Here is a 45,738-nt window from a genome sequence, read left to right on the forward strand (position 1 = left end):
CGGTCACATTCCGAACCCGGAAGCTAAGCCTCTCAGCGCCGATGGTACTGCAAGGGGGACCTTGTGGGAGAGTAGGACGCCGCCGGACTCAACGTAAGAAGATGTGGCCATCGGCCCTCCATCGAGAACTCGCAGGGGAGACCCTCGTTCTCGGGAGGCCGGTGGCCACATCTGTTTCTGCTGCAGGTCGCTCGACTCGCACGCCCGTTCGTGATGGACTGGGCGCGCGCGGGCGGTACCGTGCAGCGCCAACACAACGACACAGCGGACGATGGCCTGGGTGAGCGCTCGGGCACGCACAGAGGAGCAACGGTGGCGAACGACGACGATCAGCGGCGGAACGACGGCGATCGCGGAGACCGATCTGGTCGCGATGGCGACCGTGGCCCTCGGCGCGACGGCGGGAACCGCTGGTCGTCTGGCCCCCGTGACTTCGAGCGTCGTGAGGGTGAGCGGCGCGATGCTGCTCGTCGCGACGGTGACCGTCCGGCTCGCGGCGGCGGTCCATCGCGCGACGGCGCTCGTTCCTTCCGGGACGGCGACCGTCCGTTCCGCGACGGGGGACGGCGTCCCGCGTGGCGCGGGGATCGTGACGACTCGAGCCGACCTCCTCGCGGCGATGGTCCGCGTGGTTCGGATCGTCCGCGTCGTGATGGTGACCGTCCGGTCCGTTCGGACCGTCCTGCCCGTGATGGTGATCGTTCGTTCCGTGGGGGCGACGATCGTCCGCGTCGCGATGGCGATCGTCCGTTCCGTTCGGATCGTCCTGCTCGTGACGGCGATCGTCCGCGTCGTGACGGTGATCGTCCGTTCCGTTCGGATCGTCCGGCCCGCGACGGGGACCGTCCGTTCCGTGGGGGCGACGACCGTCCGCGTCGCGATGGCGATCGTCCGTTCCGTTCCGACCGTCCTGCCCGCGACGGCGACCGTCCGTTCCGTTCGGACCGTCCCGCCCGCGACGGCGACCGTCCGTTCCGTTCGGACCGTCCCGCCCGTGACGGGGATCGTCCGCGTCGAGACGGCGACCGTCCGTTCCGTTCGGACCGTCCCGCCCGTGACGGGGATCGTCCGCGTCGAGACGGCGACCGTCCGTTCCGTTCGGACCGTCCTGCTCGTGACGGGGATCGTCCGCGTCGTGACGGCGACCGTCCGTTCCGTGGCGGCGACGACCGTCCGCGTCGCGATGGTGACCGTCCGTTCCGTTCGGACCGTCCCGCCGGTGACGGGGATCGTCCGCGTCGAGACGGGGACCGTCCTTTCCGTGGCGGCCAGGACCGCGACCGCGGAGGCCGCGACGACCGTCAGCGCTTCGGCGACGGCAGCCGTCACGCCGGCGCTCGCTTCGGCGAGGCCTCGCGGGACGACTGGGAGGATCGGGACCCCTACGGCACCAAGTCGATCCGTCCCCGCCACGAGGACCCGGAGATCCCCGAGGACATCCAGGCCCGCGATCTCGACAAGGTCGCCCGGGCCGAGCTCAAGACGCTCAGCAAGGACAACGCCGACTGGGTCGCCCGTCACCTCGTGGCAGCCGCGCTCCTGGTCGACGAGGACCCGGAGACCGCGAACCAGCACGCCCTGAGCGCCGCCCGTCGTGCCGGACGGGTGGGTGTGGTCCGCGAGACCGCAGCCATCACGGCGTACCGGCTCGGCGACTTCGCGACGGCGCTGCGAGAACTCCGCACGTACCGTCGCATCTCCGGCCGGAACGACCAGCTGCCGATGATGGTCGACTGCGAGCGTGGGCTCGGCCGGCCCGAGCGGGCGCTCGAGCTCGGTCGGTCGGTCGACCGTGCGGCGCTCGACACCGCGGTCCAGGTCGAACTGGCCATCGCGATGTCCGGCGCACGCCTCGACCTCGGGAATCCCACAGCCGCGCTCGGTGAGCTGGAGATTCCACAGCTCGACCCGTCCACTGCCTACAGCTGGTCCCCGGCGCTCTACAGTGCTTACGCGGCCACGCTCGAGGAGCTCGGCCGTCAGGACGAGGCCGACGAGTGGTGGGCCCGTGTCGATCGTGCGGCAGCGGCGCTTGCCGAGGTCGCCGACGAGAACGCTTGGGAGACAGTTGATGTGGTCGAGGAAACGCTCGAGGTCGAAGGATCCGCAGACGAGTTCGCCGGAGTCGTCGACGACGAGCCCGACGCCGAACTCGCCGACGAGCCGCTCGGTGACGAGCCCGACGACGACGAGCCAGCCGGCGACGAGCCCGGCGAGCTCGACGACGACAACCCCGCCGACGTCGACGGGTCCGCAGCCGACTGACGTCCCGAAGCTGCCGACGGACGGTGTGGACGTCGTCCTCACCGACCTCGACGGCGTCGTGTACCGCGGTCGGCACGCCATCCCGCACGCTGTCGAGGCGCTGACCCGTGCCTCGCTGCACGCGCGCGTCGGCTACATCACGAACAACGCCTCGCGCCGACCCGTCGACGTCGCGGAACACCTCGAGCGCTACGGGCTCGAGGTGTCCGAGGACGACGTGGTGACGTCATCGCAAGCCGGGGTCCGGTTGCTCGAGACCCTGGTCCCGGCCGGGTCGACCGTGCTGGTGACCGGCGGCCTCGGCCTGACGAGCATCGTCGAGGCTGCCGGCTTCACGGTGACCTCCAGCGCCGAGGACTCCCCGGCCGCGGTCATCCAGGGCTTCTCGCCGGACCTCGGTTGGACGCACCTCGCCGAAGCGTCGTTCGCCCTTGCCGACCCGGACGTCCCGTGGGTCGCCACGAACATGGACTGGTCGATCCCCGTCGAGCGCGGCATCGCGCCCGGCAACGGCACGCTGGTGTCGGCCGTCCACCAGGCAGTCGGTCGGATGCCCGTCGTCGCCGGAAAGCCGGAGCGACCGATCTTCGACGCGGCGCTCGCGCGGTTCGGCGGTGAGCACCCGCTGTTCATCGGCGACCGCCTCGACACCGACATCAAGGGGGCGAACGACGCGGGGATCCCCAGCGTCCTCGTGCTGACGGGGATCGACAAGGCGAAGCAGGTCCTCGCCGCCGATCAGCGTTCGCGACCCACGTTCATCCTCGACGACCTCCGTGGCCTCTCCGAGCCGTACCCGGTGACGGTCCGGCGTGAAGATCCGGACGGCACCCGCTACGCGACCGTCGGAGCGGTGACCGTCGCCATGCGCGGGCACGTCGTGCGCGTCCTGGACGACGGCGACCCGATCGACCTGCTCCGCGCGGGCACCGCGCTCATCTGGGAGTCCGGGCTCGCGATCTACGGCCTCGACGTCGATCCGAAGCTGTACGGCGGCGAGTAGCGTGGCCGAGGTGTCGAACCACGAGCAGGACCCCGTGCGCGAGCCGTTCGACGACGGAGCGGGCACTACGCCGGCGGCCGGTCCCACGGCGCCGGACGACGCCGTCGAGCGCGACCGCTTCGCGCACCGCACCGAGGCAGCTGAGGCCTTGCCGCTGACCGAGCGCGCTGACGCCTTCTCCGCGCTGCACGACGAGCTCCGCACCCGCCTCGAGAGCGGCGGCAGCACGAGTGCCTGACGAGCACGCCCACGCCGACGAGACCGTGCAGGACGAGCGCCCGGTCCGACTCGACGCCCTCCTCGCTGCGCGCGGGCTCGCGAAGTCCCGCACCGCGGCCTCGAAGCTGATCCAGGACGGTCGCGTGACGGTCGGCGGGACCCCTGTGGTCAAGCCGTCCGCGTCGGTGCGGCCGTCGGCGTCGATCCACGTCGACGGTGCGGACGAGTGGGTGTCCCGCGCCGCACTGAAGCTCGTCGCCGCGCTCGACACGTTCGCCATCGACCCCGCCGACCGCGTCGCGCTCGACGTCGGTGCGAGCACCGGCGGGTTCACGCAGGTGCTCCTCAGCCGCGGTGCTCGCCGCGTGGTGGCCCTCGACGTCGGGCACGGGCAGCTCGACCCGATGGTTGCCCTCGACCCCCGCGTCGTCGTGGTCGAAGGGACGAACGCACGCAACCTGACGGCCGACGACTTCCGGGCACTCGACCCCGCCGCCACCGAGACGAGTCTCGTGGTGGGGGACCTGTCGTTCATCTCGCTCCGGCTCGTCCTGCCCGCGCTGGTCGAGTCGGTTCCCGCCGACGACTTCGTCCTGCTCGTGAAGCCGCAGTTCGAGGTCGGGCGGGGCGGCGTCCGAGAGGGCATCGTCCGCGACCCGGCACTCCGGAACGACGCGCTCATGAACGTGCTGTGGGCGGCATGGGACCTCGGGCTCGGCACGTCGGGGCTCGCAGCGTCGCCGATCGTCGGGACGCACGGCAACCACGAGTACCTGGCGCGTTTCCAGCGGGATGTCGGTACCAATCCGACAGAATGGATCGTCCGGGCGACCGAACTGACGGAAGGGACGGCATGAGCGACGACCGGCACATCCTCCTGGTGTCCCACACGGGCCGCCGTGACTCGATCGACGCTGCGGTCGAGGTCTGCGACCTCCTGCACGCCGCCGGTCTCGTCCCGGTCATGCCGTTCGACGAGTACGCCGACATCCGTCGTGCCGAGGCCTCTGTCGGACAGGTGGACATCCTCGGTGTCGACGTCCACGCCGACCAGCTCGAGATCGTGATCGTGCTCGGGGGAGACGGCACGATCCTGCGCGCCGCAGAACTCGTGCGCGGGACCGGCGCTCCGATCGTCGGGGTCAACCTCGGACACGTCGGGTTCCTGGCCGAGAGCGAGCGGGACGGCCTCCGCGCGACGGTCGAACGGGCACTGTCCGGCGACTACCACGTCGAGGAACGCGTCACACTCCAGGTCGACGTCGTCGTCGGCAACGAGATCGTCTACTCCTCCTGGGCGCTCAACGAAGCGACCATCGAGAAGGCCTCCCGCGAACGCATGCTCGAGGTCGTGACCGAGGTCGACGGTCGCCCGCTGTCCTCGTTCGGCTGCGACGGTGTCGTCGTCTCGACACCGACCGGTTCCACCGCGTACTCGTTCTCCGGCGGCGGGCCGATCGTCTGGCCCGACGTCGACGCCCTGCTCATGGTGCCGCTGAGCGCCCACGCCCTGTTCGCACGGCCCATCGTGGTCGGACCGGACTGCACGCTGGCGATCGAGGTGCTCCGTCGGACGAGCGGCGTCGGCGTGCTGTGGTGCGACGGCCGACGGACCCACGACCTCGCGCCCGGCGCTCGCGTCGAGGTCCGACGTTCGCCGGATCCGGTGCGCGTCGCACGGCTCAAGGACGCCCCGTTCACCGACCGACTCGTCGCGAAGTTCCAGCTGCCCGTCGCCGGGTGGCGCGGCCCGCAGCAGGACGACGAGGACACGCTGTGATCGAGGAGATCTCCATCTCGGACCTCGGGGTCATCGGCGAGACCACCCTCGAGCTCGGGCCCGGCTTCACCGTGGTCACCGGCGAGACCGGCGCGGGCAAGACGATGATCGTCACCGCCCTCGGTCTGCTCCTCGGTGCGCGGGCCGATGCGGGTTCGGTGCGACGGGGTGCGTCGACCGCAGTGGTCGAGGGCCGGTGGCACGTACCGGAGCACGACGCCGTCGCCGAGCGCGTCGAGGACGCTGGCGGCACGGTCGAGGACGGCGAACTCATCCTGACGCGCACCGTCTCTGCCGAGGGGCGCAGCCGCGCGACCGTCGGCGGGCGCAGTGCCCCGGTCGCGGTGCTCGGCGAGCTCGCGGACCAGCTGGTCACGGTGCACGGGCAGTCCGACCAGATCCGCCTGACCTCGGCCACCGCGCAGCGTGCGGCCCTCGACGGGTTCGGCGGTGCGGCGCTGGAGAAGGTCCTCGCCGCATACGTGCGGGCCTACGACACCTGGCAGCAGCACACCGGCGACCTCGAGACGCTCACCCGGGACCGCGACGACCGCGTTGCCGAGGCCGAGCGCGTCCGTGCGGCTTCCGACGAGATCGAGGCCGCGGACCCGCAGCCCGGCGAGGACGTCGAGCTGGCCGACCGCGCCGAGCGACTGGGGAACCTCGAAGAGCTCCGGCTCTCCGCCGGGCTCGCGCACGAAGCGCTGTCGAGCGAGTCCCTCGACGGCGTGCAGGACGTCGTCGGGCTGGTCGAGTCCGCCCGCCGGGCGATCGAACGGGTCGTGTCGTCCGACGCCGAGCTGCAGCCCGTGCTCGAGCAGCTGACGGAACTCGGGATCCAGGCGTCCGAGGCCTCGGCGAGCCTGTCGAGCTACCTCGGTTCGCTGGAACCGGACGCCGGTCACGACCTCGAACTCATCAACGAACGTCGGTCGCTGCTCGCCGGTCTCACCCGCAAGTACGGCGAGACCGTCGACGACGTGATCGCCTACGGTCAGCGGGCGAGCGACCGTCTCCTCGAGCTCGACGGGGACGACGACCGGATAGTCGCCCTGCAGCAGGCGGTCGAGCAGGACGAGCGCGCCCTCGCTGACGCCTCGGCCGCGCTGACCGCGGCACGGTCCAAGGCCGCGAAGGACCTCGCCAAGCGGGTCACCGCCGAGCTGAAGTCCCTCGCGATGGCCGGAGCGACCCTCGTCGTCGAGGTCTCGGACGCCGGCGACTACCGACGCCACGGACGCGACCAGGTGTCGATCCTCCTGCAACCGCACTCCGGAACCGATCCCCGGCCGATCGGCAAGGGCGCCTCGGGCGGTGAGCTCTCCCGGGTGATGCTCGCGATCGAGGTGGTCATGGCGGGCAGCACGACGGTCCCGACGTTCGTCTTCGACGAGGTCGACGCCGGCGTCGGCGGCGCCGCGGCGATCGAGATCGGCCGTCGTCTGGCGAAGCTCGCCGAACGCACCCAGGTCATCGTCGTGACCCACCTCGCTCAAGTCGCGGCGTTCGCCAACAACCACCTCAACGTCGTGAAGGACGCGAGCGGCGCAGTGACATCGTCGAGCGTCCGTCGCCTCGAGGGCGACGACCGCCTGCAGGAGATGGCACGCCTGCTCTCGGGTCTCGGTGACAGTGCGAGCGGGATCGAGCACGCGCGCGAGCTCCTCGACGTCGCCGGCCAGAAGGCCTGAGCGCGTCTCTACACGCCAATCCAGGAGGCGCGGCTCACGCCCGCCCCGCACGGTGCGTCGATTGTCGGCTGGTGCGGGGTTCGCGGCATGGTGCGGGGCTGTAGTCGGGCACCGTGCGTGCAACCTCGCACGGAATGGCGGAGCGCGCACGGGGTGGCGGGCGGCGTGTGGGCCGGGCAGCTCCGCACGGTGCGTTGGTCGTCGGCTGGTGCGGGGTTCGCGGCATGGTGCGGGGCTGTAGTCGGGCACAGTGCGTGCAACCTCGCACGGAATGGCGAGCGGCGTGCGGGCCGGGCAGCGCTGCACGGTGCGTCGGTCTTCGGCTGGTGCGGGGTTCGCGGCATGGTGCGGGGCTGTGATCGGACACCGTGCGTGCAACCTCGCGCGGGATGGCGAAGCGCGCACGGGGTGGCGGGCGGCGTGCGGGCTGGGCAGCTCCGCACGGTGCGTCGGTCGTCGGCTGGTGCGGGGTTCGCGGCATGGTGCGGGGCTGTGATCGGACACCGTGCGTGCAACCTCGCACGGAATGGCGGAGCGCGCACGGTGCGGTGCGGCGGCCGGCGCGGGCCGCGCACGCGCCCGCGCAACGCCCGCGGCGAACCGAGGTCGCGCCTCCCGGCAGTTCTGACGTACGATGGAATCCCGTGGCGGACACTCTCAGCGGCGGTACCAATTCTTCGAACGCGACCCCGAAGGTGACGAAGCAGATCTTCGTGACCGGCGGGGTCGTCTCGTCTCTCGGCAAGGGGCTGACGGCGGCCAGCCTCGGCAACCTCCTGACGGCTCGCGGCCTCAAGGTCGTCATGCAGAAGCTCGACCCGTACCTCAACGTGGACCCGGGCACCATGAACCCGTTCCAGCACGGCGAGGTCTTCGTGACCGACGACGGCGCGGAGACGGACCTCGACATCGGGCACTACGAGCGCTTCCTCGACATCAACCTGTCGCAGGCCGCGAACGTCACGACCGGGCAGGTCTACTCGACGGTGATCGCGAAGGAGCGTCGGGGCGAGTACCTCGGCGACACCGTGCAGGTCATCCCGCACATCACCGACGAGATCAAGCGGCGGATGCGTGAGCAGGCGCAGAACGACCCGCAGCCCGACGTCATCATCACCGAGGTCGGCGGCACCGTCGGCGACATCGAGTCACAGCCGTTCATCGAGTCCGCGCGGCAGGTGCGCCACGAGCTCGGCCGCAACAACGTGTTCTTCGTGCACGTGTCGCTCGTGCCGTTCATGAACGCCTCGGGTGAGCAGAAGACGAAGCCGACGCAGCACTCGGTGGCCGCGCTCCGCTCGATCGGCATCCAGCCGGACGCGCTGGTCCTCCGCAGCGACCGTCCGGTGTCGGACGCGAACAAGCGCAAGATCGCGCTCATGTGCGACGTCGACGAGGACGCCGTGGTGAACGCGGTGGACGTGCCGTCGATCTACGACCTCCCGACGCTGCTCAACAACCAGGGGCTCGACCAGGTCATCGTCGACGCCCTGAAGCTCGAGGCCGGTCCGGTCGACTGGACCGCGTGGACCCCGGTGCTCCGTGCCGTGCACGAGCCGAAGAAGGACGTCACGATCGCCCTGGTCGGCAAGTACATCGACCTGCCGGACGCGTACCTGTCCGTCACCGAGGCGCTCCGTGCCGGCGGGTTCGCGCACGACGCGAAGGTCACGCTGAAGTGGGTCGTGTCCGACGACTGCACCACGCCCGAGGGCGCCGCGAAGCAGCTCGGCGACGTCGACGGCATCTGCGTCCCCGGTGGGTTCGGCGTGCGCGGCATCGAGGGCAAGCTCGGCGCGCTGAAGTTCGCACGTGAGCAGGGCATCCCGACGCTCGGTCTCTGCCTCGGCCTGCAGTGCATGGTCATCGAGTACGCCCGGCACGAGGTCGGCCTCACCGACGCGTCGAGCACCGAGTTCGACCCGGAGACCTCGACGCCGGTCATCGCGACCATGGCGGAGCAGGTGGACATCATCGCGGGCGGCGACCTGGGCGGCACCATGCGCCTCGGCCTCTACCCGGCGACGTTCACCGAGGGGTCGCTCGCGGCGTCGCTGTACGGCGCTCCCGAGGCCTCCGAGCGCCACCGTCACCGCTACGAGGTGAACAACAAGTACCGCGAGCAGATCGCGGACGCCGGTCTGGTGTTCTCGGGCACGTCGCCCGACGGCACGCTGGTCGAGTACGTCGAGCTGCCGCGCGAGGTGCACCCGTTCTACATCGCGACGCAGGCGCACCCCGAGCTGCGCTCGCGCCCGACGGACGCGCACCCGCTGTTCGCGGGGCTCGTCGGTGCCGCGATCGAGCGGCACGAGGCGTCGAGCCTCTTCGACCCGCAGGAAGAGGAGCAGGTCGCGTAACGCGAGTGGTCTCTGACGGGAGGCGCGGTGCCAGCTGGCACCGCGCCTCCCGTCTGCCGTGTCGTCGCGTCGGAGGCGCGTGCCAGGATGGGCGCGTGACTGACGCACCCATCGCTGACGAACCCGCCTCGTTCGAGGTCACCGACTCCACCGTCGTCTACGAGGGCGCCGTCTGGGACGTGCGCCGCGACAGCATCGCGTACCACGACGACACGATGGTGCGGGAGTACATCGACCACACCGGCGCCGTCGCGGTCTACGCCGAGGACGACGAGGGGCGCGTCCTCGTCATCCAGCAGTACCGGCACCCGGTGCGGATGCGCGACTGGGAGCTGCCGGCGGGGCTGCTCGACATGGCGGGCGAGGACCACCTGACCGCGGCGCAGCGCGAGCTGGCGGAGGAGGCCGACCTCGAGGCCGACGACTGGGAACCGCTCGTGACGTACAACACGTCCTCCGGCGGCAGCGACGAGTTCCTGCAGATCTACCGCGCCCGAGGGGTGCGCGCGACCGCGACGGCGTTCGACCGCGAAGCTGAAGAGGCCGACATCGTGAAGCGGTGGGTGCCCCGGGCCGAGCTGGTGGCGGCGATCCTCGACGGTCGGCTGCACAACTCCGGGCTCGTCGTGGCCGTGCTCGCGGTGGACGCGCTCGAGCGAGGTGTCGCATGAGCCTCGCGGAGTTGCTCGACCAGGGGCAGTGGACACACGAACCCGTTGCGGCGACGCTCGACGGCGACGTCCTGCGGGTGACGGCCGTCGAGGGCAGTGACGCCTGGCGCACCACCTCGTACGGCTTCGTGCACGACTCCGAGCACGCGCTGCTCCGGCCGTTCGACGGGGCGTTCTCGGTCGAGGTGTCGTTCGTGCTCGACTACACGGAGCAGTTCGACCAGGCGGGGGTGTTCCTGCGGGTCGACGAGCGGAACTGGATCAAGGCCGGCGTCGAGTTCGCCGACGGGACGCCCCAGGTCGGAGCGGTCGTCACGCGCGATGCGTCGGACTGGTCGGTGGCGCCGGTGCCGGAGTGGACCGGTCGGGTCGTCACGGTCCGGGCCAGCCGCGACGGCGACGCCGTGACGATCCGGGCGTGGGCGGACGACGAGCCGCCGCGGCTCGTGCGGGTGGCGTACCTCGACCCCGACGCCCACGTGTCGGCGGGGCTGCTCTGTGCGGCACCGTCCCGCGCGGGACTGACCGTCGCCTTCACCGGGTTCCGCGTGGGGGAGCCGGACGGGTCGCTGCACTGACGGTGCACCGGCGGCGCTAGCCTCGTGGGGTGATCTCGCTCGACCGTGCCACGGAGACGTACCTGCGGCACATCGCGATCGAGCGCGGGCTGTCCCAGCACACGCTGTCGGCGTACCGGCGGGACCTGCAGACCTTCGCGTCGTGGATCGCGTCGGCACCGGTCGTCGAGTCGGCCGGGGCGGACCGGGCCGGCGGCGCCGCGGTGCTCGACGACGTCGGCAGGATCGCGCGCGCGGACCTCGCGGGCTTCGTGGAGCACCTCGCGACCCGGCCGTCCGGGCCCCTCGCGCCGAGGTCGGTCGCGCGGATGCTCAGCTCCGTGCGGTCGTTCACCGCGTTCGCGGCCGGCGAGGGCTGGCTGCAGCTCGATCCCGGCGCGTCCGTCCGGCCGCCGAAGGCCCCGATGCGGCTGCCGAAGGCGATCTCCGTGCACGACATGGAGCGGCTGCTCCAGGCGGCGAGCACCGCTGGTGCGACCGACGCCCCCGGCGCGTCCGGCGGCGCCGCCGACGATCTCGTGGGGCTGCGAGACCGCGCGCTGCTCGAACTGCTCTACGCCACCGGGGCACGGATCTCGGAGGCGGTCGGGCTGTCGGTCGACGACGTCACGACGCTGTCCGACGGCTCCGGGCCCGCGGCCGACGACGGGCTCTCGGTCGTGAAGGTCACCGGCAAGGGGAACAAGCAGCGTGTGGTGCCGCTCGGGAGCTTCGCCCGGGCGGCGATCGACGCGTACCTCGTGCGGGCGCGGCCGGTGTTCGCGGCGCGGGGGGCGTCGACGCCGGCGCTGTTCCTCGGTGCCCGGGGCGCGCGGCTGTCACGGCAGAGCGCGTGGCTCGTGATCCAGGCGGCAGCGGAGCGTGCGGAGCTCTCCGAGCACGTGTCGCCGCACACCTTCCGACACTCGTTCGCGACGCACCTGCTCGAAGGCGGAGCGGACGTGCGGGTCGTGCAGGAGCTGCTCGGGCACGCGAGCGTGGCGACGACGCAGATCTACACGATGGTGACGGCGGACATGCTCCGCGACGTCTACCAGACGGCGCACCCGCGGGCGCGGCGGTAGCGCGGACGGGCCCGGCGGGAGCGCGGACGCGGCGCGGGGCGCGGGCGCGGCGCGGGGCGCGGGCGCGTCTCGTGAGCAGAGATGGTCGGGTTGCCAGGGTGGACCCGACCATTCGTGCTCACGATGGCCGGACGGAACGCCAGAGCGCGCGTCAGCCCGCTCAGAACACGTGGAACTGCGCGGAGGCTGCCACGGCGGCCGTCGCCACCGCGAGGACCAGGGCGCTCGCCGAAGCACTCCGCGCCAGCACCCGCCAGCCCCCGGTCGCCCCGGGCCGCACGACGCCGAGCAGCCCCGACACCATCGCGGCCGCACTGCAGACGCCCCAGGGGTTGAGCAGCACGGACGCCACCGCGAGCAGCACCGCCAACGTCGAGAACGCACTGAAGCGGTGCACGCCCGAGCCTCCGGACGCCCAGGCGCTGGTCCGCACCGAGGCGGTGTGCACCGAGAACGACGGACCCACCGGGGCGACGACCACCGGCACGATGGGCTCGGTCCGGCTCGGCAGCACGCGAGTGGCCGCTCCCCAGGCGCGCCCGTCCCACCAGCGCAGGCGGCTCGCGTCCTGCGGGTCGGGGAACCAGCCGGCGGCCGGCAGCGTCACGGGGTGCTCCTCGGGGTGCGGGGGAAGGTGCACACCGACGGTACTGGAGTGCGGGAACCGGCCACAGTCCCAGCCCGGGTGTCGGCAGGAAGGGGGACCAGCCGCGTGGCTCAGACCCCGGGTCAGGCCGGGACGGCCGCCGCGTCCACCTCGCGCATGACGTCCTTCACGGCGGCGAGCAGCCGCGCGTTGAAGTCCACGCCGAGCTGGTTCGGCACCGTGACGAGCACGGTGTCGGCAGCACGCACCGCCTGGTCCGCCGCGAGCTCGGCGACCAGCTGCTCGGGCGACCCGATGTAGGACCGCCCGAACCGGGCGAGCCCACCGTCGAGGTGCCCCACCTGGTCCTGCCCCTCGACCTGTGCCCGGACGCCGAAGTAGTGCCGCGACTCGTCGTCGGTGATCGGGATGATGCTGCGGCTCACGCTGACCCGCGGGGTCCGCTCCCAGCCCATCTCGCTCCAGGTCGACCGGAACCGTGCGATCTGCTCGGCCTGCAGCTCGTCGAACGGCACCCCGGTGTCCTCGGTGAGCAGGGTCGACGACATGAGGTTCATGCCCTGCTCGGCCGTCCACTCGGCGGTCGCACGGGTGCCGGCGCCCCACCAGATGCGGTCGCCGAGGCCCTCGGACAGCGGGGAGATCGCGAGCGACCCGACCGATCCGGTCATCTGGGGATTCGCGTTCGCCATCGGCTCGCCGGCGATCGCGCGCCGGAACACGTCGGTGTGGGAGCGCGCCAGGTCGCCGCCGTTCGTGTCGGTCGCGTCGGGCACGTACCCGAACTGCTGGTAACCGGCGAGGGCGGTCTCGGGTGAGCCACGGGAGACGCCGAGCTGCAGTCGGCCACCCGAGATGAGGTCGGTGGCGGCGGCCTCCTCGGCCATGTACAGCGGGTTCTCGTAGCGCATGTCGACGACGCCGGTGCCGATCTCGATGCGGCTGGTGCGGGCGGCGATCGCGGAGAGCAGCGGGAACGGCGCCGCCTGCTGCGGCGCGAAGTGGTGGACGCGGAAGTAGGCGCCGTCGACCCCGGCCTCCTCGGCGGCCACCGCGAGGTCGATCGCCTGCACGAGGGCCTCTCGGCCGCTGCGCACCTTCGACCCCGGCACGTCGCGCCAGTGTCCGAACGACAGGAACCCGATCTTCGTCATGTCGATACGAACGCATCCGACGGCACGGTCATTCCGGGCCGACTACGGTGACCAGCATGGACGACCCCCGTCAGGCACTGGTCGCGGAGCGGGCGCGAGGCGAGCGGCTCCTCGCGGACGTCGAGCGCAGCATGCGGGACGTCAGCGACGCCCGGCAGGACGCCAACTCGGACGACGAGCACGACCCTGAGGGTGCGACCCTCGCGTGGGAGCGCGGCTCGCTCGGTGCCGTGCGGGACGACGCCCGCGAGCGGATCCGGCAGGTGGACGCCGCGCTGGCGCGGCTCGAGGCCGGGACCTACGGCCGCTGCGCGGTCGGCGGGGAACCGATCCCCGAGGCGCGCCTCGCCGCCGTCCCGTGGGCCGCGACGTGCGTGGCGCACGCGTGACGCGCCTCCTGGCCCGCATCGCCTGACAGGAGGCGCGGGTCGGCCTGGCCCGCATCGCCTGACGGGAGGCGCGGGTCGGCCCCGGTCCGCGCCTCCGGCCGCCGCAGGGCGGTGGCGTCCACCGCCCCGGCAGGCCGCCGCGGATGCACCGCACGCCCACCGCCTGCGCCGCGGATTCCCAGCCGCGCGCCCTACATTGCCGCACATGGAAGGCGACCCGAACCACCGGACAGACGCGGTCGAACGCGCCGAGACGCCGCACCGGCGGTTCCAGTGGTTCCACGACCTGCGCGCCTGGATCCACGCCCGCCCGCACCTGCACCTCGTCTACAAGGTGCTCGTCGGGATCGTCGGCGGCCTGGTCGTCGTGATCGGCCTGATCCTCGTGCCGCTGCCCGGTCCCGGGTGGCTCGTGGTGTTCATCGGGCTGACGATCCTCGCGAGCGAGTTCCACTTCTTCCACCGGATCATCACGTGGCTCCGGGCGCTGCTGCACCGCTTCTGGGACTGGGCGAAGGCGCACGGTCCCCGGTGGCTGCGGAACGCTGCAGACCGCGGCAAGGCCGACGTCGACGCGGCGCACACGGGTGCTGCCCGCACGGTCGGGGTCCGCGGGCGCGGGGCGAAGCGGGCGCGACCCGGGCACTGACCCCGTCGCCCTCGGACGGCAGTCGGAGTCCGTCGGACGGCAGTCAGAGTCCGGCGGACGACGTTCGGCGGATGGCGTTCGGCGTTCGCCGTCCGATGCGCGCCTAGTCTGCCGGGGACACCCGGACCGAGCCGGTGCAGGTGCGCTCGAGGACCTCGGCGGCCTGCTCCTCGACGACGGCGGCGTCCCGCGACACGAGCTGCAGCACGAGGGCGACGGCCGCGGCGAGGACGATGAACGCGCCGTACCCGGCGATGACCGGCACGAGACCGACGGCGGGTTCGAGCAGTCCGCCCACGACGGCGGGCACCCCGAACGCCAGGTAGCTGACGACGTAGATCGTGGAGAGCAACCCCGCACGGTGCGTCGGTGCCGCGGTGGCGAGCAGCATCCGGAGCGGCGCCTGGAACCCGGCGCCGAAGCCGACGCCGGCGATCGCGCTCCCGACGACGAGCCCGGGCAGCGAGTGCGCGAACACGAACGCCACGGTGACGACCGGTCCCAGGACGAGTGCGACGAGGCCGACCAGGACGGCACGGCGGGCGTCCATCCGCTGCGTCGCGAGCCCGGTCAGCGCGCCGACGCCCGTGACGACGGCGATGAGCGCGCCGGCGGCGAAGTGGTTCGTGATGCCGAACACCGCGCCGAGTGCCGACGGGACGAGCGAGAGGAACATCCCGCCGAGGGCCCAGCTCGCGATCAGGGACCCGGCGACGCTGCGGAAGAGTCGGCGCGAGGCACGCGGCACGCTGATCCGGGGCGCCAGGGAGCGGAGGGCGCCCGGTCGTCGGGTGACCCGCTCCGGGACCACGACGAGTGCGATCACCATGAGGACGAGCAACGCGCCGAAGAGCACGTAGACCAGCTGCTCCGGTGCGGGGCCCCACTGCACGAGGGCGCCGCTCGACATCGCGCCGGTGGCGAGTGCGATCGGCGGGATCACACCGTTCAGCACACCGGCGAGCGACGGGTGGCGCTCGAGCGAGTTGTCGATCAGCGCCGCACCGAGCGCACCGATGAGCAGGCCGACCGAGACGCCCTGCACGATGCGGTCGACGACGAGGGCGCCGACACCGTTCGCGATCGCGAAGAGCCCGAGCGACAGGGCCACCCCGAGGCCACCGACGACCAGCACGGGCTTCCGGCCGACGTGGTCTGACAGGCGTCCGGCGACGAGCAGGCTCGCCAGGAGGCCCGCGACGTAGATGGCGAACACCCCGGTGAGCATGAGCGGGGTGAGGTGCCACTCGGCGGCGTAGACGGGGTAGATGGGCGACGGGACCGCCGACGAGGCGACGGACACGAGGAGCATCGCCGCGAGGATCCAGAACCCCGCGACCGACCGAGCTGACTGCGCCATGAGCGCCCCTTCCGAATCAAGTACGAGTGCATTCGTACAGCAGTCCGCTGTACGACGCAAGTCGTACTGCGAGGGGAACGGTGGTAGCGTCCCGTCCATGCCCGCGACCGTGGATGCTCCCGAACACCTGCCACAGCCGACCGTGGCCGAGATGGACCTGCCGGTCGTGATGGACGCCCTGAGCGACCCGATCCGGCTCGCCATCCTGCACCGCTACCTGGTCGACGCCGCCGGCGGCATCCGCAGCTGCGGATGGGTCGGGATCGACCGACCGAAGTCGACGCTCACCCACCACTTCCGCGTCCTGCGCGAGGCCGGACTCCTCGAGCAGCACCAGGAGGGACTCACGCGGTCGAGCCGGGTCCGCGTCGAGGACGTCGAGCGGCGCTTCCCCGGGCTCCTCGACCTCGTGTTCGCGTGGGAGGTCCCGGCGGCCCTCATGCGCGAGGACGTCCCGGCGTGAGCGCCGTGCACACGCTCCCGACGATCGTCGCCGAGGCGGACGTCACCGATGCCCTCCGCCGTGACCTGACCGACGCCGGGTTCACCGTCGAACGGGTGGACGCCCTGTGGGGGACCGAGGCCGCCGCGTCGCTCCACCGCGGATCACGCGTCGCAGCGCTCCGGTCACTGCGCGCGCGCCCGACGACCCCGCTCACGACGCTCGCCACGCTCTTCGTGCTCGGACTCCCGGTGTCGCGGGTCGACGCCGACGCGGCGTTCCCGACCGCCGGGGCCTCCGCCGTCGCGTCGGCGGGGCTGGTCCGCACCGAGGCCGACACCGTCCACCCCGCGGTGGACCTGCGGCCGTACGCCTTCGTCGACGACCTCGGCGCCGGCAGCTGGTGGATCGTCTCCGACCTCGGCGAACTCGCGCTCGGGACGGCCCTCGGCGAGGAACACGTCCTCGGCATCGGCGGTGCCACGACGACGCTGTCCGGCCTGCAGGTCCCCGTGCCCGTCCGGCGCGTGCTCGACCTCGGCACCGGGTGCGGCATCCAGGCGATGCACGCCCGACGCTTCGCCGACGAGGTCGTCGCCACCGACATCTCGCACCGGGCCCTCGACATCGCCCGGTTCAACGCGATGCTCAACGGCATCGACGACATCGAGTTCCGCTCCGGGTCGCTGTTCGAACCGGTCGCGGGGGAGCGCTTCGACCGGATCGTCTCGAACCCGCCGTTCGTCATCACGCCCCGCAGCGAGGGTGTCCCCGCCTACGAGTACCGCGACGGCGGCATGGTCGGCGACGCGCTCGTCGAGACGGTCCTGACGGGGCTCGGCGACCACCTCGAACCCGGCGGGACCGCGCAGCTGCTCGGCAACTGGGAGTACCACTGGGGCACGGACGGCCTCGACCGCGTGCGCTCCTGGTTCGAGCGCGCCGACACCGACGGGCGCGGGCTCGACGCGTGGGTCGTCGAGCGGGAGCGGCAGGACCCCGCCGCCTACGCCGAGACCTGGATCCGCGACGGCGGCACGAAGCCCGGATCGTCCGAGTTCGACCGGCTCGTCGGCGCCTGGCTCGACGACTTCGCCGCCCGCCGGGTGACCGGCGTCGGCTTCGGGTACGTCGTGGTGCGCCGCCCCGGGCCGGGAGGCGCGGTGCACCTCCGCCGTTTCGAGCGCGTCCCCGAGACGCTCGGGTCCAACCCCGCGGGCCTCGGTGCGACGGTCGCCCGGGTCCTCGACGCGGCGGCGTGGCTGGCCGCGCACGACGACCAGGCCCTCGCCACCGCGCACCTCGCGGTCGCCGGCGACGTCACCGAGGAACGGTTCTACTGGCCGGGCAACGACGACCCGACCGTGATGACGCTCGTGCAGGGCGGTGGACTCGGTCGCCGGGTCGACGCCGACACCGCGCTCGCCGCGTTCGTCGGTGCGTGCGACGGCGAGCTGTCGGTGTCGGCGATCGTCGGCGCCCTCGCGCAGATCACCGGGGTGGACGAGCAGGCGCTCGCCGCCGACCTGTTGCCGGCGGCGCGCGACCTGGTGCTCGACGGGCTGCTCGTCCCGGCAGGCTGACGCCCGGGCCCGGGCCCGGGGCCGTGGCCGGTCCGGCCCCGCTCAGGCGCGGTGGTCGCGCCAGCTGTGCTCGGGTGCGTAGCCGAGGAGCTCGCGGGCCTTGTCGGACGAGAGCAGCGAGCTGACGCCGTCGATGTCCGCGCGGCGCTCGATGTCCGGCACGTACCGCTCGACGAGCTCGATCGTCGGCGTGTCCATGACCGTGTCCGGGCTCGCGATCACGAACGCCTCGAAGCCGGTGAGCTCGGCCTCGAGTGCCTTCCGCACCGCCTGGGCGCCGTCGCGGGAGTCGATGTAGGACCAGAGGTTGAACGTCTTCGCCTCGGGGGTGGCGTCCCACGGGAACGCCGGGTAGTCGGTCTCGTCCATCACGTTCGAGAACCGCAGGCCGATCATCTTGAGCTCCGGGTCCCAGCGGGTGAAGTGCCGGGCCATCTCCTCCTCGACCGCCTTTCCGAGCGAGTACGAGGACTGCGGGCGTACCTGGAACTCCTCGTCGACGGGCAGGTAGGGCGGGTGGTGCTCGCCCATCGGGATGCCGAGCAGGGTCTCGCTCGACGCCCAGACGACGTTCTTCACCCGGGCCTGGCGCGCGGCGTGGAAGACGTTGATCGACGACGTCACGTTGTTCGTGATGAGGGCGACGTCCGGCACCTGACCCGGGGCCGGGACGGCGGCGAGGTGCACCACCGCGTCGACGTGGTCGTACCGGTCGTCGATGCCGAGCAGGACGTTCAGCACCTGGCCGTGGTCGGTGAGGTCCGTGCGGACGAACTGCACCCGCTCGGGCTTGTCGGGGGAGGGCACGCGGTCGACCAGGACCACGTCGTACCCGTGCTCGTCGAGGTCGCGGACCACCGCCCGCCCGAGCTTCCCACTGCCGCCGGTCACCACTACACGCGTCATCGCGTCACTCCACATCGTCGTCGGGAGCCCTTCCGGGCACCGCCCATCCTGCCCGGCTCGGCCTGGGGCGACCAGGCCCTGTCCGTACCCCGTTGCGGTGGACCCGGGCGGTGCGGCGTCAGACGGTGCGGGTGACCTGTGCGGTCGCCAGCCGGGCGACGAGCTCGACGTGCTCGGCCATGTCCCGGGTCGGGTCGAAGAGCCACTGGATCTGCATGCCGTCCGACACGGCGAGCAGCACGCTCGTCAGTTCCTCGACGTCGACGTCGTCCCGCAGTCGCCCGTCCTGTTGCATGGCCCGGAAGTCGGCGGACAGGTTCTGCCGGCTCCGGTCGTAGCGCTCGCGGAAGTACTCGTGCGCGGGGTGCTCCGGGTCGGTCGCGGCCGCGGCGGACAGGTTCACGAACATCTGCACGAGCCCCGGGACCTCGGCGTTGTGCCGGACGATCGCGGCGAGGAGGGTCGCCGGGTCGGACGCGTCCCAGTCGTGTGCGAGGTCGATCTCGTCGCGCCGTCGCAGGATCTCGACCCAGAGGTCGTCCTTCGAGTCGAAGTAGTGCAGCAGTCCGGCCTGGGTGAGCCCGACGGCGTCGGCGATGTCCTTGATGCTCGTCCGCCGGAAGCCCTGCGACGCCACGAGGTCCAGCGCGACCGTGAGGATCTCCTCGCGCTTCGCGATGCCCTTTGCGTACGAACCCCGTCGTGCCATGGCCAGACTGTACCGCTCGTGTGTGTCCGCATAAAACCAACCGATAGTCGGTTTTGGGTGGTACGGTGCGGTAGCTGCCAGTGCGGGCGGCGAACCCGGTGGACGGTTGGTGTGGGCGACGGAGCCCCGGCCGTCCGAGCGGCGCCCGCGGCTTCCCGAACGAGAGGACCGACCACCGTGACCACCGTGACCGACGCGAGCACCGCCTCCAGTCCGACCAGCCCGCTGACCGAGCGCATCGACGCGCTCGTCGACCAGCTGACCATCGCGGAGAAGGTGCAGCTCCTGACGGGGCGTGACTTCTGGACCACCTGGCCGATCGAGAAGATCGGCCTGCGCCGCATCCTCATGTCGGACGGCCCCTCGGGTGTCCGCGGCGAGGTGTGGGACGAGCGCGACCCGTCGCTGAACCTGCCGTCGGCGACCGCCCTGAGCGCGTCGTGGGACCGCGCGATCGCGAAGCGCTACGGCGCCGCGGCGGCCGTCGAGGCCCGTCGCAAGGGCGTCGACGTCGTGCTCGGCCCGACCATCAACCTGCACCGCTCACCGCTCGGCGGCCGACACTTCGAGGCGTTCAGCGAGGACCCGCTGCTGACCGGCGACCTCGCCGCGTCCTACGTCGACGGCGTGCAGGAGAACGGCGTCGCCGCCACCCCGAAGCACTACATCGCGAACGACTACGAGACCGACCGCTTCACCGCGTCGACCGAGGTGTCGGACCGTGCCCTCCGCGAGCTGTACCTGCTCGCGTTCGAGAAGGCCGTGACCGAGGCGCACGCCTGGGCGGTCATGTCGTCCTACAACGCGATCAACGGCGTCACGGCGTCCGAGAACGACCTGCTCGAGACGCCACTGAACTCCGAGTGGGGCTTCGACGGCATCGTCGTGTCCGACTGGACCGGCGTCCGCTCGGTCGACTCGGCGAAGGCGTCCCAGGACGTCGCGATGCCCGGCCCGAACCCGTGGTGGAGCGAGGGTCCCCTGCTCGCCGCCGTGCAGGACGGTTCGGTGCCCGAGGCCGCGATCGACCGCAAGGTCCGCCGCATCCTGACCCTTGCCGCCCGCGTCGGCGCACTCGAGGGCTTCGAGCCCGTGGCCGCGCAGCCCGTGCACGTCGAGGACGGCGTCGCGTTCGTCCGCGAAGCCGAGGCCGAGGGCACCGTGCTCGTCCGCAACACCGGGATCCTGCCGCTCGACGCCTCCGCGGTGTCGCGCATCGCCGTCATCGGCCACAACGCCGACCAGGCCCGCACCCAGGGCGGTGGCTCGGCCACGGTCGTGCCGTCGCAGGTGGTCTCGCCGCTCGACGGCATCCGCTCGGCGTTCCCCGGTGCAACGGTCGACTACGCCATCGGCGCGGTCGTGCAGGAGGGCATCGCGGAGTTCCCGCTGTCCACCATCACGAACCCGGGCACCGGCGAGCCCGGCGCACGCGTCGCCTTCGTCAAGGACGGCGAGGAGCTGTACGTCGAGGACCGTCGTGCCACGGCGCTGTTCTGGTTCGGCGGCGACGCCCCGACGCGCGAGGCCGACCGGCTCGACATCACCACGACCTACACCGCACCCTCGACGGGGACCGTCCGGATCGGCATCGGCGCGGCCGGACACTCCCGCATGTGGATCGACGGGTCGCTCGTCCTCGACGAGTTCGTCGGGTTCGAGGGCGACCAGCTCGGCGCCGCGTTCCTCAACCCGCCGGCGCGATCGGTGCCGGTGTCGGTGACGGCCGGCCAGGACGTCGCGATCCGCATCGAGTACGACGTCGTCCAGGACGAGACCCTCGGCGGCGTGCTGGCCTACCAGTTCGGCACCGAGCCGAGCGACGAGGACCCGTCGGTGCTCATCGAGGCAGCCGTCGCGGCCGCCACCGGCGCGGACGTCGCGGTCGTCGTGGTCGGCACCAACTCGAAGGTCGAGTCCGAGGGCTACGACCGCTCGTCGCTCGCACTCCCGGGGCACCAGGACGACCTCGTCCGCGCGGTCGCCGCGGCGAACCCGAACACGGTGGTCGTCGTGAACGCCGGTTCGCCGGTCGAGATGCCGTGGCGGGACGACGTCGCCGCGGTCCTGCTCACCTGGTTCGGTGGTCAGGAGTACGGCAACGCGCTCGCCGACGTCCTCACGGGCGCCGCGGAGCCCGGCGGTCGTCTGCCCACCACCTGGCCGGCTGCGATGGCGGACGTGCCCGTGCTCGACGTCACCCCGGCGCACGGCAAGGTGTCCTACGACGAGGGCGTGCACATCGGCTACCGCGCGTGGCTCCGTGCCGGGACCACCCCCGCGTACCCCTTCGGCCACGGCCTCGGCTACACGACCTGGACGATCGACGGTGTCTCCGCGACGCCGACCGTGCGCGAGGGCGACGCCGTCATCGTGACGGCGACGGTCGCGAACACGGGCGACCGTGCCGGCAAGCACGTCGTGCAGGTGTACGCGTCGCGGGAGTCCTCGGCCGTCGACCGTCCGGTCCGCTGGCTCGTCGGGTTCGCACCCGTGCGACTCGGTGCGGGCGAGTCGACCGAGGTCTCGATCGAGGTCCCGGCCCGGGCGTTCGCGCACTGGGACGGCGCCTGGGCCTACGAACCGGGCGCGTTCACCCTGCACGTCGGCGCATCCGTCGCAGCCGAATCCGGCACCGTGACCCTCGAACTGGCGTGATTTCGTCCGGTTTCCGCGCGGAACCAAGCTGCGTTCAGTAACATCGTCCTGCGCCTGACGGCTGGTTACCGTCGACGCGCGCACCGCGAAGGGATCGCCACGTGTGCGACACGGCCTCCTGATCCGGCCGATGGAGCCCTGGCGGTCCTGGTGCGTCCAGAATGCGTCCCCGCGTCCGCGCGGGGGCGCATTCGTTCGTTCGTGGGGTGCGGTGTCGCGCCGCAACCGGTTGCTTCGTCCAGTCTGGGAAAAAGGTGTGACCGAACGTCAACTTTCGGGGCCACGAACCGCAATCCGGTGTGACAAACCGGCGGGTAGGTGAAACGATGGGTCCACCATCCCGTACGGATCAGGGACGAGATGGTCATCCGGCAGGGGCTCCCGGGGAGCCTCACCAACCCCTGGTGCGAGCCCCGCCGGATGCCCTTGCTCTCAGTGGTCGCGGACGGCCGGCGCGATCTCCTCCGCGACGATGCGCAGGATCCGCTCGTGGGACGCCGCGTCGCCGTTCGCCGGCAGGGTGATGACGAGTTCGTCGGTCGCCCGCACGGCCGGGTCGGCCAGCAGGGCGTCGACGATGGCGGACGGCTCGCCGGAGACGACCGTGCTGAAGCGGAACGGCGGGTTCCCGGAGAGCGGTCGCCCCTCGTCGTCCATGCCGCTCGCGTAGCCGGTGAGGAACTCCTCGTGCACGGCCCGATCGTGCTCGTCGAGCAGCGGCACGACGATCCGCCCGACGGCGACTTTCGGGGTACGGTCCGGGTGGAGCTCGGCGAACCGCGCGCGGTACGCCTGGATCTGGTCCGCCTGCGCTTCGGCGAACGGTGCGCCGGTGTCCTCGGTGTTGAGCGTCGAGCAGTGCAGGAGCAGGCCCTTCTCGGCCGTCCTGACCGCGGTGCCCATGCTGCCGCCGCCCCACCAGACACGATCGCGGAGCGCGGGACTGAGGGGCTGCAGGGTCAGGTCGGCGCCGGCGGGGATGCTCTCGTAGCCCTTCCCCGCGCTGCCGAGCGGCTCGCCCTGCAGCACCTCGAGCAGCCGCGCCGCGCGGGCCTCGGCCTCGTCGCGGAAGCTGCGGTCGGAGCCGCCGAACACCGGGTCGAGGATGGGGCCGTACCCGGCGATCCCGGTCGAGATGCCGAGCTGCACGCGGCCGCCGCTCAGCAGGTCGACCGTGCTCGCGTCCTCGGCGAGCCGGATCGGGTCCTCGTAGCGCATGCCGAGGACCGCGGTCCCGAAGTCGATGGTCGAGGTGCGCTGCGCGGCCGCTGCGAAGAAGGTCATCGGACTGGTCAGGAACGGTTCGAAGTGCCGACCGCGGACCCAGCCGGTGCCGTAGCCGAGCACCTCGGCGGTCTCGAACAGCCGCAGGCCGTCCTCGAGGGCGGCGGCCGCGCCGGCCGTGCCGCCGTGGTTCGGGACGAAGGAGAGGAAGCCGAGTTCGCGCATGGCGCGAGTGTATGCGAACGCATCCACAGACGGCCGGGAGGCGCGGGTCGGGCCCGCACCGCGCCTTCCGGCCGGTGGACCCGCACCTGGGAGGATGGACGCATGACCGACGTCACCACCCAGCCCCCGCTCGTCGCCGCCCTGCCGGCGGCGGTCGACGGTGTCGTCGATCCGGACGCCGTCTACGAGGCGTTCGCGGCCTGGGCCGCCGAGGGCGGTCGCCCGCTCTACCCGGCGCAGGACGAGGCGGTCATCGAACTTGTGTCGGGTGCCAACGTCGTCCTGTCGACCCCCACCGGCACCGGCAAGTCGCTCGTCGCCGCCGGGGCGCACTTCGCCGCCCTCGCCGAGGGCAAGCGGAGCTACTACACGGCGCCGATCAAGGCCCTCGTCTCCGAGAAGTTCTTCCAGCTCGTCGACCTGTTCGGTGCCCAGAACGTCGGCATGGTGACGGGCGACTCGAGCGTCAACGCGGACGCCCCGATCGTGTGCTGCACGGCGGAGATCCTCGCGAACCTCGCGCTGCGGCAGGGCCCGGACGCCGACGTCGACGTGGTCGTGATGGACGAGTTCCACTACTACGGCGACCCCGACCGCGGGTGGGCCTGGCAGGTGCCGCTGCTCGTGCTCGAGCGCGCGCAGTTCCTGCTCATGTCGGCGACGCTCGGCGACGTCACGACGATCGCCGACGACCTCTCGCGCCGGACCGGCCGCCCCACCGCGCGGGTCACCGGCGTCTCGCGGCCGGTCCCGCTGACGTACGAGTACGTGATGACGCCCGTGCAGGAGACCGTCGAACGGCTGCTGGAGGAGGGCAAGGCGCCGATCTACATCGTGCACTTCGCCCAGGCGGCCGCGCTCGAACGGGCGCAGGCGCTCATGTCGGCGCGCGTCGCGTCACGCGAACGCCGCGATGCGATCGCGGACGCGATCGCGGGCTTCCGGTTCAGCGCGGGGTTCGGGCAGACCCTGTCCCGCCTCATCCGTGCGGGCATCGGCGTTCACCACGCCGGCATGCTGCCGAAGTACCGACGACTCGTCGAGCAGCTCGCCCAGCGCGGGCTCCTGCCGGTCATCTGCGGCACCGACACCCTCGGCGTCGGCATCAACGTGCCGATCCGCTCGGTGCTGCTCACCGGGCTGACGAAGTTCGACGGCACGAAGATGCGCCAGCTGTCCGCCCGCGAGTTCCACCAGATCGCCGGACGTGCCGGCCGGGCCGGGTACGACACCGAGGGCGACGTCGTCGCCGAGGCACCGGAGCACGACATCGAGAACGCCCGCGCCGTCGCCAAGGCCGGTGACGACCCGAAGAAGAAGAACAAGATCAAGCGCAAGAAGGCGCCGGACGGCTTCGTGTCGTGGGGACAGGCGTCCTTCGAGCGGCTCATCGCGGCCGAGCCGGAGCCGATGGCGTCCAGGATGCGGATCACGCACGCGATGGTGCTCTCGGTCGTCGCACGCGGCGGCTCGGCGTTCGAGTCCGTCCGGTCGCTCGTCTTCGACAACCACGAGCCCCGGTCGCGGCAGCTCGCGATGGCACGGCGGGCACTGACGATCGCGCGGACGCTCATCAACGCCCGGGTCATCGAGAAGGTCGACGGCCAGTACCGGTTGACCGTCGACATCGCACCGAACTTCGCGCTGAACCAGCCGCTCTCACCGTTCGCACTCGCCGCGTTCGAGCTGCTCGACCCCGAGTCGCCGAGCTACGCGCTCGACATGGTGTCGATCGTCGAGTCCACCCTCGACGACCCGCGGGCGATCCTCGCGCAGCAGCAGTTCAAGGAGCGCGGCGAAGAGGTCGCTCGCATGAAGCGCGAGGGCATCGAGTACGAGGAGCGGATGGAGCTGCTCGAGGAGGTCACCTGGCCTCGCCCGCTGTCCGAGCTGTTGGAGGCGGCGTACGAGGCGTACGCGGCTGAACAGCCATGGGTCCTCGACTTCGCGCTCTCGCCCAAGTCCGTCGTCCGCGACGTGTACGAGCGCGCCATGACGTTCGGCGACTTCGTGCGGTTCTACCAGCTGACCCGCTCCGAGGGGCTCGTGCTGCGGTACCTGTCCGACGCCTACCGCACCATGCGGCAGACGATCACCGAGGAGCAGCGCACGCCCGAGCTGGACGACCTCATCGAGTGGCTCGGCGAGGTCGTCCGGCAGACCGACTCCTCGCTCGTCGACGAGTGGGAGGCGCTGATGAACGGGGACGTGGCGCTCGCCGAGGCGGAGCACGAGGAGATCGCGCCGCCGCAGCCCGCGCGCCTGACCGGCAACCCGCGCGCCTTCCGGGTGCTCGTGCGGAACGCGCTGTTCCAGCGCGTGCTGCTCGCAGCGGCCGACGACGTCGCCGGGCTCGCAGCGCTGGACGGCACCGCGGGCTTCGACGAGGACGCCTGGGACGCCGTGCTCGAGGAGTACTACGACCAGCACGACACGATCGGGATCGATGCCGACGCCCGGTCGATGCAGTACCTGGTGCTCGACGAGGCCGGGGCGACCGGGGTGTCCGGTTCGGCTGGCGCGTCGGGCCCGACGCGCGTCTGGCGTGCGCGACAGATCTTCGCCGACCCTGCCGGCGACAAGGACTTCGGGTTCTCCGCCACGATCGACCTCGACGCGTCGGACGCGGCGGGCGAGGCCGTGATCCGGGTGACCGAGATCGGGCGGTTCGACGGCTGGTCGGACGTGGACGTCGACTGATGCGCGTGGTGCGCTGATGGCGGTGGTGCGCGAGCTCGGCGGCTCGTCGGCCGACGGTGACGTCGCCGCGCTGCAGGACCTGCTCGAGTCGGTGCCGGACTACGCGTTGCGGATCACCGGGTACCCGCCGGGGCCGTCCGACGCGCTGAGTGCCCTTCTGTCGGTGCCGGACGGGTTCGACCCGGCGGGGAAGGTCGGCCTCGGGCTCTGGGAGGGGGAGCGGCTCGTGGCGTTCGCGGACGTGTTGCTCGGGTACCCGACGCCCGCTGTCGCGTACATCGGGCTGCTGGTCGTCCGAGGGGACGCGCACGGACGCGGGCTCGGACGGGCGATGCACGACGCGGTCGTCGGCTTCGTGCGATCGGCGCCCGCCGCCGCACGGGTGGACCGCTTGCGCCTCGGGATCGTCGGGACGAACGCATCGGTGGCGGAGCCGTTCTGGTGGGCGCTCGGCTACCGGCCGACCGGTGGGACGAAGCCGTACCGCTACGACCACCTGGAGAGCACCGTCGCTCTGTGGGAACGCGCACTCTGACGTCCGGGTACGTTCGACCGCGACCCTGCGCCGACCGGTGTGCGGTCCAACCGAGAGGACCTGCCATGCGCATCGGATCGAGCATCGCCCTGATCGTCATCGGCGCCATCGTGGCGTTCGCCCTGAACATCCAGGTCGCCGGCGTCGACCTGCGGCTGATCGGCTACATCCTGATGGCCGCCGGCGTCGTGCTGCTGGTCATCAGCCTCGCGGTGGCGTTCGGTGGACGCCGGACGACGACCACGACCCGGAGCGGGGTCGACCCGGCGTCGGGGGAGCAGATCACCCGCCAGGACCGGCGCGACGGGACGTACTGACCGGCGCTGTCGTGCGTGCCGGCCGACGCGCACGGGGGCTTGTCAGAACAGGGTCGCGGGTGGCGTCGCCTCGGGCAGCGCTGCCGGCTCGGTGACCGGGGCCCCGGGCCAGCCCGGCCCGTGCGGTACCTCGGTGCCCTGCTGGTAGGCGGTCGCGGCACCGCGGGCGCGGACGTCCGCGGCCTCGTTCATCTCGTGCCCGACGTGCCCGCGGACCCACTCGAACGTGACCTTCCGGCCCTGCAGCTCGGCGTCGAGCTCCTTGATGATCTCGACGTTCAGCACGGGCTTGCCGTCGGCCTTGCGCCAGCCCTTCCGCTTCCAGCCCGCGAGCCACTCGGTGCACGCCTTGATCGCGTACTGGCTGTCGCACAGGATGTGCAGCGGCTCGCCGGTGTCCTTGGTGGCACGGAGCAGCTGGAGGACGGCGGTCAGTTCGCCCTGGTTGTTCGTGGCGTTCGGCCACCCTCCGGCCGCCCAGCGGTCGTCGTCGACGTACCAGGCCCAGCCGGCCGGGCCGGGGTTGCCGAGGGCTGAGCCGTCTGCTGCGGCGACGATCGTCACGGTGGGACCTCCTGGGGTGTGGCGAGTGCTGGTCAACCGTAACGGACCGCACGGACCTTCCCGGAGTCAGCGGTTGGCGGGGGAGATGTTGACGGTGGCGTCCTCGTTCAACCACTTGTCCCCGCGGAGCTCGAGGTAGGGGTTCATCCACTCGAACTGTTCGGGGGTGACGCCGAAGCGCTTCGACACCGTGGTGAGGTCGTCCCCGTGGGAGACCATGTACCAGGTGGGCGTGCCGTCGACGTCCTTCACGTACCCGTACGCACCCGGGCGGGCCTTCCCCACGGTGACGCGCAGGTCCGGGTAGGGGTTCGGGATCTTCCACGCCAGCTTGCCGACCGCGAGCACGGAGCCGACCCACGGTCGGTCCGCATCACTGCTGCCGTCGCCGGACGACATCGGCACCAGGACGGCGCTCGCCAGGTAGTCGGGCCGTGCGCCGGCGTCGAGCGTGTACGAGGCGGGTGGTGTGGCCGCGTCCCACTGCAGGAACCCACGGGCGACCGCGTCGTAGCCGTCCTGGAACCCGGCGACGCGGTGGCGGAACTGGATCGACATCGGCTGCGGGTTCGTCGTTCGGTAGTCCGAGAGGTGCACCGTGAACACGCCGTCGGCATCTGCGGTGACGCGCACGTGGATCGACGTGTCCCCGGTCTTCGACACGACGTCGGTCTCGGCCGCGACCGTCCCGGCGGGGAGCACCTGTTCGGACGTCGGGGACGGCGAGGGAGCAGGCCGCTCGGTGTCGTCCGGTCCCTGCACGGCCAGTCGGGTCGGGGTCGGCACGGGGTCGGGTCCGCTGAACACCGAGCAGCCGGTCAGCACGATCGCCGCGACCGCCGACACCAGCACCACCGCGGTGGCCCGTCCCCTCGTCACCGAACGTCGCATGATCCCCCTCGTCCCCGGCCGGCGTCGGATCACGCGCGGTCCGCTGGGATCGTAGCGTGGGCCCGGGGCGATCCCGGGGCTCGTGACCGGATCGGTACGGACGGTGACCGGGTGCGCCGATCGGACTGCCCGGTGCACCCGCTCGGGGTCCGGGGCCTACGGTCGGCGCCATGAGCGACAGCATCCCCGACGTCCCGGGCCCCGAGGACTCCGACGACCGAGCACGAACCGACGCGCTGCGCGACCGGGTGCAGCACGAGGGCGCGGAGGGCGTCGGGGAGCACCAGCGGCGGGCAGCCGACACCTCGTACAGCCCGTCCAGCGAACGGGAGACCCAGGCGGCGCAGACCGACCAGCGGGACGACGCCGAGCTCGAGGCCGACGGCATCGACCCGTCGAGGATCGTCGCCGCACCGGGGACCGGCGGCGCCGACGATGCTGGCGACGTCGAACCCGAGCCCGGCGACCTGCACCTGCCGTGGCAGTCGGAGGAGGACCGGCGGGGCTGAGGCTCCGGGGTACGGATCGCCCAGGCCGCCGGCGTAGCGTCCCGCGCATGCCGGTCCCGTGGATGGAGCGCACTGGTCGGACCCCGGGCGGGGTCGTCGGTGCGTGGTTCAACGTCGTCGTCTGCTCAGCGCTCGTCATCGGACTGCCGCTGAGCGTGCTGAGCCGTGGGCACGACCTCGCGCACATCGCCTTCGCGATCGTCCTGACGGCGATCGCGGTCACCCTGGAGGTCGTGTTCGTCCGGAACCTCCGGCAGCAGATCGAGCGGAGGCGGGGTCGGTGACCGGCGCAACCTGGTTCGGCATCGGTGCGGTCTTCGTGGCGCTGTGGGGTGTGACGATCGCGGTGTTCAACCGGTGGGCGCAGTCCATCGGTGGCGACGAGCTCGCGAACGGGAGGCCACTCACGCCGCGGTTCGTCCGGGTGATCGGCATCTTCCTCGCAGTCGTGGGGACCGGGATCGCCGTGATCGCCTTCAGTGGGCTGCTCCCGACCAGCTGAGCGCCTCAGGACACCGAGTCCGGGTGGGACCCCGTGCGCTGCCCCGACTCGAGCGACGCGATCGCCGCCAGGTCGTCGTCGGTCAGCACGAAGCCGTCGACGTCGAGGTTCGACCGGATCCGCGACGGCGTCACCGACTTCGGCAGCACCACCACGCCCTGCTGCACGTTCCACCGCACGAGCACCTGCGCGACGCTCACCCCGTGGGCGTCCGCGATGCCGGCGAGGACCGGCTCGTCGACGAGTCGCCCGCGGCCGAGCGGCGACCAGGCCTCGGTCACGATGCCGTGCTGCGCGTGGAAGCCCATCAGCTCGCGCTGCGGCAGCCAGGGGTGCCGCTCGACCTGGTTCACCGCGGGGACCTCGCCGGTCTCGTCGATGATCCGCTCGAGGTGCGGCACCTGGAAGTTCGAGACGCCGACGCTCCGAGCGCGGCCAGACGCGCGCAGCTCGACGAGCGCGCGCCAGGTGTCGACGTACCGGTCGTTCGCGGCGGCCGGCCAGTGGATCAGGTACAGGTCGACGGTGTCGAGCCCGAGCCGCTCGAGGCTCGCGTCGAACGCTCGCAGGGTCGCGTCGCGCCCCTGGTGGTCGTTCCACACCTTCGTCGTCACGAAGACGTCGTCACGGTCCAGCCCGGAGGCGCGGATCGCCTTCCCGACGCCGGTCTCGTTGCCGTACATCTCGGCGGTGTCGACGTGCCGGTAGCCGGCGTCGAGCGCGAGACTGACGGCCGTCGCGGCCTCGGCGTCGTCGACCTTGTAGACACCGAAGCCGACGGCGGGGATCGAGGCGCCGTCGCGGAGGGGGACTGAGGTGACCATGCACCCATCCTGCCGATCGTGGCGGGGATGCGCCGCGCCTCCAGGCCGGGCGTCGGTCGTGCGTCGTTCCTTCCCAGAACGGCTGCGATGGAGAGTGGGAACGGGCGTACCTGGTCGGAACTTCCGACCAGGTACGCCCGTTTCGACCAGGTACACCCCGCGCTGCGGCTACGTGGGGATGTTGACCGGCTCGGTATCGGGGATGGGGCTCGCGTCGCGACCGCGCAGGTCGGGCAGCCAGCGCTTCGTGACCAGCGGGAGCACGACGCCCACCGCGGCCATCACCGCGCCGACCATCATCCCGCCGGTGGCGCCCTGGCTGTCGATGAGGAACCCGGCGACGGCCGATCCGCCCGCCGCGCCGATGAGCTGCCCGGTGCCCATCCACCCGTAGGCCTCGGCGGTGTCGGAGAACTTCACCGTCGCCGAGACCGAGCCGAACATGACCGCGAGGGCCGGGGCGATGCCGGCACCGGCGATGACGAGGGCGAGGCAGAGCCACCAGAAGTCCGTGCCACCGACGGCCAGCGCGAGGCCGACGAACACGATGGACATGCGCGTCCACAGGGTGTTGCGCGAGATCGGCAGGTGGCCGAGGGTCAGGCCGCCGATGAGCGACCCGACCGCGAACACCGCGAGGACGATGCCGGCGTTCGGGCTGCCCTCGCCGAAGACGCTCGTGACGCTCGCCTCGACCGCGGCACAGGCCCCGATCAGGAGGAGACCGGTGAGGGTGGCGACGACGACCGACGGCCGCTTCAGGACGACGCCGAACGCGCGCTTCGACCGTGGGATGCGGACGCGGCCGAGCTCGGGGGAGGCGATGAACCACGTGCCGCCCACCACGAGGAACACCATCGCGAGCACGATCGCCTCGATCGTGCCGATCTGCGTCGCGACGAACGTGGTGATGACCGGGCCGGCGACCCAGATGAGTTCCTGCGCGCTCGCGTCGAGGGAGAAGAGGGGTGTCAGCTGCGACGAGGTCACCATCTTCGGGTAGATGGTGCGCACCGCGGGCTGCACGGGCGGGACGGCGAGACCGCCCAGGAACCCCACGATGACGTAGGCCCACAGGGGCATGACGACGAACGCGATCACGCCCATGCTCACGAGCGCGACGAGGCTCGTCAGCACGAGCACCGGACGCATGCCCCAGCTGCCCATCCACCGGCTGGTGAGCGGCCCCGCGATCGCCTGCCCGACGCTCGTCGTCGCGAGCACGAGGCCGGCCGCGCCGTACGAGCCGAAGACGTGCTCGACGTGCAGCAGGTAGGCCAGCGACAGCATGCCGAACGGGAAGCGTGCGGTGAGCTGCGCGGCGATGACGCGACCGACGCCGGGCGTCTTGAGGAGGGGACCGTACGTGCTCACGCCACGAGTGTACGGACCGGACGGATCGCCCTGTCACCCGTCCGGGGGAGGTGGACGGCGGTGGCTCGCGGACGGGTTGTGGAGGGGGTGCTGCGACACGCCGAGCGAGTGCAGTGCACACCCGTGGAGAGATGTGTCCACAAGGTGTGGAGGAGTGTCGGTGGCCGGTGCCAGAGTGGCGGAATCACGGGCCTCTCCGAACTGTTCACACTGTGGAGGGCGTTGTGGAGAACTACACGGCTGTAACACTTTCTCTTGTGGTCGGTCCCGGTGTCGGCCACTAGATGTAGTATCGAGTCACCGGAAAGCACCTGCCCGGAAACGTCGGTCGCGACGGGTTCCACAGGGGTGGGAGCACCGGTCCACAGGCACCAGCACGACCCACACACAGCAACGCAAGCGCGTACCACCACCAGGGGAGATCATGGCCGTCACCGTCTACACCAAGCCGTCCTGCGTCCAGTGCACCGCGACGTACCGGGCGCTCGACAACAAGGGCATCCAGTACGAAGTGCACGACGTCTCCACCGACGAGGCCGCGCTCGAGCACGTCAAGAGCCTCGGCTACCTGCAGGCGCCCGTCGTCGTCACCGACGACGACCACTGGTCGGGCTTCCGTCCCGACAAGATCGCGACGCTCAGCGCCGAACTGGCGTAGTTCGTCCCACGTCCGCGGGTGGTGACCCGAGCTCGTTCAGGAGGCTCGGATCACCACCGCAGGACACCCACGGTCCGTCTGTCCGCACCTTCCACGAGGAGCGCACCATGAGCCGACTGGTCTACTTCTCGAGCGTGTCCGGGTACACCGCGCGCTTCGTCGAGAAGCTCGGCCGCGACGCGGACCGGATCCCGCTCTACCCGAACGACCCGTTCCTCCACGTGGACGAGCCGTACGTGCTGGTGCTGCCCACCTACGGCGGCGGCAACGGACAGGGCGCGGTCCCCAAGCAGGTCATCAAGTTCCTCAACGACGAACGCAACCGTTCGCTCATCCGCGGCGTGATCGTCGGGGGGAACACGAACTTCGGCGAGGCGTACGGCCTCGCAGGGGACGTCATCGCACGCAAGTGCAACGTCCCCGTCCTCTACAGATTCGAACTCTTCGGGACTCCTGACGACGTGTCAGCGGTCAACACAGGATTGGATGCATTTTGGACGCAGCAGTTGCAGACGTCGATCTGACGTCGCCGCAGACGGGGATGGACTACCACTCCCTCAACGCGATGCTCAACCTCTACGACGCGGACGGGAACATCCAGTTCGACAAGGACCGTGAGGCCGCGAAGCAGTTCTTCCTGCAGCACGTCAACCAGAACACCGTCTTCTTCCACAACCTGAAGGAGCGGCTCGACTACCTGGTCGAGAACGAGTACTACGAAGCCGCGACGATCGAGCAGTACTCGCTCGACTTCATCCAGCGGCTCAACGACCTGGCGTACTCGAAGAAGTTCCGGTTCCAGACGTTCCTCGGTGCGTTCAAGTACTACACGAGCTACACGCTCAAGACGTTCGACGGCAAGCGCTACCTCGAGCGCTTCGAGGACCGCGTCGTGATGACCGCCCTCGGCCTCGCGCAGGGCAACGAGCAGCTCGCGATCGACCTCGTGGAAGAGATCATCGCCGGCCGCTTCCAGCCCGCGACCCCGACGTTCCTCAACACCGCGAAGGCCCAGCGCGGCGAGCTCGTCTCCTGCTTCCTCCTCCGCATCGAGGACAACATGGAGTCGATCTCGCGCGGCATCAACTCCTCGCTGCAGCTCTCGAAGCGCGGCGGCGGCGTGGCCCTGCTCCTCTCCAACATCCGCGAGGCCGGCGCCCCGATCAAGCAGATCGAGAACCAGTCCTCGGGGATCATCCCCGTGATGAAGCTGCTGGAAGACTCCTTCTCCTACGCGAACCAGCTCGGCGCGCGTCAGGGTGCCGGTGCCGTCTACCTGTCGGCGCACCACCCGGACATCATGAAGTTCCTCGACACCAAGCGCGAGAACGCGGACGAGAAGATCCGCATCAAGACGCTGTCCCTCGGTGTCGTCGTGCCGGACATCACGTTCGAGCTCGCGAAGAACAACGAGGACATGTACCTGTTCTCGCCGTACGACGTCGAGAAGGTCTACGGCGTCCCGTTCGGTGACGTCCCGATCTCCGAGAAGTACCGCGAGATGGTCGACGACTCGCGCATCAAGAAGACGAAGATCAAGGCGCGCGACTTCTTCACCACCATCGCCGAGATCCAGTTCGAGTCGGGCTACCCGTACATCGTGTTCGAGGACACGGTGAACAAGGCGAACCCGATCAAGGGTCGGATCAACATGTCCAACCTGTGCTCGGAGATCCTGCAGGTCAACACCCCGACCACGTTCAACGAGGACCTCTCGTACAACGAGATCGGCAAGGACATCTCCTGCAACCTCGGCTCGCTGAACATCGCGCTCACGATGGACTCGCCGGACTTCGGCCGCACCATCGAGACCGCCATCCGCGGCCTCACCTCGGTGTCGCAGATGTCGCACATCACGTCGGTGCGTTCCGTCGAGGACGGCAACGACAAGTCGCACGCCATCGGCCTCGGCCAGATGAACCTGCACGGCTACCTCGCTCGTGAGCGCGTGTACTACGGCTCCGAAGAGGGCATCGACTTCACGAACATCTACTTCTACACGGTGCTCTTCCACGCCCTGCGTGCGTCGAACAAGATCGCCATCGAGACCGGCGAGACCTTCGACGGCTTCCGTGACTCGAAGTATGCGTCGGGTGAGTTCTTCGACAAGTACACCGACCAGGAGTGGACGCCGGCGACCGCCCGCGTCGCGGAGCTGTTCGCCAACGCGAACATCACCATCCCGACGCAGGACGACTGGAAGGCGCTGAAGGCGTCCGTCCAGGAGCACGGCATCTACAACCAGAACCTGCAGGCCGTCCCGCCGACCGGTTCGATCTCGTACATCAACCACTCGACGTCGTCGATCCACCCGATCGCGTCGAAGATCGAGATCCGCAAGGAAGGCAAGCTCGGTCGCGTCTACTACCCGGCGCCGTTCATGACGAACGACAACCTGGACTTCTACCAGGACGCGTACGAGATCGGTGCCGAGAAGATCATCGACACCTACGCCGCGGCGACGCAGCACGTGGACCAGGGCCTGTCCCTGACGCTGTTCTTCAAGGACACCGCCACCACGCGCGACATCAACAAGGCGCAGATCTACGCATGGCGCAAGGGCATCAAGACGATCTACTACATCCGTCTGCGGCAGCTCGCGCTCGAGGGCACCGAGGTCGAGGGCTGCGTCTCCTGCATGCTCTGATCGCTCACGCGATCACCTTTGGACTGGAGGCGCGGGGCGGCCCCGCACCGCGCCTCCAGTCCGTCACTTAGTCACCATCTCTTGAAGGAAACGTGCGTTGGTCGAGAAGCTGAAGCTCATTGATCGGGTCCAGGCCATCAACTGGAACCGCATCCAGGACGACAAGGACGTCGAGGTGTGGAACCGCCTCGTCAACAACTTCTGGCTGCCCGAGAAGGTGCCGCTGTCGAACGATGTGCAGTCGTGGAACACGCTGACGCCGGCCGAGCAGAAGCTGACCATGCGCGTCTTCACCGGCCTGACCCTGCTCGACACCATCCAGGGCACCGTCGGCGCCGTGTCGCTCATCCCCGACGCGGTCACCCCGCACGAAGAAGCCGTCTACACGAACATCGCGTTCATGGAGTCGGTGCACGCCAAGAGCTACTCGTCGATCTTCTCGACCCTCGCGTCGACGCCCGAGATCGATGAAGCCTTCCGCTGGTCCGAGGAGAACCCGAACCTGCAGAAGAAGGCGTCCATCGTCATGGACTACTACCAGGGCGACCAGCCGCTGAAGCGCAAGGTCGCTTCGACGCTGCTCGAGTCGTTCCTGTTCTACTCCGGCTTCTACCTGCCGATGCACTGGTCGTCGCGGGCGAAGCTGACGAACACCGCCGACCTCATCCGCCTGATCATCCGTGACGAAGCCGTCCACGGGTACTACATCGGGTACAAGTATCAGAAGGGCCTCGAGCAGCTCACGCAGGCCGAGCGCGACGAACTGAAGGACTACACGTTCTCGCTGCTCTTCGAGCTGTACGAGAACGAGGTGCAGTACACGCAGGACCTCTACGACGAGGTCGGGCTGACCGAGGACGTCAAGAAGTTCCTGCACTACAACGCGAACAAGGCCCTGATGAACCTGGGCTACGAGCCGATGTTCCCGAAGAACATCACGGACGTGAACCCTGCGATCCTGTCCGCCCTGTCGCCGAACGCGGACGAGAACCACGACTTCTTCTCGGGGTCGGGGTCGTCCTACGTGATCGGCAAGGCCGTGAACACCGAGGACGAGGACTGGGACTTCTGATCCTGGTCTGACTCGTGGGGGCGCCCCGCTGGCTTCGGCTGGCGGGGCGTTCTTCGTTCGCGGCCGTCGTCGCTGGTGCGGTCGTATGGCGGGCCCTCAACGAGATTCAATTCGGACGGGGTATGTGCGACACGGCTGCTGCTGTGCGCGCGGGACAGGAGGGTGCGTCCGCTGAAGGACCCTCTACCGAGAACGCGGCGACGGCCGCGTGAGGTGTCCGAGGGACGGGCGTCGGGCGCAATGATTCGGCCCCTCGTCGCGACACGTCGCACAGAAGTCACCCATCGCGCGTCGCGCGTGTAGCGCGCCTCGCGAACACCAGTAGCGCTGGTGTGGCCTCGACCAGTATGCCTAGTCTCAGCAAAAAGGGCGACGACGGCGGAGGCTGACACAGGCGGCGGTTATGGGACTGGCTTGGTTAGCTCGCCTGAAAGCACGCGCTAAGCCTGCCGCGAAGGGCACCTCAGCCAGGCTGTCCTCCTGACTGCTTGAGACGGCCCGCCCACGACGAAGACGCGCGCGCCTCATTGACACTTCGCTCTCTACGTCTTCCCCGGTCTCCCCGGGATTGGTTCTCTTCCCGACCTATGCGCGCTCCAATTCGGCGGCTCCAACTGCGGTGACTACCTCGAGAGCCTCCGCTCCGACGAGCGGCGCAAGCCAGGTGTCTTCTGCCGCCCGCACCAATCCGGGCACGTCCCGACCTGCTACGCGCAGCAACAACACATCCTTCGCGTGACGCTGCGCGGTCGTCAAAGCTCTCATCGGATTGGTCGAAAGATGGGCGAACTCTCTTCCCATCGGCCGCAAGCCTCCGCGGCCTTCGAAAATTGAGCCGAAGTTGGAAGCCGGTGTCGCGTGATAAAGCCACGCTGGAGGAGTCGCTACCTCATAGTCAGCTCTGCGAGCGATGGAATGTCCGTAAGCAGCGCGCACCTCGTCGCCGTCGAGCTCGAAGCGAGGTTCGCCCAGCGCGCCTGCGACAACAAGAAGCTGCTGAGGCGTCACGTTATGGCCGTGTTCGCGCATGACGTCAGCGAGGTCTTCCACGAACATCCACCCCCCACGCGTGGTCTGAGCGGTTGGGTCGTGCCTCAAATGAAAGGACATCGCCTTACTGATCCGCACGCGATCGTTCGGCTGGATAGCAGTGAGCCGAGTTGGATCGGACAAGCCAGTCTTGACTCTCCAAGATTCCAGCACTTCCTTGCACCATAGCTGAAGTTGAATGTTGACGGGCGAGGCGGCTAGATGCGACAGAAGCTGGAACGCGTGATTGCGCTCGGTGTCCGTAGAATGAGAGTCAGTTAGAATACCGACAGCACGGGCTGCGGTAGACGCCCGGTAGGAGAGCTCAACCTCGCTCGTTACGGGCAGACCCGCACTCGAAAGGTACGCGGTGAGGATAGACAGTCTTGCTTCCCAATCTTCTGGAGCCAAGACCGGATGATCGTCCACTAGTTGCGACAGCTCGTAGCCAAGGGGTCGCACTCCCGTCGCCTCGAGGTCCGCAGCGAAAACCTTTTGGTCGTCGTTGACCAGCCAATTCAAAGTGTGGGCATCACGCCGCGGGACGGCCGGAACACCTTGCACGAGCGCCCACCAATCATTGAACATCCGTAGCTTTTCGGTCTGCCCTACCAACTTCCTCAGCCAGCGTCCAACCTCTTTCTCTTTGAGCTGGTTCCGGGGAGAAGCAACGTCGATTGACGTCCCCCTTTCCCAACCATGGATAAGGCCTAGGAAGACCGCAGCTCGCTCGAGCAACCCCACCCGCTCGACACTCGGGGCTTCGGAGAGTGCGAGCCGTAGTGTTCGACCTCGCGCGTAACGTCGAACGCTGATCAAGGACGATTGGGACGCACTATCCTCGATCGGGATCACGCCGATGTGCTCGATGACGTCGTAGTACTTCAGCTGATCAGCCGCCACACGAGCGCTAATCGCCTTCGCCCTGAGCTCATCTCGCTCCAAGGCGGCTGCGGAGGTTCGCTTGAATACGAAGGTCTGTCCGGTGATCCCAGAGAAGTCATCGACGGTGTACGTCTCTCCGCGCCCGCCGAGACCGCTCACTCGCAGGCCGGGATTATTGAAGGCGCAGCTTGCCGCAAGCTCGAAAACCTCGGTGAAATTGCCCCGTTGGATGTGATGGAGGAGTTCTTCGCGAACGTACGGAATTTTGAGGCTTATCCCACCACGGGCTTCGAGATCGTTGGCGAGGAGGACTAAGGGCTCACTCGAGTTCGGATCTCTACGATGGAGCTTTAAAAGGATCTCCAATCCCTCCGCTCGCAACTGGGAGCTCTGACGAAGCGCGCTCAGCAGCAACAGGTCTTGCGCTTGGGCGAGCAGATCGCGCGTGCCAGCGAGGGCGTCTTTTACGCCAACCGGTCGACGAAGGCGAACCGCGTCTTCCAAAAGCATTTGGCCGTTGGTCGCTCCGCCGGCTCGTGCGACTCTCGATTGCAACTCTGCGAGAAACTCTCGATACTGATACTGTCCCCGCTCGGCAGCCGGACGCAGGGCGGCAATGAGTTCTGGAGCAGCGGTATAGATTACTTCCGGGAGCTGATGTGGCGCACGAAGCGCAAACGGAAGGCGTACCCCTCTCACGGTGCTGGATTTTGACGTAGGCAGGCTTAAGTGAATTTGCAAAGCCCGATCCATGGCACACCGAATCTCGTAAGCAAGTTCGAGTTCCTGATTCTCAACGGAACGGAGAGCTTCATCAGCTCGCGAAAGGAACTGCACTCGAGCCCGCTCGGTCGCGAAATCTGCAAGGTTGAGCCAAATCTCGGCGTTAATGAGGTGCCATGCTGGCCAATCGTCGTTCGGTACGTCTCTCGTCTGGGCGAATCGCATGGCTTCGACAAGATAAGCTCGTTCACCTGTTAAATGATAGAGCTCGATCGACGCCTCGATTCGCAGCACGGCGGTAGAGATATCCGTAGGAGCCTCGGGCATGCCCTTCAAATGCTCCAAGGCCTCCTGAAGCTTCTCCAAACGACCACTGGACATACGTGCCGCAACAATGGCCTGCCGTGCAACCTGTCGCTGAATATGAAATTTGTCCCGATTAGCCCTTGAGGCTTTAGTGAAAGGCCGAAGGGATTCGTAAACAGACGCGGCGAGCTCGGATACTCGAACGAGAATCACCGGTTCGCTGAAGCGTATCGATGACGCATGTCGCCTGAGAGCGTCCGCGATCAACCATCGTGCTTCTATGAGCTCTTCGGCGTACGAACTACCGCCAGAGCGAAAGTAGGAACCGATCGCTGCGCCGACAGTGCACAAGCGGGATTCCATGACCAGCATCGCCAATGCCGGAAGTGGCGAGTGCTTACTCTCATTCCAGCGGCTCGCGAGTAGTGCTGGGTCCGTAGCGATGTCGAGCCATCCACCAACGGTCTCTATTCCGACGCGGTCGACCCACTGGCTGAATTGATCCGACACCTGTAGTCCCGCGCGTACGGCTAGCGCAGCGAGCTCCGGCATCTGGCGCTCAAACCGGCCCCGAAGTCGGAGGACGGCCTCCTCAGGACTGTTGTGACCAACCATCTGCGCAACCACAAGTGGTGTGACCTTCGACATGGCGCCTCGCTTTCCTGACGAGCGTACGTCACGTTTTGCTCGGTGACTCCAATCACCCTCCGTTCCGACAGACGACGTCGACGCTTTGTTCAAGGCGCTCTTCAGCTCACGGCTGGGCTAGCGATGGGGACTGCTGCAGGTTCGGTTGACTCGTTGGCTTTGGCCGCGAGCGCGACCTGTGGGTTGATGATTGCTTCGTACTCGATGGGCGTCAACTTCCCGAGCCCGCGTTGTCGACGCTTGCGGTGGTAGGTGCCCTCGATCCAGTGCACGATCGCGAGGCGCAGCTGCTCGCGTGATGCCCATCGCCGGCGGTTGGGGACGTTCTTCTGGAGGAGTGCGAAGAACGACTCCATGGCCGCGTTGTCCGCGCACGCGCCGACCCGGCCCATCGAGCCGAGCAGGCCAGCGTCCTCGATCGCTCGGACGAAGCGCTTCGAACGAAATTGGCTACCCCGGTCGAATGGACGACTGTTCCGGACGGGTTCCGGCGGGAGATCGCCATCCGCAGCGCCGCGACGGCGAGGGAGGACTGCATCCGGGAGTCGATCGAGTACCCCACGATTCGGCGGGAGCAGGCGTCCTTGACGGCGCAGAGGTAGAGCTTGCCCTCGCTCGTGTTGTGCTCGGTGATGTCCGTCAGCCAGAGCCGGTCCAGATCCGACGCGGTGAACGTCCGGCGGACCCGGTCCTCGTGCACGGGCGGGCCCGCTTTCCGGTTCAGTCCCCGCTTCTTGGCGTGCATCGACCAGAGCCGCTGCTGCGAACACAAGCGCCACACGCGCCGCGCGGCGGCTCACCGGGTTCTTCCGCCAGGCATAGAACGCCTGCTTGGAGAAGCCGAGCACCCGGCAGGTCACCGCGACCGGGATCCGGTCGGCGGCGAGTTCACGGACCAGCGGGTACATCATTTTGGGAGGTGCGCCTGGGACAGATACGCGGCCGCACGGCGCAGGATCTCGTTCTCCTGCTCCAGCAGCCGGTTCCGTTTCCGAAGCTCTCGCAGCTCGACGTTCTCGGTCGTCGTGGTCCCGGACCGAACGCCGTCGTCGATGTCCGCTCGTCGGAGCCAATCCGTCACGGTTCCCTCGGAGATCCCGAAGTCCTTCGCGACCTGCGTCAACGCGATCTCACCCCGGCGAGCGACCGCGATCACGTCGCGTCGAAACTCCTCCGGATAGGGCTTGGCCATGATCGACATCCTTCCAGCGAGGACCACGTCCTCACAGGTCAGGAGTCAACCGAACCGACAGCAGTCCCATGCGCTCCTAGCCAGCGGACTGAGTTAGCGTGGTCCGCAGAGACGCTCCTCAGTTGCGATCTCCGACTCGTCGCAGCATCCTCAGCAAGAGGTCAGCGAGCTGGACGACTTCCGCGGCTTCGATCGGGTCAGTGAAGACGACCGTTCGGTGACTTGCCGGGTTCTTGAACGCGCCAATGGCACCCATGAACAGATTCATGGTCGCCACCTGCTCACCGGCTTCCGCCGAGCGGTCGCAGAGCGGGCCGCCTGGTTTGAACGCCTCTTGCATCAGTTTCGTGCCGATCAGGTCGTTGCTGAGGCCGCTGAGGTGACGCACCCGGACCTCAACCGCCTTCATCGCGGCGAATGATGCAGTTTCGAAGTCACCCCGCTGGAACGCCGGCTTCGCTGTCACCTGCAGCTCGGACGTCACTCCAGCAAGCAGCTCTTCTCCTTGCAGCTCCAGGATCGCTGACGGTGCTTGCCCGATTCGCGCCCCTTGTCGGGTGACCCGCTGCCACCCCCCAGACGACTGTCCACTCGGTCCCACGCACTGGTGCGCAACCAGCCACGCCCACCCGTCGCTCACACGACCAACCAGGGCACGGCAGTCACGCTCGCCCGCAAACTGTTGCTCAGCGTTGACGTAGACATTGTGGCCGTTGACGGCCGCCCCCTCGTCGTTGCCAGAGAGGATACCTCTGGCTATCTCTTCGGTGCTGCCGGATCGAAGGAGGTCAGCGGAAAAAGTCGCCATGTGGGCTACCGTAAGGCGCACCACTGACAGCAACGCTCGCTGCGCCCACCTGGATGGCAGTACCTCCCCTGCTGGCCGCGAACCGCGGGAACGCTGGCCGCCTCTCAGCCCAACATCGCCCATCACGGATCCGATCGGGGAGACTGCTGAACGGGTTCGACGCCGTCGAAGCTGTTCCGCAGACTCCCCTATAGGGTGTCCCACAACACTTGAGGGGGCACCGTGCGACGGGACGAATACCGGCAAGTCGTTGGGCAGGTTCGGGATCTTGCGCGTGAGCGAGGTCTGTTGGACATCGCTGATTACGACGCCGGCGAAGACTCCCCGGCCCGCTCAGAGCTGCTCACCCTGTTGGGACGACTTCGCCAGGAACTATTCCTTCACTCTACGCAGGCCGTACGCATGACCACGGATCGACTCAGCGAAGTGCTGAGTGAAGAGGTGCCGCCGGTGCTCGTTGTCGAGTCCGATCCGGCGACCGCGGATCGTCTCGGCATCCGAACAGAGGAGTACTTCGAGGGTTCGCTGTCCGCTGATGACGCGATCCAGGAGCTGAACGCCCTCATCCGCCTCCTATCCGACGGTACCGATGAGGATGAGGCGCGCGATGCCACTGACTACTCCAGCTAAGAGTCATGTGCTGACCACTATCCGCAAAGCTCTTGCGGCGGTAGGCGGCTCGTCGAGATCGACACAAAACCTTGGTGCCGGGAAATTGTACGAAGCTTGGACTCTGACCACAGTGCTGCAGAGGCTCCAATCACTCGAACGGATAGCTGTATCTGCGAACAATGGCAAGCTGCTTCGTCTACGCGCCTCGCACGGCCCGAGGAACCCGAAGTATCTGCACTTCGATTGTTCGACGCCCACTAGGAATTTCACGATCTGGACTGACGTCGAGGTCCGGACTCTGAGTTCCGAGATACGAGGAGCGCATCCGCGCAAGCCCGTACATGGAGACAAGCACGAACTTGATATCGTCGCTTGCGTACCCGGCACGAGCGGCTATCCCGGGCCGAACGACCTGCTCTGGGGTATCGAGTGTAAACACACCAGTTTTAGCAAAGCGTTCCACAGATCGATGCTCGGCGTTCGGCGCGAACTAAGCCTCGCCGAAGGTCAACCCAATAGCACCGCTTTCAACACTTATCCACGTGCCATCGTTCAATCATATCCCGCTTCAGTTCTCACGGCTTACTCGACTGATTCAGCTATACTCAATTACTCGCTTGCCGGAGCACAGTGGGACGTCGACTACGAACACTTGTCCATGCCCTGAGTGGTTTGCAGGCCCTTCAGAGCATCGCTGATGCCGACGTTCAGGAGGAGATAGCGAGCCGGCCTGAATCGGATTCCGCTTGGCCGGGGCGGGGGTGAAGGATAGGAGCCACCCTAGGTGTCGTCGGCCTCATCGCAGCGGTCAGAGGGCTGTTGAAGCTGCTTGAGTTCTGAACATCGTGGGGCAGCGAGGATCTTGCGCAGCGCTTCGCGCGGCGCCCGAGGCAGTAAACAGATTCAGGCGGTGAGTCCTGACGGAACGGCGGCGGCTCACCGCAGACCTGCGAGGCGTTGGTTCAACTGAGGTTTGAGAACATTGCGAAGGCGCCCGTCGACCTAATGGCGACCTCCACACAGCTCCCTTGACGGCAGGGTCTCGCGGCGTGTCGCATCAGGATCCTCTATCGGCGTCCGCGCCGTTCTTTGCGCTCCAGCTGCGCGAGATAGAAGCTCGTTGAATACCGCGCTGCCCTCCGAACCGATCCGTAGCCAGTGAGGAGCCCGCCCCCATCGACGCCCACGTTGCACCCCAGGACGGTGTCGGTGACGGTCAACTGCCAGAACGGACCGAAGAGATGTCGGCGTTGCACGTCGAATCTCGCATCGACATCGGGGGAACTGAGCACCGCCGCCTTGGACCACAGGCAAGAGCATGGCACCATGCTTTCCGTCTCGCTAGCCGATCGTTCAGCGAGATGCATTGCCCGTTCTCGGCTGCGGGCACCGCACACCGAACGGGCGGCACCGCCGGTCGTGACCTCCGCTCGTGTTGCTATCGTTCGCGGCGAGGGGGATCGATATGAATCATCGAACCGACGGAGGTGCGAGCGTTCGTCACGGGCGACTGACTCGCCGGTCGAGCTGGCTTGGAGCGGCGAGACTGCTTGGCATCGCTGCTGTCGTTGCTGTAGCGAGTGCGACAAGCATCGGAGCGATCGCGATCGGGAATCTTGGTGCTTCGGTGCAGACGGTTCAGATCGGTGCTGGCGGGAAGCCCAGCAAGACCGGTGCCGAAGCCCTCCGCGGTGCCGTCAACTTCGTCGTCGTCGGCAGTGATACACGTCAGGGCCAGACCGAAGCTGCCGAAGGTGACCCGGGGAGCTTGAATAACGACGTCACCATGCTGATCCACATCTCCGCAGACCATCAACAAATGACTGCCGTCAGCATCCCGCGCGACACCGTTGTGGAGCTGCCGGCCTGCGTGGACACGGACACCGGGCAGACTCGACCTGCGGTGCGGGCGATGTTCAACGAAGCGCTCTCCCGTGGCGGCAACCAGGGCGGCTTGGGATGCGTCGTCGCAGCTGTGAAATCGCTGACGGGGGTCGAGGCGCAGTTCGCCGGCATCCTCAAGTTCGACGGCGTGGCAGCCATGTCGACCGCGGTCGGCGGCGTCGACGTCTGCGTGGCAACTCCGATCCACGATCCGTACGTCGGCCTTGACCTCGAACCAGGCGTCCATCCCATCGAGGGACAGACCGCTTCCGCCTTCCTCCGCAGTCGACACGGCATCGGGGACGGCGGCGACCTCGGGCGCATCAGCAACCAGCAGGTGTTCCTCTCCGCACTGGCCCGGAAGGTACTCGCACCCGGCGGAGCGCTGTCCAACCCGGTGACGCTTTACAAGCTCGCCAAAGCAGCGCTGTCGAACATGATCCTCAGCGACAACCTCACCAGCCCCGACACGATGGTCTCCCTCGCCCTGACCCTTCGAGGCATTGACCTGTCGAAGGTGCTGTTCGTCCAGTACCCCACCCTGCCCAACCCGGCGGACATCAACCGCCTCATCGTCGACGAGCAGCCCGCGCAGGCCCTCAACGTCGCGCTACAAACCGATGCAAAGACGAACCTCAACGACTCGTCACTCGGTGGAGGCGCGACAAAACAGTCCCCGGACAACGCAGCACCGTCAGAGGCCGCACGGGCTCCGTCATCTACCGATCCGGATGCACCCTCATCCCCGCCAGACGGGCTCACAAGCGTCACCCCGAGCACTCCACCAACGTCCACTGCGCTCCCCTCGGCCATCACCGGCCAGACAGCAGCAGAAGCCACCTGCTCGAAAGGGTCCGGCTAGGAACGCGAGAAGCGAAAGCCCGTCTCAATAGCCGATCGGCTACTGAGACGCTGCGAGCGGCGCTGACGGTGATAGACAGACGCATGCACATCCGACCCGCGACACCGGCCTGCGCCGGTGGGTCGTGCGAGAGTCATCCTTGCGATGGATTGCGAACTCTGAGTGTTCTCATAGGATCACTGTTCAGGGGGCGGAGGGCTCCCAATAGATGATCGAGGGGGAGGCAGTGTCTCGAACGGGAAGAACTGTGGGCATGGCAGGAGTGGGGCTGCTGTGTGCTGCTGCGATGCTGGGGACGTCGGCGGTGGCGCACGCTGACGAACGGCCCACGGATGCATTGGCCGTTATCGCCTCTGTCGCGCCGGAGGTCCTCGACGCGGCCGCTGACACGTCCGAGTCCGGGAGTGAGGCTGCAACCTTCGCCGCGGGCGATGTCGAAGTCAGCGTCCCAACGGACGCTGCTGATGGAGCTGCGCTCCGCACCAGCGACCGCGAGTTGACGGTGTCGCTGCCCTTCGCGGACCAGGCAGCAGACGCGGTCGTTGCGGGTACCGGGGTGGCGATCTTCGACAATAACAACTCGTCAACCACGACTTCGGTGGTGCGGGAGGACGGCAGTTTGCAGATCCTGACCGTCATCGAAGACGCTGCAGCGCCGA

Annotated in this window: 39 protein-coding genes, 1 rRNA gene and 2 pseudogenes; 29 read left to right on the forward strand and 13 right to left on the reverse strand. The window is 69.0% G+C overall.

What is annotated here, in order from left to right; all coding sequences use genetic code 11:
- The 11 genes from rrf to ACIQUC_RS17395 all read left to right on the forward strand — a co-directional run.
- A 5S ribosomal RNA gene (gene rrf, locus ACIQUC_RS17345) occupies positions 1-88 on the forward strand; the annotation flags it as partial.
- 1,436 nt (positions 89-1,524) lie between these two features.
- On the forward strand, positions 1,525-2,265 hold the full coding sequence (locus ACIQUC_RS17350; RefSeq protein WP_402269322.1) for a hypothetical protein: 741 nt from the start codon (positions 1,525-1,527) through the stop codon (positions 2,263-2,265).
- Positions 2,171-3,268, forward strand: coding sequence for an HAD-IIA family hydrolase (locus ACIQUC_RS17355; protein ID WP_402269324.1), 1,098 nt, complete (start codon positions 2,171-2,173; stop codon positions 3,266-3,268). Before ACIQUC_RS17350 ends, ACIQUC_RS17355 begins: the two co-directional genes overlap by 95 nt.
- 10 nt (positions 3,269-3,278) lie before the next feature.
- Positions 3,279-3,506 carry a hypothetical protein gene (locus tag ACIQUC_RS17360; RefSeq protein ID WP_402269326.1) on the forward strand — a complete coding sequence of 76 codons (228 nt, stop codon included), beginning with the start codon at positions 3,279-3,281 and terminating at the stop codon, positions 3,504-3,506.
- On the forward strand, positions 3,499-4,344 hold the full coding sequence (locus ACIQUC_RS17365; RefSeq protein WP_402269328.1) for a TlyA family RNA methyltransferase: 846 nt from the start codon (positions 3,499-3,501) through the stop codon (positions 4,342-4,344). The genes ACIQUC_RS17360 and ACIQUC_RS17365 overlap by 8 nt, the downstream gene beginning before the upstream one ends.
- Positions 4,341-5,267, forward strand: coding sequence for an NAD kinase (locus ACIQUC_RS17370; protein WP_031263263.1), 927 nt, complete (start codon positions 4,341-4,343; stop codon positions 5,265-5,267). Before ACIQUC_RS17365 ends, ACIQUC_RS17370 begins: the two co-directional genes overlap by 4 nt.
- Entirely contained in the window at positions 5,264-6,958 is a 1,695-nt protein-coding gene (gene recN, locus ACIQUC_RS17375; RefSeq protein ID WP_022908498.1) for a DNA repair protein RecN, read from the forward strand. Before ACIQUC_RS17370 ends, recN begins: the two co-directional genes overlap by 4 nt.
- Before the next feature lie 644 nt (positions 6,959-7,602).
- Positions 7,603-9,318, forward strand: a complete 1,716-nt coding sequence (locus ACIQUC_RS17380) for a CTP synthase (protein WP_031263262.1) — start codon at positions 7,603-7,605, stop codon at positions 9,316-9,318.
- Positions 9,319-9,413: 95 nt separating this feature from the next.
- Positions 9,414-9,989 carry an NUDIX domain-containing protein gene (locus ACIQUC_RS17385; RefSeq protein WP_402269331.1) on the forward strand — a complete coding sequence of 192 codons (576 nt, stop codon included), beginning with the start codon at positions 9,414-9,416 and terminating at the stop codon, positions 9,987-9,989.
- Positions 9,986-10,567: a DUF1349 domain-containing protein gene (locus ACIQUC_RS17390; protein ID WP_402269333.1), complete on the forward strand. Its 582-nt coding sequence runs from the start codon at positions 9,986-9,988 to the stop codon at positions 10,565-10,567. Before ACIQUC_RS17385 ends, ACIQUC_RS17390 begins: the two co-directional genes overlap by 4 nt.
- 32 nt (positions 10,568-10,599) lie before the next feature.
- The gene (locus tag ACIQUC_RS17395) at positions 10,600-11,631 is read left to right on the forward strand and encodes a site-specific tyrosine recombinase XerD (protein ID WP_402269378.1); all 1,032 of its coding nucleotides are present in this window, start codon (positions 10,600-10,602) and stop codon (positions 11,629-11,631) included.
- Positions 11,632-11,791: 160 nt separating this feature from the next.
- Here the strand turns inward: ACIQUC_RS17395 and ACIQUC_RS17400 are convergent, their stop codons facing one another.
- Positions 11,792-12,238 (reverse strand): DUF2510 domain-containing protein, encoded by a 447-nt coding sequence (locus tag ACIQUC_RS17400; protein WP_402269335.1) that lies wholly within the window; start codon positions 12,236-12,238, stop codon positions 11,792-11,794.
- Positions 12,239-12,360: 122 nt separating this feature from the next.
- A complete protein-coding gene (locus tag ACIQUC_RS17405; RefSeq protein WP_402269337.1) occupies positions 12,361-13,392 on the reverse strand; it encodes an LLM class flavin-dependent oxidoreductase in 1,032 nt (343 codons plus the stop codon).
- A 56-nt stretch (positions 13,393-13,448) separates the two neighbouring features.
- Between ACIQUC_RS17405 and ACIQUC_RS17410 the strand changes: the two genes are divergently transcribed.
- Complete coding sequence (locus tag ACIQUC_RS17410) at positions 13,449-13,781, forward strand: TraR/DksA C4-type zinc finger protein (protein ID WP_022908490.1); 333 nt, start codon at positions 13,449-13,451, stop codon at positions 13,779-13,781.
- Positions 13,782-13,986: 205 nt separating this feature from the next.
- On the forward strand, positions 13,987-14,430 hold the full coding sequence (locus ACIQUC_RS17415; RefSeq protein WP_022908482.1) for a TIGR02611 family protein: 444 nt from the start codon (positions 13,987-13,989) through the stop codon (positions 14,428-14,430).
- A 103-nt stretch (positions 14,431-14,533) separates the two neighbouring features.
- On the opposite strand, the gene ACIQUC_RS17420 is transcribed toward ACIQUC_RS17415, so the two are convergent.
- Complete coding sequence (locus ACIQUC_RS17420; protein ID WP_402269340.1) at positions 14,534-15,790, reverse strand: MFS transporter; 1,257 nt, start codon at positions 15,788-15,790, stop codon at positions 14,534-14,536.
- 97 nt (positions 15,791-15,887) lie between these two features.
- Between ACIQUC_RS17420 and ACIQUC_RS17425 the strand changes: the two genes are divergently transcribed.
- Positions 15,888-16,253: a helix-turn-helix transcriptional regulator gene (locus ACIQUC_RS17425; protein ID WP_022908480.1), complete on the forward strand. Its 366-nt coding sequence runs from the start codon at positions 15,888-15,890 to the stop codon at positions 16,251-16,253.
- Entirely contained in the window at positions 16,250-17,815 is a 1,566-nt protein-coding gene (locus ACIQUC_RS17430) for a methyltransferase (RefSeq protein WP_402269342.1), read from the forward strand. The genes ACIQUC_RS17425 and ACIQUC_RS17430 overlap by 4 nt, the downstream gene beginning before the upstream one ends.
- 42 nt (positions 17,816-17,857) lie before the next feature.
- On the opposite strand, the gene ACIQUC_RS17435 is transcribed toward ACIQUC_RS17430, so the two are convergent.
- Together ACIQUC_RS17435 and ACIQUC_RS17440 are read right to left on the reverse strand one after the other, a co-directional pair.
- On the reverse strand, positions 17,858-18,721 hold the full coding sequence (locus tag ACIQUC_RS17435) for an NAD(P)-dependent oxidoreductase (RefSeq protein WP_022908478.1): 864 nt from the start codon (positions 18,719-18,721) through the stop codon (positions 17,858-17,860).
- A gap of 118 nt (positions 18,722-18,839) precedes the next feature.
- Positions 18,840-19,430 (reverse strand): TetR/AcrR family transcriptional regulator, encoded by a 591-nt coding sequence (locus ACIQUC_RS17440; RefSeq protein WP_022908477.1) that lies wholly within the window; start codon positions 19,428-19,430, stop codon positions 18,840-18,842.
- A gap of 177 nt (positions 19,431-19,607) precedes the next feature.
- Here ACIQUC_RS17440 and ACIQUC_RS17445 point away from each other — a divergent pair, with 177 nt between their 5' ends.
- Entirely contained in the window at positions 19,608-22,088 is a 2,481-nt protein-coding gene (locus tag ACIQUC_RS17445) for a beta-glucosidase H (RefSeq protein ID WP_402269345.1), read from the forward strand.
- Between the two features lie 432 nt (positions 22,089-22,520).
- Here the strand turns inward: ACIQUC_RS17445 and ACIQUC_RS17450 are convergent, their stop codons facing one another.
- Positions 22,521-23,537, reverse strand: a complete 1,017-nt coding sequence (locus tag ACIQUC_RS17450; RefSeq protein ID WP_402269347.1) for an LLM class flavin-dependent oxidoreductase — start codon at positions 23,535-23,537, stop codon at positions 22,521-22,523.
- Between the two features lie 102 nt (positions 23,538-23,639).
- Between ACIQUC_RS17450 and ACIQUC_RS17455 the strand changes: the two genes are divergently transcribed.
- From ACIQUC_RS17455 to ACIQUC_RS17465, 3 genes are all read left to right on the forward strand, one after another.
- Positions 23,640-26,237, forward strand: coding sequence for a DEAD/DEAH box helicase (locus ACIQUC_RS17455; protein WP_402269349.1), 2,598 nt, complete (start codon positions 23,640-23,642; stop codon positions 26,235-26,237).
- A 16-nt stretch (positions 26,238-26,253) separates the two neighbouring features.
- Entirely contained in the window at positions 26,254-26,772 is a 519-nt protein-coding gene (locus ACIQUC_RS17460; protein WP_402269351.1) for a GNAT family N-acetyltransferase, read from the forward strand.
- A 65-nt stretch (positions 26,773-26,837) separates the two neighbouring features.
- Positions 26,838-27,089: a DUF6458 family protein gene (locus ACIQUC_RS17465; protein WP_022908472.1), complete on the forward strand. Its 252-nt coding sequence runs from the start codon at positions 26,838-26,840 to the stop codon at positions 27,087-27,089.
- A 42-nt stretch (positions 27,090-27,131) separates the two neighbouring features.
- On the opposite strand, the gene ACIQUC_RS17470 is transcribed toward ACIQUC_RS17465, so the two are convergent.
- Together ACIQUC_RS17470 and ACIQUC_RS17475 are read right to left on the reverse strand one after the other, a co-directional pair.
- Positions 27,132-27,653: a ribonuclease H gene (locus tag ACIQUC_RS17470; RefSeq protein ID WP_402269353.1), complete on the reverse strand. Its 522-nt coding sequence runs from the start codon at positions 27,651-27,653 to the stop codon at positions 27,132-27,134.
- A 66-nt stretch (positions 27,654-27,719) separates the two neighbouring features.
- Positions 27,720-28,544: a hypothetical protein gene (locus ACIQUC_RS17475; protein WP_402269355.1), complete on the reverse strand. Its 825-nt coding sequence runs from the start codon at positions 28,542-28,544 to the stop codon at positions 27,720-27,722.
- 170 nt (positions 28,545-28,714) lie between these two features.
- Between ACIQUC_RS17475 and ACIQUC_RS17480 the strand changes: the two genes are divergently transcribed.
- The 3 genes from ACIQUC_RS17480 to ACIQUC_RS17490 are packed head-to-tail and all read left to right on the forward strand — an operon-like array spanning position 28,715 to position 29,555.
- On the forward strand, positions 28,715-29,053 hold the full coding sequence (locus ACIQUC_RS17480; RefSeq protein WP_402269357.1) for a hypothetical protein: 339 nt from the start codon (positions 28,715-28,717) through the stop codon (positions 29,051-29,053).
- A gap of 47 nt (positions 29,054-29,100) precedes the next feature.
- Positions 29,101-29,337 carry a hypothetical protein gene (locus tag ACIQUC_RS17485; protein ID WP_402269359.1) on the forward strand — a complete coding sequence of 79 codons (237 nt, stop codon included), beginning with the start codon at positions 29,101-29,103 and terminating at the stop codon, positions 29,335-29,337.
- Positions 29,334-29,555 carry a hypothetical protein gene (locus ACIQUC_RS17490; protein ID WP_402269361.1) on the forward strand — a complete coding sequence of 74 codons (222 nt, stop codon included), beginning with the start codon at positions 29,334-29,336 and terminating at the stop codon, positions 29,553-29,555. The genes ACIQUC_RS17485 and ACIQUC_RS17490 overlap by 4 nt, the downstream gene beginning before the upstream one ends.
- A 5-nt stretch (positions 29,556-29,560) precedes the next feature.
- Here the strand turns inward: ACIQUC_RS17490 and ACIQUC_RS17495 are convergent, their stop codons facing one another.
- Entirely contained in the window at positions 29,561-30,379 is an 819-nt protein-coding gene (locus ACIQUC_RS17495) for an aldo/keto reductase (RefSeq protein ID WP_402269363.1), read from the reverse strand.
- 168 nt (positions 30,380-30,547) lie between these two features.
- On the reverse strand, positions 30,548-31,753 hold the full coding sequence (locus ACIQUC_RS17500; RefSeq protein ID WP_402269365.1) for an MFS transporter: 1,206 nt from the start codon (positions 31,751-31,753) through the stop codon (positions 30,548-30,550).
- 424 nt (positions 31,754-32,177) lie between these two features.
- Between ACIQUC_RS17500 and nrdH the strand changes: the two genes are divergently transcribed.
- The 4 genes from nrdH to nrdF all read left to right on the forward strand — a co-directional run bounded on the left by nrdH (position 32,178) and on the right by nrdF (position 36,130).
- Positions 32,178-32,411 (forward strand): glutaredoxin-like protein NrdH, encoded by a 234-nt coding sequence (gene nrdH, locus ACIQUC_RS17505; RefSeq protein WP_022904483.1) that lies wholly within the window; start codon positions 32,178-32,180, stop codon positions 32,409-32,411.
- Positions 32,412-32,518: 107 nt separating this feature from the next.
- Positions 32,519-32,935 (forward strand): class Ib ribonucleoside-diphosphate reductase assembly flavoprotein NrdI, encoded by a 417-nt coding sequence (gene nrdI / locus ACIQUC_RS17510; protein WP_022906556.1) that lies wholly within the window; start codon positions 32,519-32,521, stop codon positions 32,933-32,935.
- A 17-nt stretch (positions 32,936-32,952) separates the two neighbouring features.
- Entirely contained in the window at positions 32,953-35,058 is a 2,106-nt protein-coding gene (nrdE, locus tag ACIQUC_RS17515; RefSeq protein WP_402269368.1) for a class 1b ribonucleoside-diphosphate reductase subunit alpha, read from the forward strand.
- Between the two features lie 97 nt (positions 35,059-35,155).
- A complete protein-coding gene (gene nrdF / locus ACIQUC_RS17520) occupies positions 35,156-36,130 on the forward strand; it encodes a class 1b ribonucleoside-diphosphate reductase subunit beta (protein WP_022906554.1) in 975 nt (324 codons plus the stop codon).
- 585 nt (positions 36,131-36,715) lie between these two features.
- Here nrdF and ACIQUC_RS17525 read toward each other — a convergent pair.
- The 3 genes and pseudogenes from ACIQUC_RS17525 to ACIQUC_RS17535 form a co-directional block, all read right to left on the reverse strand.
- Positions 36,716-39,721, reverse strand: a complete 3,006-nt coding sequence (locus ACIQUC_RS17525; protein WP_402269370.1) for an RNA 2'-phosphotransferase — start codon at positions 39,719-39,721, stop codon at positions 36,716-36,718.
- 161 nt (positions 39,722-39,882) lie between these two features.
- Positions 39,883-40,913, reverse strand: a pseudogene (locus ACIQUC_RS17530) (IS3 family transposase); the annotation flags it as partial.
- A 118-nt stretch (positions 40,914-41,031) separates the two neighbouring features.
- Entirely contained in the window at positions 41,032-41,721 is a 690-nt protein-coding gene (locus ACIQUC_RS17535; RefSeq protein WP_402269372.1) for a TIGR02391 family protein, read from the reverse strand.
- Between the two features lie 222 nt (positions 41,722-41,943).
- On the opposite strand from ACIQUC_RS17535, the gene ACIQUC_RS17540 reads away from it, so the two are divergent.
- The 3 genes and pseudogenes from ACIQUC_RS17540 to ACIQUC_RS17550 form a co-directional block, all read left to right on the forward strand.
- On the forward strand, positions 41,944-42,351 hold the full coding sequence (locus tag ACIQUC_RS17540) for a hypothetical protein (RefSeq protein WP_402269374.1): 408 nt from the start codon (positions 41,944-41,946) through the stop codon (positions 42,349-42,351).
- Positions 42,352-43,960: 1,609 nt separating this feature from the next.
- Positions 43,961-45,079 carry an LCP family protein gene (locus ACIQUC_RS17545; RefSeq protein ID WP_402269376.1) on the forward strand — a complete coding sequence of 373 codons (1,119 nt, stop codon included), beginning with the start codon at positions 43,961-43,963 and terminating at the stop codon, positions 45,077-45,079.
- A 253-nt stretch (positions 45,080-45,332) separates the two neighbouring features.
- Positions 45,333-45,738, forward strand: a pseudogene (locus ACIQUC_RS17550) (hypothetical protein); the annotation flags it as partial.

Source organism: Curtobacterium sp. NPDC098951 (genome assembly GCF_044759965.1).
Classification (GTDB): domain Bacteria; phylum Actinomycetota; class Actinomycetes; order Actinomycetales; family Microbacteriaceae; genus Curtobacterium.

Coding starts and splice junctions, on each gene's coding strand:
- ACIQUC_RS17525 (WP_402269370.1), bottom strand. CDS start 39,721: ATGTCGAAGGTCACACCACTTGTGGTTGCGCAGATGGTTGGTCACAAC.
- nrdH (WP_022904483.1), top strand. CDS start 32,178: ATGGCCGTCACCGTCTACACCAAGCCGTCCTGCGTCCAGTGCACCGCG.
- ACIQUC_RS17415 (WP_022908482.1), top strand. CDS start 13,987: ATGGAAGGCGACCCGAACCACCGGACAGACGCGGTCGAACGCGCCGAG.
- ACIQUC_RS17440 (WP_022908477.1), bottom strand. CDS start 19,430: ATGGCACGACGGGGTTCGTACGCAAAGGGCATCGCGAAGCGCGAGGAG.
- nrdE (WP_402269368.1), top strand. CDS start 32,953: ATGGACTACCACTCCCTCAACGCGATGCTCAACCTCTACGACGCGGAC.
- nrdI (WP_022906556.1), top strand. CDS start 32,519: ATGAGCCGACTGGTCTACTTCTCGAGCGTGTCCGGGTACACCGCGCGC.
- ACIQUC_RS17405 (WP_402269337.1), bottom strand. CDS start 13,392: ATGACGAAGATCGGGTTCCTGTCGTTCGGACACTGGCGCGACGTGCCG.
- ACIQUC_RS17475 (WP_402269355.1), bottom strand. CDS start 28,544: ATGCGACGTTCGGTGACGAGGGGACGGGCCACCGCGGTGGTGCTGGTG.
- ACIQUC_RS17465 (WP_022908472.1), top strand. CDS start 26,838: ATGCGCATCGGATCGAGCATCGCCCTGATCGTCATCGGCGCCATCGTG.
- ACIQUC_RS17455 (WP_402269349.1), top strand. CDS start 23,640: ATGACCGACGTCACCACCCAGCCCCCGCTCGTCGCCGCCCTGCCGGCG.
- ACIQUC_RS17425 (WP_022908480.1), top strand. CDS start 15,888: ATGCCCGCGACCGTGGATGCTCCCGAACACCTGCCACAGCCGACCGTG.
- ACIQUC_RS17485 (WP_402269359.1), top strand. CDS start 29,101: ATGCCGGTCCCGTGGATGGAGCGCACTGGTCGGACCCCGGGCGGGGTC.
- ACIQUC_RS17480 (WP_402269357.1), top strand. CDS start 28,715: ATGAGCGACAGCATCCCCGACGTCCCGGGCCCCGAGGACTCCGACGAC.
- ACIQUC_RS17420 (WP_402269340.1), bottom strand. CDS start 15,790: ATGGCGCAGTCAGCTCGGTCGGTCGCGGGGTTCTGGATCCTCGCGGCG.
- ACIQUC_RS17390 (WP_402269333.1), top strand. CDS start 9,986: ATGAGCCTCGCGGAGTTGCTCGACCAGGGGCAGTGGACACACGAACCC.
- ACIQUC_RS17450 (WP_402269347.1), bottom strand. CDS start 23,537: ATGCGCGAACTCGGCTTCCTCTCCTTCGTCCCGAACCACGGCGGCACG.
- ACIQUC_RS17460 (WP_402269351.1), top strand. CDS start 26,254: ATGGCGGTGGTGCGCGAGCTCGGCGGCTCGTCGGCCGACGGTGACGTC.
- ACIQUC_RS17535 (WP_402269372.1), bottom strand. CDS start 41,721: ATGGCGACTTTTTCCGCTGACCTCCTTCGATCCGGCAGCACCGAAGAG.
- ACIQUC_RS17370 (WP_031263263.1), top strand. CDS start 4,341: ATGAGCGACGACCGGCACATCCTCCTGGTGTCCCACACGGGCCGCCGT.
- ACIQUC_RS17410 (WP_022908490.1), top strand. CDS start 13,449: ATGGACGACCCCCGTCAGGCACTGGTCGCGGAGCGGGCGCGAGGCGAG.
- ACIQUC_RS17435 (WP_022908478.1), bottom strand. CDS start 18,721: ATGACGCGTGTAGTGGTGACCGGCGGCAGTGGGAAGCTCGGGCGGGCG.
- ACIQUC_RS17495 (WP_402269363.1), bottom strand. CDS start 30,379: ATGGTCACCTCAGTCCCCCTCCGCGACGGCGCCTCGATCCCCGCCGTC.